Source organism: Brevibacillus reuszeri (genome assembly GCF_002897295.1).
Classification (GTDB): domain Bacteria; phylum Bacillota; class Bacilli; order Brevibacillales; family Brevibacillaceae; genus Brevibacillus; species Brevibacillus reuszeri_A.
This window is the reverse complement of sequence record NZ_BEXF01000009.1, coordinates 115,344-173,014: the sequence shown is the minus strand read 5'-3', so window position 1 is coordinate 173,014 and position 57,671 is coordinate 115,344. Positions and strand designations below refer to the sequence as shown.

Genomic DNA, 57,671 nt, shown 5'->3' with positions numbered 1-57,671 from the left:
GAACGACTCACAGATTCCCAACTCTCCCACGTTGCGATACGTTCACGATAGGTGTTCCTGGCCACATCGTAGAGCATACTTCCTAAGATGAGTCTTAACGGTGGATTCTCACTTTCTACAAGCTTCATTAGAGCCTCAGCAGCCAAGATGGGATCGCTATCTACCGAGCCTTCCGAATACTGCTTGGCCAACAGTTCTCTAAGAGATTCATATTCAGTTAATGCAGTGCTGTAACGCATACTCGTATACAAATCTGTCCAGTATCCGCCGGGCTCAACGATCGTGAGCTTCACGCCAAAGTGGGCAGCTTCTTGTGCCAAAGCTTCACTCAACCCCTCTAAGGCAAATTTACTTGCACTGTATATGCCCGACATTGGACCGGAAAGTATTCCTCCAATACTGGAAATTTGAATCAAGTGACCCGCCCTTTGTTTACGCAGATAAGGAAATACTGCCTGACAGACCCAAAGAGCACCAAAGAAATTCGTTTCCATCAGATCTCTTGCATCGGCTTCGCTCAATTCCTCGACCATGCCAAGCGTCATAACACCTGCGTTATTCACAACAATGTCGAGATGTCCAAAATGTTCTGTCGCCACTTTCACAGTTGCAAAAACAGCATCCCGATCCCTTATATCAAGATTTAAGAACAGCAACGAGTCTTTGTACTGTTCTTGCAGTTTTTCTAGTTTTCCAATCGTTCTGGCGACTGCCACGACCTGATCCCCTGCTTCTAAAGCAGCGTTGGTGAATGCGTATCCAAGACCCTTACTTGCACCAGTGATAAACCATACACGTCTTTTTCCATTATGACCGTTTGAGAGCTTCTCGAAATTTTGTTTTGTCATAAAACCACTCCTTTATCAAAATAAAAACACAGGCAATTTCTCTGCCTGTGCAAACATAATCGAATATGAATATTTCCATATGTGTTCAAGTTATTCGTAACACAAAAGAAGCTTCTCCAGAAAAATAACAGAGATACCCTTCTTTTGCTAACTTCATATGAACAATACAGCATATGGACAGACTCATCCCGATTACCCTGCTAACAGACAGAGCGAATCAAAGCACAAATAAATGCAAATAAGCATTTTGGCCTTATCGGGAAGAATCAATCACACATAACCCTCCGTTCACTTCAGATAAGATTAGTGTAACAGTGAAAATTGGGATTTGCAACCAAAAACAGGTTATAGGTAAAATTCTGGATTAAAGCTGGATTATCTGCAGACATTCGCGGAGTTCATCTGTTACAGACTCATTACGCCACTCCTTGCGGTAGCCGAGGCAGGCGCAGATCATATCTGTACCCTGCTCCACATGTCTTTTGCGGTAATGAACATGACCCATGATTCCATAACGTACGCCGTATTTCCTGTAGAGGTCAGCATAGTCTACACTTCCTAAAAAGGCGTTGAAATATGACCACTGCGGATGCGGCATCGGCACCTTAAAATAAGGATGAGCCAGCATATGCGTCACCATGATCATTTGGCTGTCTCGATACTGCGCCAGTTCTTTCTCCATCCGCTCGTAAAAATATCGGTGAATATCCCCGTTACTCATACCCCATCGCACATAGATGCTATCCTGCCAGGTTCTCTCCATCGCATGCATTTGCTCAAATTGTTCAAAGGAATATCCCGACTCGCCCATCGTATAATCGTACCACCCTGAATTGCCGACGACGACCCATCCGTTTTCCAAGGTATAAGGTCTTTCGCTTACACAACCTGCGTACGATTGAAACTTGCGATAGATTTCCCACGTGTCAGTAATGCCATTATCCTTACTCCAATAATCGTGATTGCCAGGAACAAACAGGACGGGAATGCCAGCTTGCTCCTGGAGCATTTCGAGTACTTGCATACTTCTGTGGACATCGTTGGAGATATCTCCTGCAATGATTAGAGCTCCGAGTTTTTCTTGGGTCGTTAGTTCCAGAAGCGTTTCTTCCACGAGCGGTTCACCGGGAGCCTCGTTGAGATCTACGTGCAGGTCTGAAATAATTCCTAGCTTCATGAAAGAAAATCCCCCTCCTCGATTAAATGACAACTGACTGCGTGACGGGGTGCTATCGTTCGCAAGGTTGGCCCTTCTTTGCTGCATTTGTCTATTGCCACAGGACATCTCGGATGAAAAGGACATCCGTCTGGCAGAGAAAGCGGATTGGGTACATCGCCTTTTAAAAGCATCCTTTCCCTGGTACTCTTCACATCGGGTATCGCTGAGAAAAGCGCCTTTGTATAAGGATGCTGCGGTCCTTTTGCTGATTCGTCGACATCGAATATTTCAACCAGCCTCCCCAAATACATAACACCTACCCGATCACTTATATATTGCACGACGTTAAGGTCATGAGAGATGAACAAATAGGTCAATCCTAGCTTGCTACGCAGCTCCAGAAGCAAATTCAAAATTTGCGATTGTACAGATACATCCAGTGCTGACACGGCCTCGTCAATTACAATAAATTTGGGCTTTAGGACAAGAGCTGCTGCAATGCCTACGCGTTGCTTTTGTCCACCGCTTAATTCATGGGGATATCGCTTCAGGTAATCCGCACCGAGTCCGACCTGCTCAAGCGTCTCAATCACGATCTCTCTTCTCGTCAACTTGTTGGTGTAACCGTGTATAACAAGCGGTTCTTCCAACAGCCAGCCTATCGTCTTCTTCGGATTTAAGGAAGACGACGGGTCCTGGAAGACGATTTGCAGTTCCCGTCTGAGCTCTTTCATTTCGATTGCCGATAATCGGTTGATTTGCCGGTCTCGGTAATAAATGCTGCCATGCGATTCCTTCACCAGCTTGACGAGCATTTGGCCAGTTGTTGACTTGCCACAGCCACTCTCCCCGACGAGTCCAAATATCTCTCCCTCTGAGATTTCGAATGAGATCTCGTTTACCGCTCGTACAAATTGTCGTTTCTCGAGTAGCTTCGTTTTGGGCAAAGCATAATGCTTCGTCAGTGTATCTACCTGGATCAGTGCTTTGCTCATGCGAATATCTTCCCTTCCGCATAGAGATGACAACGCACCTGATGACTATTCCCACATATTTCAAGCTGGGGAGTTTTCGTATGACATATGTTGGAGGCTCTCGGGCATCGACCAGCGAATGGACATCCGTCCCCTCGTTCGGTTAGCGGAGGCACCCGTCCGGGAATGGTATAAAGCAGTTGACCTCGCTTCTCTACACTTGGAAGTGCCTGCAACAAAGCAGCTGTATACGGATGCTTCGGATGTTCCAGAATCTCACTTACAGGAGCGTCCTCAACCACATATCCTGCATACATCACAATCACCCGCTCACATACCTCACGAATGACGCCCAAATCATGGGAGATAAACAACATTGCCGTATCTGTCGAACGATTCATCTCGCGTAGTAGGTCGAGAATTTGTGCCTGAATCGTTACATCGAGCGCTGTCGTCGGTTCATCTGCGATCAGCAGCTTGGGCTTGCATATCAACGCCATCGCGATCATGATTCGCTGCATCATTCCACCAGAGAGACGATGTGGATATTCTCCATAAAGCTGATGGATTCGGGACAGTCCGACTTTTTCCATGATGTCCAAAGCCAGCTCTTTTGCTTCCTTCTTCGAGACCATGAGATGGGCCAGCGCCATTTCGGCGATTTGTTTTCCGACTGGCATGAGTGGATTGAGTGCTGACATCGGGTCCTGGAAAATCATTGCGACCTGCCTGCCTCGTATGGAGTTCCATTCTTTTACCCTTTCAGCCGACAACGTTTTACCTGCCACACTGATTTCGCCACGTGTAATCGTCGCCGACTCAGGCAATAGACCCATGACAGACAAGGAAGTAAGACTTTTTCCGCAGCCCGATTCTCCGACGATTCCTACTCTTTCCTTTTCTTTGATCTGAAAGCTCAGTTGCCGAAGCGCCGGATATTGCTTTTTGCCGATTGTAAACGCCACATCCAGCTCACGGATTGCCAGCAGTGTTTCTGCCATTGTACGTCCCTCCTAACGCTTCAAGTCATAACCGTCTCTCATTCCGTCTCCGAGCAGATTGAAACCGAGAACCATCGCTGTTATGACCGCCCCCGTAATAAAAACGTACCAGGGTGCAGCTATAATAAATGGTTGTGCTTCTTTCAGCATTCGGCCCCAGCTAGGATCGGGTGGCTGTACGCCAAGACCCAGGTAGCTTAATCCAGCTTCAGCCAAGATAGACCCGGAAAACCGCATCGTCGAGGCAACGATGAGCGGGGAAGTTATATTGGGAAGAATATGATGAGATATAATGCGTAGCGAGCCCGCACCTCTCGCTATCGCTGCTTTCACGAACGCAAACTCCTTGTATTGAATGAAGCCACTGCGGGCAATTCGGGCAAACGCTGGCACACTCATAATTCCAAGCGCGACGATGGTATTGCCAAACCCTGGACCAAACACGGACACGAGCATGATCGCCAGCAAAATACCTGGAAACGCCAGCATCGCATCGATGATACGCATCAGGATTTCGTCCAGCCACCCTCCCCAATAACCAGCTATCGCACCGATCAAAAGGCCTATGACCAAGCCGATCGCGACAGATGCGATGCCAATTACAAATGAAGTCTGTGTTCCCTCCATAATTCTGCTAAAGATGTCGCGTCCGAAATTATCGGTTCCAAACCAATGGGACGCTTGCGGTGGTGCCAGGCGCATTGCTGTATTCATGTCGTTGGGACCATATGGAGTATAGAACAGGCTTGTCACCATCAGGCCCAGGAGTACAGCAATCAAGCAACCTCCGATGATAAACAGCTTATTGCGTACTAGCTGGTTCCATCTCATCTTGTTCACCTTTTCAATCGAATTCGCGGATCAATCACTTTGTACAGGATGTCGACAACAAAATTTATCAGAACCACAATAATCGCAATGTAAAGAACGAGCGTCTGTAAGAGGGGCAAATCGCGTGTGCCGATCGAAGTGATGAGCAGGTTGCCAAGCCCCGGCAGAGCAAATACATTCTCTACGACGATGCTGCCTCCCAGCGTGTCTGCGATCAACAAACCGACAATCGTAAGCACCGGAATCATAGAGTTACGCAATATATGGCCGTACATGATGCTCTTCTCCCGCAATCCTTTACTTCTAGCAGTACGTACGTAATCCATACGGAGCTGGTCCAGCAGCGTGTTGCGTAAATACCGGATGATCACAGCAATGCCTGGGATCGCGAGGGCGAGTGAAGGCAGAAACAGCAATTTGAACGCACCCAGGGGATCTTGGTTCCAGGGTACATAGCCGTAAGTCGGAAAGAGCTTGAAGGTGACGGAGAAGACCAGAATCAGAATAAATGCCATCCAGAACGAGGGTACCGCCAAACCCAGCTGCGTGAAGGCAGATAGCAACGTAGACGAGAACTTGCCATCTTTTCTTGCTATGTAGATGCCGAGGGGAAGACCGATGATTAAGGTCAACCCCAACGACATTACAGATAATGAAAGCGTAACAGGAAGCCTCTCTGCCACGATTTCCGCCACTGATCGCTGATAGCGAATCGACGTGCCGAAATTTCCGGTCACCGTATCCGCGATCCATGAAGCATAACGTTCCGTAGGCGGTCGATCCAGCCCCATCGTCTTGCGTAATTCAGCCAGCTGGTGCGGATCTGCGTCCACACCGAGCACGATCTCGGCAGGGTCGCCCGGCAAAATTTGAAAGACTAGAAACGTCATGATAGAGACGAGCAAGACGGTGGACAGTAAAGTTGCCAGCTTTGTCATGTAAAATCTCACTTCAGCATCCCTCGTTTACTTTGTGGAAAAATACATCGCGGCGAAATCGTATTTTTGTACTGGATACATTTTGAAGCCGTGTAAATTTTCCTTCATCGCAACAGAACGGCTAGGGTCCATGATGAATACAGCGACCGCCTGTTCGGTGAGTATCGTCTGAGCTTGTTTGTACAAGTCAGCTCGTTTCGTTTCGTCCACTTCTGTACGTCCACGATTGACGAGATCATCGAACTCGACGTTGCTGAATTTGTAGAAGTTCTTGCGGTAGGTGGTTTCAAATCTGCCCAGAACCTCATGCGGATCGAGCTTCCCAGTCAAGCCGATGATCGTTGCTTCATATTTAGCATTGTTGTATACATCTTCCAGCCAGCTGCTCCACTCGATCTGCTTGATCTCCGCGGCAATGCCAACCGCTTTCAACTGCTCTACAATAACCTGTGCCGTATCGACATGGAAGGTGTAGTTCGAAGGAACTGTAATTGCCAGCTTGAAGCCCTTTTCGTAGCCTGCTTCCTTGAGCAGTGCCTTCGCTTTTTCCACATCGGTCTGATAACGCTCCGTCAAGCCTTCCTGATAGTACCTTTTCATCGCCGGGCTCATATTGGACCCCAGCTTTACTCCGTTTCCTTCCGCGACCGTTTGGATAATCACATCTTTGTTGATTGCATAATTGATCGCCTGACGCACCCGCACATCATCCAGTGGCTTGACGGAATTGTTCAGTGCCATCAGCTGGACCATGTTCTGCGGACCAGAGACAAGCTGGAATCCCGCACCTAACTGCTTTGCGCCTTGGTCAGAAATGCCTGGGATCATGTCAATATCACCGGATTGCATAGCCAAAACGGATGCATTCGAATCTGGCATGATTTTGAATTCAACGCGCTCCAGAGCTGGTTTCTTCTCCTGATCGTAGAATTGATCATTTCGCTCTAAAACGAGCTGCTGGCCTGGTGTATAGGACGCAAACTTGAACGGACCTGCACCGATCGGCTTTTCACTCTGCTTTTCATAATCTTTTGGCACGATGGCTACGATGTTGGCGGCTAAAAAAGCGGCATCCTTTTCTTTGAGCTTGACTACAACGGTGGAGTCATCTGGAGTATCGATTTTCTCGATGGCAGCAAACTTTGCCGATAGTGGTTCCTTGCCGTTCAGTCCGGACAGCTTTGCATATGAATACAGAACGTCTTCAGCAGTCAAATCCGAGCCGTCGTGGAATTTGATCCCTTTTCGGATTTTGAACGTATAGGTCTGCCCATCCGCAGAGACCTGATACGATTCTGCAATTGCTGGAACCAATTCGCTGTTTTCTCCTGCCTCGAACAGACCGTCAAATACGTTATCCATCATGGAACTTGTGTCAGTCGCTGCAGACAAATATGGATCCAGGTTATCCGGCTCCGTTGCCATAGCAACCCGTACAATTCCACCCTCTACTTTCTCATCTCGACCACTGTCTTTTGTCTGTGTATCAGTCGTTGTTTGTGCGGAACCTGTTGTTGCCGGAGCTGGAGAGGTGCTGCTGCCGCAACCAGTGATGACCATTGACATTACCGCTAGCATGGAGAAGCCTGTTACGAACGTCTTCCTTATTTTCAACATGGGAAAAACCCCTTTCCAGGATTAGATCGATAGTTTCATGTCACCATAAGCTAAATGGATAGGTCCGTCATAACGCTGCGCTGCTTCCTCAACCAATTGCGAAAGCTCTCCATAATGGGGAAAATGCGTAAGCACAAGCTGCTTGACGTTAGCCAAAGCAGCGATCGTTCCGGCTTCTCCCGCAGTCAAGTGGCCATTCATCATTCCTTTTTGCCAATCGTAAAAGCTGCTTTCAATCAGCAACACATCAGCATGGTGGGAAAGCTCGATCAACGATTGGCAATAGCCAGTATCTCCAGAATAAACAAGCGCCTTGCCGTCCTCTGTTGTCAGCCTGACCGCACAGCAGGGAACCTCGTGGACGTTCTCCGAAAACTCGAGCTTCGCTGTACCGATTTTCAATGGCTCACCTATGTGAATCGGATGAACATGCACATACTGCGGGAAGCTAAAGGACAGCCTGCACAGCTCGGAACCATATACATACACGTCGAGTGGCTTCTTCCTTTTGCCGATTTGCATAAGAATCAGAATGGCAAACTCCAAGCTGTACACATCCGCAAAATGATCGGCATGTGTATGCGTAATGACGACGGCGTCCAGCTCTTCGAGAGAGCAGTAATTTTGCAGACGAGTCAGTACACCGCTTCCGCAATCCAACAAAATCTTGCTCCCGCTGTATTCAACCAAGTATCCTGAAGTCGCCTCATTTTTCTCGGGGTACGCTCCCCAACAGCCAATCACCGTAAGATTCATCCTATGGTTCCTTTCCCATGCGTCATTTCCACTCAAAATGATCCTGAAACTCCTTGAACATCATTTCCATCCTCTGAATATTTTTGTGCACGCGATTTTTCTCCAGGTAGGAGATTTCGTTAATAATCGCACTTGCCACCGACAATGAGGCCGTATACGAATCTAGAAATCCAGTCGATTTATTGGAAGCAAACAGTGTCAGATCAGAGAGCTTGGCGAATGGTGACAGCTCGGAATCGGTGAGCACGATGACCTTCGCCCCCTCTTCCTTTGCGAGTGCAGCCACCTTTAGGGTCTTGGAGCAATACCGGGGAAAGCCACAGGCAAATACCGTATCGCTTGGCTTTATGTAGGTCGCATATTCCGCAACACCTCCTTGTGGAATTAATTCACAATTGCCCAGCATGTACTTCAGAACGAAGCTCATATATGAGGTGATGGATAATCCCATCCGCCAACCAACAACCCAGATACGATCCGCTTCCAGTAGCATGCGTGCGGCTTGGTTGATCGCAGACTTGTCCGCACGTGCCATCGTCTCATGCAGATTCTCCAGCTCTTGCTGAAAATGCTTTTCCAGCCAGGAATCTTCCTGATGGCTTGTGGAAATCAGGAAATTTCTCACCGCTCGCTGATCCTTCAGCACATAGTGCCGCAATTCCTGAAGCATGTTGGTGAAGCTGCTATAGGACAAAGCTTGCGCCAGTCTATGAACGGTTGCTTCGCTAACCCCCGAGTTATCCGCGATCTTGTGTGCAGATTGCATGACTGCATCCTGCATGTTGGTTTGGATATAATGAGCCACTTTTTTCTGGCCGGTACTCAAGGTGTCAAAGTGCTCCTGAATTCTCTCTACAAACGACTGCATCGCAAATCTCTCCCGTTAATTGACCTTAAGACTCTGCTGCCGATGACCCAAGTAGGTAGCAACATCCTGGATTCCGCGAATAACTGGCTGATAGGATAATTCCTCCACGCCACAATTTCCATATGGATTAATGAGCAGGCAGTGCATGCCGACCTTTTGACAGCCGATCACATCGTCGTAATAGTTGTCACCGATGTAAAGAGATTGATTGGAGGTCACTTTAGCTTGTTCCAATGCCAGTTGGAAGATAGCCGGGTCAGGCTTTTCCAGCCCTACTTCAGAGGAGATAAAGACCTCATCGAGCACCTCGTCCAGTCCGTTTTTTTCCAGCACTGTCCTCGCTGTTTGATCCCAGTTGGAAATTAGTCCAAGTCTGTAGCCGAGATTTTTTAGCTCAAAGAGAGTCTCTTTTGCCCCATCGAAGGCAGTCCATTGCAGGGGATATTCACTCGCAAACTTTCTATAAACGTGAACCACCTCTTCAATCGGTAAGGAAAGACAGAGTTTATAGTTAAGAGCGCCGACATACCACGGTAAAAATGCTCTGCTGTCTTTGCCAAGCACGCCTTGATACTCTCGCATGAACAGCTTGTCTGTCCGATGATATGCAAGGGCGATTTCCTCCTGGCTGCGGTATACATCGAACTCCCCAAGCACCTTCTGGTAAACCTCTTCCCTGTTCATTTTTACCAGTGTGTACCCAAGATCGAACCATAAAAACTGAATCATGCTGCATACCCTCATTTCCGTGTAGTATTTCCTTCATTATTTCTGTTATGATCCATTTCCTTCATAGCCATCATAGAGAACGGATATTAACCTAGCTTTAACGAAACTTGTTGAAATCGTAAATTACTGTGTTTCTTTATTCATAAAAAAAAAAGCCCCCTTTTTTGTAAAAGGAGACTTTCACTTCATCATTGATTTCCTGTTTGAAGCTTTTCTAACTCTGCTTTTAGTTTTTCATTCTCTTCCAATAGCTTTTGTACATCTGGGATCTCCTTGCCAGAAAACCACCCGTACAAATCGTCTCTTCGTTGATACCCTGACAATTGATCACGAATAACCATCTTGATGTGCCGTTCATCGTCAGCGTAATAGGTTGGAATGGTTTCTATTACGGATTGCTTAAACTCTTGGAGCCTCTGATAGCTTTCCATTGTTACGAAGTCATATGGCTTTCTTCTTAATGCTTCATCTGTAACTACGAAAGCTAATCGAGGTTTTCCAATTTCCCCGGCATAATCATACTTCCAATGTGTATAGCTCTTTGAGTCATCAGGAAGCATTGTTCCATAAAGCCCTCCTAGAATCAGGATAAAGACATCAGATTCATCGATCCATCTCTTAGAAAATTCGAATGAAACTTCACTGAAGAAAAGCTCGGTTCCAGTAGGGATGTGTCCAGCGCGCAGAATCGCTTCTACAGCTGCATGTCTTTCTTCAATCAAATCGCTAAAAGTAGACGCTATAAACACTTGTAATTTTTTTCTCATAGGCCACCTACATGTCATAAAATAATCAGAATCGTACCATCCGCTAACAATAATTGTCAATATTTTACTAGATATAAGTGGAATGAACAATAATTACAGCTGCTGCCGATAGCGTCAACCCTAAAGCTTATTGTTTATTGATAATTACGACCATGTTCTCGATCGATTTCTATTTTTTCTCTTTTGGAATGATCCGAAAGCCATATGAGATGGCCTTCACTTCCCCATCATCTTCCGTCATAAATCCAACGGAAAACGATCTTCCCTTTACGTTGACCAAGAAATAGTCCTCTCCGATTGGCTGTAGCGGATACTTTTCTTTGTTTCGGCTCCCGGTGATGGATTCATTATGTACTACCTGTAATGCCCCTTCTTCTAGCACTACACTTAAATCCGCACCTTCGCCCGATATGAATCTTCCAACATACCTGCCCATTTTTTCAACAGGAACGTGATACTCCCTGTATATCGAAGCGGAAGCGTCTGCCGGACGCCCTGCAACCGTATTGATTGCTGCCGTAACAACTTCCCCAACAGGTGTGCCTACCAAATTAGCATAGCTTACTGCCGTGATTCCACTTTCCGGCAAAATGGTCAGCTGGGTCGCTACACCCTTTATCGCACCTCCATGTTCTACCATCGTTTGACCAAAGAAGTCGGGCTGGATCATCAATCCATATCCATAATATCTGTCATAACTACAACGAATGTGTGGCCGCATCATTTCCTTAACGCTTTCCTCAGAAAGAATGCGCTCCTTGCCAACCAATCCACCTGTACGGAAGATCTCAGCGTAGTTCAGCATGTCTCGCAGGGTAGAATGTAAGAAGCCAGAAGCTGCGACGACCAGACCGTCTTCCCAGTCTGGATCGGGATATACCTCAAGTCCATCGTTACTTTCCCGGTAATGGTAAATCGTTGTGACATCCGGAAATTTCGGCAGATCACTAAGGTAAAATGTACTGCTCATCATGCCTGCTGGATCAAGGATGTGATCCTTTACATAAACGTCGTACGGTTTACCGCTCACCCTGTGTATAATGCCGCCAAGCAATGAATACGAGTCATTGGAGTAACTGAAGTACTGTCCGGGGGCTCCGAGCAGTTCATACTCTTGTTTGTTGAAAGTGTCCAAATAATCGGCGAACGTCTCAATCGGTTTTACATCTTCCTTTTTCAGAAATCTGTAGATGGGATGATTCTCATCGGATAGCGCCTCAAGCATAGAATTCTTGACAGCAAGTGAATCAGCTGGAAGGGGCGGAAACCCGGCTGAATGAGTCATAAAATGATGAATGGTCATCTGCTCCGTTTTCGCACGATCAGGTGTCCACAGTTCTGGCAAATATGTGATCACAGGATCATGAACGGACAGCTTCCCCGCCTCCTGCAGCTGCATGATAGCCATACACGTAAAGGATTTTGTCACCGAAGCCAGCCCCATTACGGTATTTGGCGTTAATTCCAGCCTTTGCTCCGCATCTCGGTAGCCGAAGCTTTTTCTGTATAGACTCTCTCCGTCTTTATTCAAACCTACAATCAGGCCAGGTGCGCGACTTTCTGTAAACACATTTTGAGCAAAATCTTCAAAAGCAGCTTCCCAATGTTTTTTCATTTGAAAGGTCTCCTCTCACTCTTTTTAAAAAAATGCTTTACCGATGTCATACATTATGAGAGGCGGGACACAAATCACTCGTTAACCTACGCTTTTGGTGGTCCAATTGTGGGTGCACCTATCCATCATCCTTATTTTTTCATTTTGGAAATACAGCTTCCTGATCAAGCGGATAAATGGGGCGTTGGAGTCGTTTGTAATCGAATTGAGTAAATTGCAGGCATGTAAGTCCAGGTGAGTCTACCGTAATGATCCGGGCTGCGATCGGTTCAAAGGAAGCCCTGAAGTGCTGACTGGATTTTAGCGCGACAATCTTATACTCCAAAACGTTAATACCGTGCAAAAGGAAAATCTGTTCATCCATCACCTGCGATCGGACAGAACAGACGAGTATATCTATCCCGCCTACCTGCAGTCTTGCTGATTTACCATAATTGACTTGACTTCCTTTTCCCATGGGAGTAGAAGCGATAAACTTTCCGTCAGACAAGCTTTTTACATAGGCTGTGATAGATAAGGATTCCCCGTGCAACCGATCCGTTTTACCGCCCAGCTTTACTTCGATTGTTGAGCCGACACCAGCCTCATGAGCGATTTGCGCTACTTCTGGATCGTAGATAAAACCAAAGCAAGCATTCTCCAGCTTTGCTTCTAGAATAGCTCCAAGCAAGTGCGTTCCGTCTCCAGGTGTACCCCCGCCAGGATTATCTGACGTTTCATTAATTACAACCGGCATTCCTACTGACTCAAGTGCTTCCTGAATGCCTTCTGCTGGGGTGAGGACATGGGGTGTAAACTCATCCCGCTTTTCCCAAACCAGTCTTGCAACATCCTCTGTAACTCGCTTTGCCAGTTCCTTGTCTCCGTCTACGACACTGATAATGGAGACACCTACATCAGGTGTATCCGTATAGGGGAAGCCGTGAAAAAACGCACAGTCGATGACTCCAGGCTCTTTTTCCCACTTGTAGCACGCTTCATTAATATCCTTTGCAGGTGAGAGATTAGTTGTCGAGGTAGGGATAATCAGAGGCAGCTTTGTAAGATGCATCACCGGTTTACACTCGCCCTTTACCATACGATGGGCAACGTCAAGTGCCTCGGCGGCTCGTTCATACATATCCACATGGGGATATAAATGAACGCCAAACAATGCATCTGCTTCTGTTATCATTTTCTGGGTCAGATTTCCATGCAGGTCAAGAGCTGCCGTAAGTGGAATGGAGTAGCCTATGACGGTGCGTACCGCTTGTAGAATTTCTCCTTCCAAATCATCAATCCCCTCAACTACACCTGCTCCATGCAGACCAAGACAAACGGCATCTATCTCTCCTGCTTGCTTGATTCCATCAAGTAGCTCCTTGATTAGTGTTTCATACGTTTCCTTTGTAATTATTCCTGATGGTTCGGCAAAGGCAGAGAAAGTGGGTATCAATTCAATCCCCAACTCTTCTGCCTTATCAATCATTCCTCCCACGAAGTCACGCACATTTCTACTCTTATCCAAAATTGCTTGTCCATGGTCCCACTCTAGTTCTTTAAATGACTCTACCGTTGTAGGTACACTGGAAAATGTGTTTGTCTCGTGAGCTACTATACCGATTGCAATTCTCATTTGTCTTCTACCTCCTGAAAAGTCAAAATTGAAACGCTTACATAAACGTGGTTAGAAGTATATACTTCTAGTATTATTTAATGTAGAAGTAAATACTTCTGTAAATGATTGTACTGTTAACTACCAACTTCTTCAATACTGATTATTAATACTTTTCACTCTTTTTAAACAGGCTGCTTTAATGCCTTTTGCATATGAACCAGTTCTCGTGCAAGATCGCTGATTCTGTGTAAAACATCTTCGTTTATTATTTCGTGTTGTGAATTGAAATGATCGGTGTGCACGTACACGGATCCTGGTGCTACATAGGCGCGGAAGAAGCCAGCAATCGGTTTCAGCTGGTTTTCGATCACCAGATAATGCTGATACGTCCCTCCATTTGCCACAAAGCCCATCACTTTATGTCGAAGAACCTGTGGCTGGATATGATCAAACAAATTTTTGAGTGCCCCTGTCATCGAGCCTTGGAAAACAGGCGTTCCAAATAGATAAAAATCAGCTGAGGATACCATGTCGATCACTTTTTTCGTATCATCCTTGTATGTCTCCGGATCCCGTCCGTCACACAAAGACATCCGATGCTCACGCAAATCAAGCAGCTCTACATTGATTCCGGCGCTACTTTTTTCACTTCATCCAGGACGCTTTGTACAACTATGCTTGTTTTCGCCCCGATCACTGTGCCTGCTATACCCAATAGTTTCATGGCCTTCCCTTCCTATCCGTCTGGACTTGTTTAACGAATCTGCTTCGCCTGCGATGCCGATTTGGCACTAAAAACGCTGAGCGCATCATCCACCATCGTGCATGCGTGCGACTTCTTATAATTGTTGTAAAAAATCGCTAATTTACGCACTGGATCTCCGGTATAGTATCGTTCGTATTGCAGCAACCGCTGTCCGAAAGCTTCCCCACACAGGTCCCATGCCAGCTTGAACAGGCGAACACGATCTGTACCAGAGATACCCTCCCGTCCTGCATAAAACTTTTCCATATCCCCCACCAACTCTGGGAGCTCCATGTCACTGTCAGTCGGGGACATGAGCAATCCGCCAGCTCCAATAATTTGCATGACTTCAATCGCCCGTGGGTACAGCTTCGGAAGTAGGCCGCGAATGGTTTCAAGCTGTATGTAACCTGGCATAAGCTCGCCCGACGGCAATGTTTCATATTCTAGTTCTGCTGTCCTCAGGAGCGCTCTGACCGATTCCAGCGATTGTGCCAGCTCCCCGAGATTGTTCTGGACATTCGGGTACACGTCCACCCCAATGGAGTCTGCGAGCCGCATTGCGACTTCCGTGGCAAACTGGAGCTTCAACAGTCCTCTTACCCCTGTCTGGTGCGCCGGCTGCTGCCCGATGCCTGTCTTTGGATATAGCAGGTTGGCCGCTTCTACGTTGTTGTAGAGGAACAAGCGCTCCCAAGGTACGAGAACATCATGAAAGACTAGAACAGCATCCATCTCCTCGAATCGCGATGCCAACGGATGGTCATAAACGGAACGAATTCCATCCTGCATGGGCTCTCTACAAATGATGCGCAGGCCCGGTGTGTTAATTGGAACGGCAAATGCCAAGGCGTATCGCTCATCTCCCGGTTTGAAGCCTGGGAACGAATAAATGATGACTTCATCTGTGATTGGGGCCAGCGTTGCCAGCATTTTCGCTCCTCTGACAATTAACCCTTCTGGCGTCTCCTTTACAGCCCCTAAATGGGTATACACATCGTTTTGTTCATGGGAGGACTTACTGCGGTCATTTTGTGGATTGATAATCGCATGTGTTAAAAACAGATCCTGGTCACGAACATACTTGTAATAAAGTTTCACGTTTTCCGCCCACTGCGGATTGTACCTTTCCAAGAAAGACGCATTGCTGTATAAAGAAGTTAAGACGACATTGAGAAAATCCGGCGTTCTTCCCATCAAACCAAAAGTGGCTTCTGCATAAGCTTCGTACAATGCTCGTTTCGCCTGCAATTCCTCCGGGGTCTTTGCAACGAGAAAAGCGTTGTTCACTCGTTCACCGGTCTCCAGACAAACATGGGTAATCTTCTCCTGGTACTTCTCGTCATGCTGCATGTCATACAATTTGGCAATTTCATGAATGGGCTGTCGAAAAACAGCTTCTTCACATACATCTGTCACCTTCCTGCCTTGGAGCCAAATCTCAGGTTGTCGTGATTTTAAGCCTTGCATGTACTGCGCGCCTGTACGGATTCCCATCGCAATTCCTCCCTGTTTTTTTTAGTTTGATAGCGTTGATTTCGTCCTTAGATCGGATTATAATATCTGACTTTTCTGTGAATTGTAGCCCACTTAACATCAAAGCTGAAAAAGATAAGAACTGTTGAGAAGGTCGGTCGGGCAACCAAGAACGAAACGGCAGAGAACGTGAGTTCAAACAGGGGAAACTTGGTATCTGTAAACTAATTAACATGATTTCTGTTTTTCTTCCGGATAAACGTCATTTTCCATATTGAAGATTGTTAAAGCGCTTTTTATTTTTATATAATGTTGAATAACATATTCAGAAAATTAAGTTTTAAATACCTCAAAATATTGCTTCAGATACTGTTCACCGGAAGGATTGGAAGAGAGGCAAGAAAATGTTGTGAGGAAGGGAGTGTTGATAGATGGTATCCCCATTTGAAACCGATTTGAAGTGGGAAACCTTATTAAAATACGGCACTCGTCAATTTGTGAAAGCAAAAACGGCTATCTACAAGCAAGAAACGCTGGGAGAAGGCTTTTACTATCTTCATAAGGGACTTGTCAAAATTGTTACATCAACCTTTAAGGGGAAAGATCGCCTAGTAAACATCGTAGTTCCTGGTCAAATCATGGGGCTTCAGACTATGGATCAACAACCCCATTTCACAACGGCTATTGCTGTAAAAAACGCAGTCATCTATCATTTCTCCTGCACACAATTCCTCGAAACGCTGAAGGTACAACCTGAGCTCTTGCCACTTTTAACGCAAACAATCAATCAAAAAATGCGGATTCTTCTGACTGCCATCAATATGAAAGCACTGACTTCAGAAGAACAAATTGCCCGTCTTCTGCTTAACATTTGTGACGACTATAAAAACCACGAAGTTCCCCTTACTCAACAGGAACTTGCCGATTGTGCTGGACTCACGCGCATCACTGTCTACAAGATCCTGAAGGCATGGAAGGAACGTGGCATCATTGAAATTAACAACCGAACTTTCGTTGTCAAACGCCCAGATATGCTGAAGCCTCCGCACCTCACAGCTAACACTACTCGCCCGGTGTAAGCGTATCGAACCGTGGTGACGTCTAATAAATGTGAAAGGTGGTCACAATGGCAGATCTCCGCTATCAGTGGACCCCGTACCTCATACACGGTAAGAAAATCGAGACGGGCAAACACACAACAATCTACCGTCAAGGTGATGTGGGGACCGGTTTTTACTATTTAGAAAAAGGGAGCGTAAAGATCACTCTCTTATCTGAGAACGGTCATGAGCGGTCTATCGATTACATTCCATTAGGAGGCTTGTTCGGGGAACACGGCGCCTATAAAGGCTCATACCTGACATCGGCCATAACTACTGCTGCTTCCGTCATCTACTTTTTCTCCGATGAGGTCTTATCCCGCATATGCCAAGACCACCCCTATGCAGCAGTGATCTTCACCAATTCACAGATCGATAAGCTACGTCTGCTTGCTGAAATCATCGCGTTCACTGACAGCCCAATTGAACAGCAGATGGCTAATTTTTTGCTCAAACTTACAGCTGTTCATGAAGATAATAATATTCCCATCGATCAGACGTCTTTTGCACGCTATATTGATACGTCCCGCATTACTGTGAATAAGATTTTGCAAAAATGGCGACAGCAAGGATTGATTGAATTGTCTGAACGGAGTGCCATCCGAGTAGTGGATTTAAAAGGCTTAGGTGGAATTGTGAAAACGGATATCACATGACTCGTATTCGTCAAACTGTAAGGCGACAGCAGAAAACGAACAAAAAAATCACGATTCTGTTGAATGCATGAGCACTCAGAAAGAATCGTGATCTGGGATCTCACTTCCCACCCTCTAGCCTGTTTTTGCGCAAATAATGCCCCCAGCATTCCGTCAGTATTTTCCGAGCGGCAAAGACTGCCACTGAGGAGTTATCCAATGAAGGAGACACTTCTACAACGTCAAATCCGATGATGGGCAGATCGAACAATCCGTAAAGTAAATCTAGGAGCTCCCTGCTATGCAGGCCACCAAATTGCGGTGTTCCCGTGCCTGGTGCGTAAGCTGGGTCCAGTGAATCGATATCGACCGTAATGTAGATCGCTTCGAACCGGCTCATTGCCTCCTTGACTCTTTTTACGGTGTCCGCTACACCATTATTCCGTACATCCATGGCTTTAAAAATATTCATCTTATGCGAGTTGATAAACCCAAGCTCCTCTGACTCAACAGAACGAATACCCACAAAGAAAATACTCTCTGTGTCAGAGATGTTTTTCAATTCTAACGAGCGTCTCTCGACGGATCCATGTGATAAGAGATCGCCACCCATCTCATGGCACAAATCAAAATGCGCATCAATATGGACAATTCCAAATGGCTTGTCCATCGCTCGATCTACCCCGCGCAAGACGGGTATTGTCGTGGAGTGATCGCCACCGATCATGGTGAATAATTTCCCTGCCTTGACGCTTGCATAGACTGTTTCTTCGACCTTTTGGAACAGTGAGTCCCGTTTTTCTGCACTTATATCTCCTAAGTCAAGAATACTCAATTCCGAAAGATCTTCCCAATGTTCCGTAGTTGGAGGGATGGTATAGGTGATTTCACGAATCGCGCGTGGTGCCTCTTTGGCGCCGGAGCGGAAGCTCACACCACCATCATAAGGAACCCCGAATACGACAATGTCAGCCTCTTCCATGGCTATCCCCGGTCGATTTAAGCCAGCCCAAATGTTCTTGTCATTGATCATATCCTGAACAGATTTCAAGTACATCTCCTCCTTTTTTGATGCAGACCATCAGTAGCAATTCATGTGCCAAGGCAATCTATGAAGTTTTGCTGCATCGTTTCGTAGTTTTTCAGAGCTTTTCGATCACAAAAACAAAAAATCTTGCCACAACAGCGCAAATTTTTTTGTTTTTTACAAGTGGTATTTATGAATTTTATATTGAAGCGCTTGCCTGGTAATTCCGAGTTTTTTCGCTGCATCTGAAATATTTCTGGAATGACTCAATGTATTGAGAATGATGTCTTTTTCATATTCATCCACCTGCTTGAACAATGATTTCGCTGGTGTCAAATCCTGAGCTAAGTATCGTTGTTGACGGTTGTTCGGAAATAATAGATGTTCGGGTATATCCTTTAATGTAACCGTATCGCCTGTGGAGACGTTAAAGGCATATTCAATGGCATTTCTAAGTTCCCTGATGTTTCCAGGCCAATCATAATCAGAAAATACATTTTTCGTCATATCATTAAAGCCTTTCATCGTCTTATTCCTGTCCGCATTGTACTTTTGAAGAAACCAGTCTGCCAACAGAAGAATATCCTCCTTTCTCTCTCGTAATGGCAATAGATTTAATTGGATCACGCCAATGCGATAATAAAGATCACTGCGTATGATACCGTCTCGTATCGCTTGAAATGGGTCCTCATTCATTGCAGAAACGATCCGAACGTTAATGGCGATTTCTCGCTCACCGCCCACACGCCTGATTTTTTTCTCCTCGATCGCTTTCAGCAATTTTGCCTGAACCCCAATATCCATCGAATTCAGCTCATCTAAAAATAAGGTTCCGTTGTGCGCAAGTTCAAACAAGCCCTTGCGATCCTCTGCACCAGTGAAGCTTCCTTTCACAGTTCCAAAAAGTGTGCTTTCAAGCAGTGTGGCCGGAATTGCGGAACAGTTCTGTGAAATGAAGACTTCACCCGCCCGAAGACTGTGGCTATGGATGGCCTGTGCAACGAGTTCTTTGCCTGTACCGGTTTCACCGCATATCATGATAGGAGAATCTCCAGTTGAGATCCTTCTAATTTTCTCTTTCAATTCAAGCATGAGAGGATTGACTGTGATGAAGTCATCAAGCGTATAAAAGGATCCTTTTTCAAGCTTTTTGCTATATGATGTTCGATAGAGTGGCTTCCCGTCTTTGGAAGCCAAAATAGACACCTCAATAGTACCAATCAACTCTTGGTTAAATTCGATCGGAAAAGTGGAGTTGATGAAAATCGATGTTTTCCCATTAAGATCAGTCAGCTCCTGCCTTTCACTAATGATCGGCTTGCCGCAGCCCATAACGCGGTAATGACTGCTTGTCTCTTTTGATAAGGAAGGATAAACATCCAAAATGTGCTTGCCAGTGAAGCCTTCATTTTCAAAACTGTTCTTCTCTGGTCCGTATATAATCGAATATTCGACGATCCCTTCCTTATTCGTGATCAGCATTGCATCTATGTGATCATACAAATCTGAAATGGATTGTAAGTATTTTGTTAGCATCAGACCACCCCTTCTGGATCCAGCCATTTGTTTGAAATCTCTTTACCATGTCATAATGCAAAAATCGTACCAAGCTGCTTACAAGATCGAACGCCTGAATGGTTACTCTCATGAAAAAACGTGAGCCACCCAGAAATGCAAGCGTCTCACGTTTTTTCATATGATGTGTTATAGCAAAATCAGTACAGATGGCAAGCAACCTGCCTGCCATCAACTTCCCGTAACCGTGGCACTTCTGTCCGACAAATCTCCATGCAGGCATGGCAGCGCGGATGAAACTTGCAGCCCTGCGGTGGATTTGATGGAGAGGGCAAGTCACCACGCAAAATGATTCGCTCATGTTTTTCGTCTGGGTCTGAAGTAGGTGTAGCGGACAGGAGCGCTTGTGAATACGGGTGCAGTGGTTGTAGGAAAAGCTTGTCCTTATCGGCAAACTCGACAATTTCACCTAAATACATCACAGCGACCCGATCGGAAATATGCTCGACTACACTTAAGTCATGAGATATGAAAATGTAGGTCAGTGATAAATGCTCTTGCAAATCCTGCATCAGATTGAGAATTTGCGATTGGATTGAAACATCGAGGGCGGATACTGGCTCATCGGCGATAATCAGCTTGGGCTGCAGCATCAAGGCGCGGGCGATGCCGATCCGCTGCCGCTGCCCACCGGAAAACTCGTGAGGATAGCGGCCCAGATGCCGTTTGTTTAACCCGACGATCTCAACCGTCTCTTCCAGCAAGCTTTGCCGCTGCTCGCGGGGAATTCCGTGCGATAACAATGGCTCCGTCAAGATCTGACCAATCTTCAGCTTGGGGTTTAAGGTGTCAAACGGATTTTGAAATACCATTTGCATATGACGACGAACAGCATGCATCTCTTTTTTGGGTAATTGACTGATATCCCTGCCTTGGAACAGGATTTCCCCTCTAGTCGGCTCCAGGAGACGCAGGATGCATCTGCCGAGCGTCGATTTCCCGCAACCGGATTCACCGACGATACCCAGCGTTTCTCCTTCGTAGACTGTTGCGTCAATGCCGTTTACAGCATGAACGTAGCTTGGTTGTTGAAACCACCCCTTCTTTACGGGAAACAGCTTCTGTAGACCTTTTACTTCCAAGAGAGGTGTCATCATACGCTAACCACCGAACTTTCTTTGTTCTCTTCATATAGCCAACAACGGCATGCGGACCCTTGATCAACTTGCTGCAAGGCCGGATTTTTCTCCCAACAAATGGGCATTACCATGTCACAGCGCGGGGCAAACCGGCAGCCTGACGGCATATCCTCGGGGGCGGGTACGCTTCCCTGGATGCTGTGGAGTCGATGTCGCCCTTTTGATTGATGCGGTGCGGATTGGATCAACCCAACGGTATAGGGGTGCTTCGGGCTGCGCAGCAAGGTCCTTACGTCAGCAGACTCAATCACTTGTCCGGCATACATCACCATGACGCGGTCGCACACCTCTGCCACCACGCCGAGATCATGTGTAATCATAACCAGAGACATGCCAGAATCGTCGCGAATTTTTTTAATCAGATCCAGAATCTGCGCCTGAATCGTCACATCTAAAGCAGTCGTTGGTTCATCGGCGATCAACAGGGCCGGATTACAGGCAATCGCGATGGCGATCATGACCCGCTGTCGCATCCCCCCAGATAAACGGTGCGGATACTCACGATAGATCTCTTCCGGTCGAGAAATCCCCACCTGTCTAAGCAGATCGATTACCCTCGTTTTGCATTCTGCCCTGCTTTTTCCTAGATGTTCTTCCAGCACTTCACTGATCTGGCGGCCAATCGACAGCACCGGATTTAACGAAGTCATCGGCTCCTGAAAGATCATCGCCATCTCTTTGCCACGGATGTCCCGCATGTCTTTTTCGCTCAGCGAAAACACATCTTTCCCGTTTAGGCGAACGCTGCCACTAACCGTGCCATTACTGTCCAAGAGACGCATGATGGCAAGCGACGTGACACTTTTGCCGCAGCCTGATTCGCCAACAATGCCAAGTGATTCGCCTTTTTGCAAATCGATGTCAATCTGATCAACGACCGTCACACTGCCCGATTGCTTGGAAAACTGTGTCGTAAGTCCCTTCACTTCCAATACATTGACCATCGCAGAGGTCTCCTTTCCAATCCGCTTTGTAAATGATGTTGGTTTGATGAAAAGCATGCTATTTTCTCTTTTGTGTGCGAGGATCAAAGATATCGCGCAGGGCGTCACCTAAAATGTTCACGGCTAAGACTACAATCGTAATTGCTATTCCGGGAAATGTGGCCAGCCACCAGGCATCGGACAAGTAATCCTTGCCTTCACTGAGCATCGTGCCCCACTCCGGGGTCGGTGGCTGTGCCCCCAAACCGATAAAGCCCAGTGCAGACGTATCAAGAATTGCTCCCCCGATGAACAGGGTCGTGTAAACAATGAGTACGTTGGTAATGTTAGGAATCATTTGAAACAGAATGATCCACCAGTTTGGCGTGCCGATCGAGCGGCTCGCTTCCACATATCCGGAGGACTTGACCACCAAAGCAGCCCCTCTGATCAAGCGAGCAAAGCTGGGAATCGAAGAAATCCCGATGGCAATCATCGCGTTGGTTTGACTCGGACCGAGCACGGCTACAATCGCCAAGGCCAAGATAATGCCCGGCATCGCGAGCAAAATGTCCATGATTCTCATCAACAGGTTATCGACGAAGCCTCCTACATAAGCACTCACGACTCCGATGACTGTTCCAAGTACAAGAGTAATGCTGACGGCCATCACAGCAACTATCAACGTGACCCGTGTACCGTGCAAAAGACGAGAAAATATGTCTCGACCAATGGCATCCGTACCGAGCCAATGCTCCGCCGAAGGCCCCTGCAAAAAGGCGTCATAATACGTTTTGGTCGGATCGTGAGGAGCGAGCCAGGGGCCGACGATGCCGATCACGACGATGATGAAGATCATCATCAGGCTACTTTTGGCCCCTTTGTTCTTGAGAATTTTGTCCAGCAGCTCAAATCTGGGTAAGCTGTATTCTGCCGTCACCGAGCTTGATTGAACCGGTTTGCTTGCTTCACTCATGCTTACGCCCCCTCCTTTAACGCACTATAGTCAACCCGCGGATCGATGAGTCCGTAGAGGAGGTCGACGAGAATGTTGACCGTTACATAGACAAAGCCCATAAATAGGGTAATGCCTTGAATCATGGGAAAATCGCGGGAGGAAATGGCACTGATGGCCAGCGTACCGATCCCCGGCCAGCTAAACACCTGCTCGATGATGACCGAACCGCCGAGCAACGCTGCGATTTGCAAACCGACGACGGTCACCACGGGAATCATCACATTGCGAAAAGCGTGGCGAAACAGGATGATCGATTCGCGCATTCCTTTCGCTTTCGCGGTGCGGATGTAATCATTGGCAAGCACATCGATCATGCCGGAGCGCGTGAGTCGGATGATAGTCGTGGAGCTCAGCACACCTAATGTAATGGCAGGAAGTACGATATCCATGAATCCCGTCCCACCAGCGATGGGGAACCAACTGAGCTTGACGGCAAACACCATGATTATGATGAGCCCCAGCCAGAAGCTCGGGAGAGACATCCCCAGCGTTGCTAGCGACGTTATGGTATAGTCGATGATCGTATTATTGAACTTCGCTGCAAGAATACCCGTCGCTACACCTAAAATGATAGCGATGCCAATTCCGACCAAAGCGAGCTTGACTGTGGCTGGAAAGCGTTCTGTAATTTCGACAAAAACCGGTCGGCCCGTCTTGAGTGATGTGCCCAGATCACCTTTGACTACCCCCGAGACATAATCGATATACTGGGTAACGAGGGGCTTATCCAGCCCCATCTGTTCCCTTAAGAGTTCTACTTGTTCGACTGTCGCTTTCTGCCCTAGCATAATGCGCGCTGGATCACCTGGAATCATGTGAATGAGCGCAAAGGTGAAGATGGAGAGTCCGAACAAGACGATGATTCCCGATACAAACCGATTGAGTATATACTGCTTCATTATTCATTCACCCAGCTATCATGAAATAGTAGTTATGTCTAACGGATGCAGCTTGGGACCCGTACGATAATTCCGAACTTTTTCTCGATTGTTTAGCTTTTTATTCACTTTCGGAATTCCTTCTCTTTTTTGACTTATTTGACTTTAGTCAGCTGTCTAGAGCTATTAAAGACTCGAATGACGTGCCCCTCGCTGTTACGGATAAAACGAATGGCAATCTCAAGATCATCTTCTGTAAATACAAATCTATCTTCACCGATATAGCTTAGGGAGAAAGAAGTGTTGCCGAATCCAATTTGCAGCTTGCCGCTATCACCGTAGCTGACTTTGATGCTTCTCCCTTCTAAATTGGCAAATGTACCTACATATTGGTTGGCACGATCAGGCGACAGTTCTTGCTCCTCATAGACGATGGCACGTGCTTGAATCGGTCTCGATTGATATCCGTTTAAGGACGCATTCATGATCGTTGGTATTGGCGCTTCCACTAAATTTGACAGTGCTGCTCCCGTAATCCCCTGTTCTGGAATCAGAAAGATTTCAGCACTAACTCCCTTTAAATTTCCCCCATGCTCGACCAAAGTCGCACCGTGGTAGTCCGTATGCACCACGAATCCATATCCGTAACATTCCCTTTGCGAGATTTCAACAAAAGGTTTCATCATTTGTTCCACACTCGCGGCGGAAAGAATCCGCGTATGCCCGACCAAGCCCCTTGTGCGGAAAATCTCGAGATACTTCAACAGATCTCTCACTGTTGATTTTAAATATCCGGCTGCCCGCATCGGTGGGGAATCCCATGGGGCGGGAGAAGCGAACACTTCCTTGTCTTTTCCTACTCCTTTCGATGAGTATAGAGTGGCGATGTCAGTATTTCCCTGTAACTCCTCAAGATGAAATACAGTATCGGTCATACCTGCCGGGTCCAAAATACTTTCTTTCAAATAGGCTTCAAACGACTTTCCGCTTGCTCTTTCAATAATGGCGCCAAGCAAAGCATAGGCATCGTTCGAATAACTGAACTCAGTTCCCGGCTCACCCAGTAACTCGAAATGCTGGGACACGATAAAATCCATCAATTCCTCATAAGTGTCGATGGGATTTAGATCTTTTATTTTTTCAACAGCCTCCTGCATATGGGGGTCTGCTTCGTAACTTCGCTTTAAAGTAATACCTTGAGCAGGCAGCGGCGGCAATCCTGCTGTATGTGTCATGAAGTGGTGAATCGTTATCTGTTTCGTTTTCTCGGCATCTGGAGTCCGAAACTGTGGCAAATACTTTACCACCGGATCGTGAACAGACAGTTTTCCTGCTTCTTGTAAGTGCATAATCGCTACGCAGGTAAATGATTTTGTGCAGGAAGCGATCCCAAAAACGGTGTCCAATGTGATCTCTGTTTTGTGCTCCACATCGCTATAGCCAAATGATTGATGATAAACAAGGTCTCCATCTTGCGCAAGAGCAAGGATCGCGCCTGGAGTCTTGGTGTCATCCAAAAGCTTCTGCGCGTATTCTTCAAAAGCTTTTGTCCAATTGTGTGTGCTCATTTCAATACATCCTTTCCTTTTCATTTTGGGAATAATTGATCTCTACCAGGGTAACGACCTATGTGATTTATTGTTTAATCCACATATCGTAAACGGATAACTTAGCCATTGGATTTGGCTTCGCCCCTTGAACTCGTTTGTTTACCACCTTGAAGGTTTTTGGTGTGTAAAGCGGAACTCCATAGGCTTGCTCAACAGCTATCTTTTGAATGTCTGCATAGATTTTCTTTCTTTCTTCCGCGTTCATTGTCGTACGTCCCTTTTCTAACAGGGCATCCAGCTCTTTATTGTTAATTCGCCCGTAATTGAGGCCCCCACCTATTTGGCTGGAATGCATCAATAAATACAGCATGTCAGGGTCAACGTCGCCCCAAGAAGAAAAATTTAAATCGAATCCCCCTTTGGATGCCTGATCCAACGCAGCTGCAACTTCGACCATGTTGATTTCTACATTTATGCCTATCTCTTTTAACATGCTTTGAATTAGCTGATTGCCGGAACTTGCTGCAGAAGTCATCAGTGTGAGGCTGAGTGTTTTTCCACCTTTTTCTCTGATTCCCTGCGCATTTTCCTTCCATCCAGATGCCTCCAGCATCTTTTTCGCTTCTTCCACATTGTATTTATACCCGTATTGTTCAACTGCTGGATCATATCCAAACATCATAGAAGGGAGCGCACCATAAACCGGCAAACCTTCACCCTGTAAATCAGCCTGAATAATCGCTTCTTTGTTGATTGCCAGATTGATCGCTTTACGTACATGGATATCTTTCAGAAACTCGTTTTCCACGTTCATTTGCAATTCAACCATATTAGGCGACGTTCCCTCAATGATGGCAAACTTCTCATTGTTCTTATATTTTTTTGTCTCTTTCCCCGACAGGGTGGCGATGTCGATTGTGCCGCTATCCAATGCAGCCATCAAAATTTGGCTGTCTTTAATGAATTTGATCACAAGCTTTTCAGGCCAAGGAGCCCCCTTATTTTCCGCATGGGGTAATGCCCAATTAAATTCTTCATTTCGTACTAAAGTAATCGATTCGCCAGTCTTCCAGCTTTCAAATTTCCAGGGACCAATGCCAACGGGATTTCTGCCATATTCTTTTCCATACTTTTGGATAGCGTCCATCGATAGTGGCTGCGTGTAGCCTTCGAACGTCAAAAGCGCAAGAAGTGGAGCTGCAGGCTTGTCCAGATGAAAGATCAAGGTTGTATCATCAGGAGCGGAAATGGATTTTATACCTTGTAAACTTTGTGCAGCTACAGGCGAAGCCGTTTCTGGTGCCAATGCGCGTTCATAGGTTGCCTTGAATGCCGTCGCTGTCAAAGGTGTGCCGTCGTGAAACTTTATGCCAGTACGAAGTGTGAATGTAATTGTCTTCCCATCCTCAGAAGCAGTGTATGATTCCGCCAGATATGGTTTTAATTCATTTGTGACGGGATCAAAAGTGAAAAGGGAGCCCCCCATGTAGCCTGAAATCGTATTGCCTGATGACATGGATGTTTTGTGCGGGTCCAAAGTATCAGGTTCCTCCGCCTCTGCTATTGTAAGTGTCCCGCCCTTTTGCGGATCTGAGCGGTTGCTCATTCCAGTCTCTTTCGTCGGTGGTGTGGGAATAGAGCTACAACCAATCAGTGTGATGAGTACCAAATAAACAAACGTGATATACGTGATACGTGTCCATTTATACTCATTGCTTTTAAACATAAATGGATCCCCCCTTTTCTAGTAAAAAGTCTACTTATTGCCTTTGGGAACGATCCGCAGGCCATAGGAAATGGCTTTCACTTCCCCATTTTCTTCCGTAATGAAACCGATGGAAAACTCTCTTCCCTTTGCCTTGACCAAAAAATAGTCCTCTCCGATTGGCTGTAGCGGATACTTTTCTTTGTTTCCAGTAGTGGCGATGGATTCATTTTGCACGACCTGTAAAGCTCCTTCTTCCAGACTTACACTTAAATCCGCACCTTCGCCCGATATGAACCGTCCAACATACCTGCCTAACTTTTCAACAGGAACGTGATACTCCCGGTACGTAGCAGCGGAAGCATCAACTGGGCGTCCTGCATACGAATTGATTGCTGCCGTAACTACTTCCTCAACAGGTGTGCCTACCAAATTCGCAAAGCCTACTGCCGTGACTCCGCTTTCTGGCAAAATGGTAAGCTGCGCCGCTACACCCTTTATCGCGCCCCCATGTTCTACCAGTGTTTGACCAAAGAAATCGGGCTTGATCATCAATCCATATCCGTAATATCTGTCATAGCTACAACGAATGTGTGGTCGCATCATTTTCTTAACACTTTCTTCGGAAAGAATGCGCTCGTTGCCAATCAGTCCACCTGTACGGAAAATCTCAGCGTAGTTCAGCATGTCTCGCAGGGTAGAATTTAAGAGGCCAGAAGCTGCTACGACCAGACCGTCTTCCCAATTTGGATCAGGACATATCTCCAACTCATCATTATTTTCCCTATAATGGTAAAGCGTTGTGACATCAGGAAATTTCGGTAGGTCACTGGGGTAAAATGTACTGCTCGACATACCTGCCGGATCAAGGATGTGATCCTTTACATAAACATCGTATGGTTTTCCACTCACCCGATGGATAATGCCACCAAGCAATGAATACGAGTCATTCGAGTAGCTGAAATACTGTCCAGGGGCTCCAAGCAGCTCATACTCTTGTTTGTTGAAAGCGTCCAAATAATCGGTGAACGTCTCAACCGGTTTTACATCTTCCTTGTTCAGAAATCTGTAAATCGGATGATTCTCATCGGATAAAACCTCAGCCATAGAACTCTTGACAGCAAGTGAATCAACAGGCAGCGGCGGAAACCCTGCTGAATGAGTCATGAAATGATGGATGGTCATCTTCTCTGTTTTCGCGCGATCAGGTGTCCGTAGTTCTGGCAAGTATGTGATTACAGGATCATGTACGGACAGCTTGCCCGCCTCTTGCAACTGCATAATAGCCATACAAGTAAAGGATTTTGTCACTGATGCCAGACCCATGATAGTATCTGGCGATAATTCCAGCTTTTGCTCTGCATCTCGATAGCCAAAGCTTTTTCTGTACAAGCTTTCTCCGTCTTTATTCAAGCCTACTATCAAGCCGGGTGCGCGGCTTTTCGTAAATATGTTTTGAGCAAAATCTTCAAATGTAGCTTCCCAAGCTTTTTTTTTCATTGACATGCCTCCTTTTTTACTACATCTATACTAAGCAAATCATGTGCCAAGCAATTTCTTAAGAACGATGCCATTTGTATCAAGCATTCTTTCGCGGTGACAATCAATATTCAACAAAAAATCTTGCAATAAATGCGCAAGATTTTTTGCCTGGATTCCTATCATTCCATTTACGGGAAGACGCGTAATAAAAACGTTCTCTTCGTAAGAATACGTAGAGAACGCACATATTTCGTACCTATTCACTTTTTGTCAGCTGTCTCAAGCCACGTAAGACCCTTATAACGTGTCCCTCCCTGTTTCGGATGAAACGAATGGTAATTTCCTGACCCTCTTTTTTAAACACAAAGCTGTCTTCACCTATATGCCTTAGGAAGAGAGGAGCGTTATCGTCTTCATTTAACAGTAAGGCTCCATCCTCGTAACTGATTGTGATACGATTCCCTTCTAATGTGGCGAAGTTACCTACATATTGGTTGGCATGATCAGCCGACAGCTCTTGTTTCTGATAGACGATCGCCCGTGCTTGAACCGGTCTTGATTGGTATCCATTTAAGCACTCTTCCATAATGCTTGGTAACGGAGCTTCTACTATATTGGACAGTACGGCTCCCGTAATACCTTGTTCTGGAATCAGAAAGATTTGAGCGCTGACTCCCTTTATGTTTCCCCCATGCTCGACCAAGGTCGCACCGTGGTAGTCTGTACGCACCAAGAATCCATATCCATAAAAATGGCCTTGCGAGATTTCAACAAAAGGCTTCAGCATTTGTTCACTACTTGTGGCGGAAAGAATTCGAGTTTGGCCGACCAAACCCTGGGTACGGAAAATCTCTAGATACTTCAACAGATCTCTCGCTGTTGATTTTAAAAAACCGGCCGCTCGCATCGGTGGAGCATCCCATGGAGCTGGGGAGGCGAACACTTCCTTGTCATCTCCAGTTCCTCTACATGAGTATAGAGTGGCTATGTCAGTATTACCCTGTAACTCTTCTAGATGAAACACGCTATCAGTCATACCTGACGGTTCTAAAATACTTTCTTTCAAATAGGCTTCAAATGACTTTCCGCTTACTCTTTCAATAATGGCGCCAAGCAAAGCATAGGCATCGTTCGAATAGCTGAACTCATCTCCTGGCTCACCCAGCAAATCGAACGGTTGGGACGCGATAAATTCCATCAATTCCTCATAGGTATCGATGGGATTCACTTCTTTCATTTGTTCAACAACCTCCCGCATATGGAGGTCTGCTTCGAAGCTGCGTTTTAAAGAAATACTAAGAGCAGGCAGCGGTGGCAATCCTGTTGTATGTGTCATGAAGTGGTGAATCGATATCTGTTTCGTTTTCTCGGCATCTGGAGTCCGAAACTCGGGCAAGTATTTTACCACTGGATCGTGAACAGACAGTTTACCTGCATCTTGAAGGTGCATGATCGCTGCACATGCAAATGATTTTGTGCAGGAACCGATCCCAAAAACCGTGTCCAAAGTGATCGCTGTTTTGTGCTCCACATCGCTATAGCCAAATGAGTGGTGATAAACAAGCTCTCCATCTTGCGCAAGAGCAAGGATCGCGCCTGGAGTCTTTTTTTTATTCAAAAGCTTCTGCGTGTATTCTTCAAAAGATTGGGTCCAATTGTGGCTACTCATTTCCATCATCCTTTATTCTCCATTTCAAAAATTGATTTTGATGATCGTTTCTACTTCCAAACTTCTTTGTAGACTCTCAAAAAATTTTTGCTCAAAATTCTCTCAATGGCTTCATCCTTATACCCTCTTTTCGAGAGAACACGGATTAGATCAGGGATCTTCGAGTGTCCTTTTACAACGTCAAAATCTTTGCGTGGCAAATCTTCCAAACTTTCTGGAGAGTCGTACTTCAAAAACGGCTCAATCATATCAAGACCTAACCCGATATGCTCCACGCCAACTAGTTTAACAAAATGATCCACATGATCAATAAGGTGGTCTAAGTCAGAGTCCTTATCCGTATCTGCAACAAATATGTTTACGCCATTTATCCCGATTACACCATTTGTGGAAGCGATTGCCTTTATCTGCTCATCCGTGAGGTTACGCATAGAGTTAACGATTGATCGACAATTGGAATGGGAGGCGATGATTGGCTTATTGGCAAACTCCATAACATCCCAAAAGCCCTCGTCGTTTAAATGACTCACATCAATGATCATCCCCAACGCTTCGGCCTCTTCGACCACTTGTACACCAAAATCGGTCAGTCCACCCTTTCTGCCCTCACGCTTTGGAGTAAAATGACTGCCGTCGCCAACGAAATTACGTCTGCTCCACACCAGACCCATAAAGCGAACACCCAGTTCGTAAAAAAGGCGAATCATACTTAAATCGTTTGATATGGGCTCTGCTCCTTCTAATGAAAGGACAAAACCTACTCTACCCGTTTCTTTCGCTGTTTGGATATCATTCATGTTCTTACAAACCATGATTTTTTCCGGTGATTCACTCGCTTCAGCATGCAGAGCACTGATTTGCTGAAGTGCCTTCCTCATACCCATCTCCGGTAAAAATTTGTCATCTATAAAGATAGCGGCGACAATAATATTCACTTTGCCTGCCACAAATTCGGGCAAAAAATCAGTTTCGATCACTTTTCTTCTGCCCTGCTCTCTTTTAACGGCAACATCCAACAATAAGTCAAAATGACCATCAATTATATACGTCATGCTTATCGCTCCTTTTCAAACTACTTCAGATATTCTGGGTTCAGATTCTCTAGTTCAGGAATGACAAAGCGCCCATCTTTTCGAATCAATCGATCATCAAACCAAATCTCTCCGCCGCCATACTCTGGGCGCTGGATCATCACCATATCCCAGTGAATGGCAGACTCGTTCCCGTTATTAGAGGCATCTTCGTAGCATTGACCTGGTGTGAAGTGAAAGCTGCCATCGATTTTTTCGTCAAATAAGATATCGAGCATCGGCTTGCGAATGGCAGGATGAACACCGATTGCAAACTCCCCGACGAAACGAGCGCCTTCATCCGTATCCAAAATTTTGTTGATTCGCTCCGTATCATTCGCTGTCGCATGGATAATCTTTCCGTCTTTAAACTCTAAACGAATGTTTTCAAATGTGAAGCCTTGGTAAGGGGACGGTGTGTTATATGAGATCACGCCGTTCACAGAATCACGAACCGGTGCCGTATAGACTTCTCCGTCTGGAATATTGTATTGGCCTGCGCATGGATTCGCCGGAATATCTTTGATTGAGAAAGTAAGCTCCGTACCTGGTCCTATGATCTTCACTCGATCTGTCTTTTCCATTAATTCTTTTAGGGGCTCCATAGCTTTTGCCATCTTAGCGTAGTCCATCGTGCATACATCAAAGTAGAAGTTTTCAAAAGCCTCTGTACTCATATTTGCCAACTGCGCCACGGAAGGATTCGGATAACGGAGATAGACCCATTTTGTTTTTAGCCGCGCCATTCTAACGGGTTTGTTTAACGAAGCATACAGCTTCATCCAGTCATCTGGGACATCTGAAAGTTCGATAATATTTGATCCACCGTCAATAATAATATTCGCTTGCATTTTTTCCATCTGATATTTATCAAGGTCAGCCCATGTTTTAAATTGTTCTTGCGTTCCTTCTATCAAAAGCTGACGTCGTACGGAAGATTCGCTAATATTTACAAATGGATGCCCTCCTGCTTTAGATACTTCTTTTATCAGTTCTTTAACCAAAGGAGTGTCAATTTCAATAGCTTCAATTAATACGTTATCGCCCTTTTGCACATTAGTAGAGTAGTTTACTAGTACATCAGCTAATTTTGTAAGGCGTGGGTCCAACATGTTATTTACACCTCTTTCGTTTTTTGCGTTACTGAGCCACCCACGTGTCTGTATAAAGTAGACGATCAGGACTTAACTTTAGGCCCTTCACACGCCTATTAACTACAATAAACTGCTTATCGATATAGATCGGAACGAGATAGGCTTGCTCAATCATATATTTTTGTACCTCTGAGTAGACCTGTTTTCTGGCCTCCAGATCAACGGTAGTGCGACCTTTTACTAGTAGCTCATCGAGTTTGGGGTCATTGATTGCCGAATCATTAAAGACACCGATTTGGCTAGAGTGGAAGAACAGGTAAAAAATATCTGGATCGACATCAGTATAGGACATAACAGTGAGATCGAACTGTCCTTTGCTCGCTGCATCCAGCATGGCGGCTGGGTCCATATTATTAATGGTAACTTTGATCCCTACTTCCCCAAGCATTGCTTGCACGAGCTGTGTTTCTTTGGCCTGGCTTTCACTGGAAAGCAAGGTTAAGCTAAGTTTTTTACCGTTCTTTTCTCTAGTTCCGTCGGCTCCCATCTTCCAGCCAGCAGCATCCAGGAGCTTTTTCGCCTCCTCTTGACTGTACTTATAATCCAGTTCTTCAACAGCTTTGTCGTAGCCAAAGAAAGTAGGAGGCAAAAAGCTGTGGGCGATTTCTCCTTCACCCTGCAGTGCTGCTTGTATGATGGCTTCTTTATTAATCGCCATGTTCAAAGCTTTGCGCACCTCTACATCTTGTAAAGCTTCTGTCCTCATGTTCATCTCCAGAAGTAAACCAATACCACTTCTCATTCTTTCTATAACCTCAAATTCTTCACTGCTTCTATATTTTTTGATATCTTTAGCCGGTACGTTTATTGCTATATCGATAGAACCGCTGTCCAAAGCAGCTAGCCTGGTTTGTTTGTCAATAACGAATTTAAACACGAGCTTATCTGGTCGAACCTGACCTCTATTCTCATAATATGGCTCTGCCCACTTATATTGGTCATTGCGTGTAAGGGTAACAGTCTGACCAGGCTGCCAGCTTTCAAACTTCCACGGACCCACTCCAACTGGGTTTCTTCCATAATCTGTACCTGATTTCTCGATTGCCTTCATAGACAAAGGCTGCAACCAACCAGGAATTGATAGGTTAATTAGCAACGGAGCAAATGGTTCCTTCAATTCCAAAATAAGAGTTTGATCATCCGGTGCCTTCACCCTTTTCACTGCCCCTAACGTGGACAAAACGGACGTTGCCTTTGTTTTCGGATCAAAAATCCGATCAAACGTCTCCTTATATGTCTTGGCGGTTAAAAGAGTGCCATCATGAAAGGTAATGCCAGAACGTATCTTAAACGTCCATGTTTTTCCATCTGGAGTGATTGTGTAGCTCTCTGCAAGATGTGGCTTGATTTCATGTGTGGTTGGATCCATATAAACTAGGGTCCCGCCCATCAATCCAGCAATTTCGTCCGTAACGCTTGCTCCATTCGATTTATGGACGTCAAACGTATCGGGTTCTTGTGGGTAGCCGACTGTAATTGTTCCCCCATTCTGGGGCTGTCCAATGTCTTGTTCAAATTTGGCGACTCCAATATCTGCATCCGAGGTACCTCCACTGCAGCCACTCACGACAAGCATAGCAATCACCGCCAGCTTACAAACGGTAAAAAATCTACTTCTCTTCCTGTTTTTGACCATAAATATCCCCCTTTTGTACGAAAACGTTTTCATGAATGTCCTAAACCTGAAAGCATGCCCTCCTTTTTTGCTACATTCGTATTTAGCAAATCATGTGCCAAGAATTTCTTATTCATGTTGGTGCATGTTTCAAGCTATCCTGGTGGGGACAGCCAATAAATAAACAAAAAATCTTGCAAAAGCTTCGCAAGATTTTTTGTCAAGGCAATGATCGGTCCGTTCAGCGTAACGATCTCCAAAAACCCGTCAATCCAGTGATATTGAAATAGAGTCACTGATCTCGATTTATTCACTTACCAATTATCAAAATCTATCTCTTTTAATGGGATGATCTTTGTCTTTTTGACAAATTTATATCCGAAATAACAAATCAAAAATACGAATGCTCCTGAATAGGTCACAAAAAATTTAAGCCAATCAATTGTACCGCTTACAAAATCTTGATAATTAAAGCCTAGTACAATCACGGAACAGAGCGTAAAAGCAAATATAGGACCAAACGGGAACCATTTTGCACGGTACTTCAGCTCTTTCAAACTACGACCTTGGATGACGAAAGCTCTACGAAACCGATAATGGCTTGCAGCGATAACCAGCCATGCAATAAAGCCCAGCAGTGCGCTTCCATCCAATAGCAAATAGTAGATTGCACCATCACCAACCAAGGAGCTTAAAAAGCAGAGTGCTCCCATGATTGCAGTTCCGACCAGTGCATTAGTTGGTACCCCTCGGGAATTTACTTTGCCTAAAAATTTTGGCGCTTTATCGCTTTTTGCCAAGGAATACAGCATGCGTGACGAAACGTACATGGATGAAATCCCAGCAGAAAGAATAGCTGTCAGGATGACCGCGTTCATTACCGCTGCTGCTATTGTCATCCCTGCATTCTGGAACAGCAAAGTAAATGGACTCATCGCAACCGCTTCCAAATCGGATTGCAATAAGTTGGGATCATCATAAGGGATCATCAATCCAATAATAAATATAACCCCAATAAAAAACAGAAGAATTCGCCAGAACACATTACGTGTAGCTTGAGGTATGCTTTTTGCTGGGTCTTTGCTCTCAGCTGCCGCAATCGCTATAAATTCTGTCCCCATAAATGAAAATCCGGCTATAAAAAATACCCCTATCATCCCTGCCAATCCATTTACAAAGGGTGCCTCGCCATACGTAAAGTTTTTAAACCCAACAAATTCACCACCCATGAGTCCAAAAACCGTCAAAAAACCCACTACGATGAAAACGACCACTACGGCAACTTTAATCATCGAAAACCAGTATTCAGACTCCCCGTATGCTCTGGTAGATAATATGTTTATGCCGAAAATAATGGCTAAAAACAGTGCACTCCAGATGATTCCAGGTGTATCCGGAAACCAATATTTCATGAGGATCGCACTTGCCGATAGCTCAACTGCTAATGTAACCGAATATCCAAGCCAATAGACCCATCCCATTGCAAACCCCATAGCAGGGTCAATAAATTTGCTGGGGTAAACTTCAAAAACTCCCGACACTGATTTAAAAGCAGCCATTTCTCCCAAGCTTGTCATTAGGAAGTACACCATAATCCCTAGCACCGCATATGTCAGCAACGCTCCGCCAGGTCCAGCTTCACTAACAGTACCTCCACTAGCCAAAAACAAGCCAGTTCCAATCGTTCCCCCGATGGCAATCATGTTAACATGACGCGTATCTAGCTCTTTTTTTAGTTCACCAGAGTGAGTTTGCGTCTTGGTCTCCATGTATTCTCCCCCCGCCTTGTGCATCCAGTAAGTAGCAACACTCAGATGTAATAGTTGAAAGGTGTTATTAATCCTTCGTAATGACTGCAAACCCATCGAAATCATACTTGCGCAATCCGCTCTCATCCAGTTGATAGTGAGCCTTGTTATCGAGAATGGCTTGCAGCGCTTGCAGCGCTTCCTTAATTAGCCTTGGTTCATTGACCGGCTCGTTATGTGAACAATAGATGTAATCAACATGAGGCAGCACGTCATTTACGACTTTTTGGAAGCTATTTAGGTAGACATTTAAATTAGACTTCCCGTAAAACGGTTCATCAAAGTGGGCATAAAGCGAGCCTGGATAAAATGTGTCTCCTGTAAACAGAATCCTGTTTTCTTCGTCATGTAGCATAATGCTGTCCGAGGAATGACCAGGCGTATGGATAACCTTCAGTTTTCGATTACCAAGGTCCAATACATCGCCCTCATGTAACAATTCAAATTCGCATGGGGGCATCATATACGTTTCAGCAATAAAGTCTTTAGGCGGAGTTTTTGCAAACATCTCGCTCGCTACATGCGGTTTAAGCTCCTCTACTGTGTAGCCTTTTTCTAGAGTGGTTACCGCATTCACATCTTCAAAGATCGAGATTTTCGGGAACTTGTAATTCTCACCAATGTGGTCGAAATGAGAGTGACTGTTAACAACCTCAATCTCCTTGTCAGTTAAAGAATGGACCAATTCATGTATGTTTCCAATGCCCATTCCTGTATCGAGGAGAATAGCTTTCTTTTCACCAATGATTAAAAAGGAAATGACCTCCTGAAAATGGCCAGGTTCATAAATAGCAAAAACATCTTTAGGCAATTTATATATCTCGAACCATTCATTCCCCTCATCAACCCGCTCTAGCTTTTCGTAACTCTTTCTTGGGAGAGCAGAGGCCCAATTTTCAGCGACAGCAGCATCTTTCAATTTATCCATGGATTACATACCTCTCTTTTCTTTTTATGTTTTTCGTGTATCACCGTCAGTAAGATCGAGTTATCCTCCTCTCATGATGCACATCGATGATACGCACAAAGGAGTAGAGCAATATCCATGCCAAACCAGAAAATCCTACGTGCAAAGTTTAAACTTCCTAAAAAACAAAAAAACTTGCGAAAATCACGCAAGTTTTTTTGCCCTGTCTGCCACTTATTTCAATCTATATTTATCAATCTTGTATTGAAGTGATTGTCTGGTAATCTGTAGCTTTCCAGCAGCTTCCGTAATATTCTTGGAGGCAGAGAGGGCTTCCAGGATGATTTCTTTCTCGTATTCTTCTACTTTTTGTGGAAGCGATTTGTTATCAAGCGTATCCTTCGTAAAATACTTCTTCTTTTCCTTACTCGTGTACAGGACATGTTCAGGTATATCATGAAGAGCTATCGTATTGCCTGACGTTACGATCATCGCATGCTCCAATGCATTTTTTAACTCACGTACATTTCCAGGCCAGGCATAATTATTGAATGTATTCTTTACAATTTCACTGACTCCCTCAATTCTTTTGCCCATTTTTTGATTGTATTTTTGTATTAACAGACTTGTCAGCAGCATGATATCCTCTTGTCGTTCGCGCAGTGGCGGCAGGTTTATCTGTATTACACCTAAACGATAGTAAAGGTCTTTGCGTATAACTCCCTCCTCAATCGCTTTAATTGGATTTGCATTCATTGCTGAGATGATCCTCACATCAATTTCTTTTTCCTTTTCATCGCCAATTCGTCTAATCCTCTTTTCTTCAATCGCTTTCAGTATTTTGGCTTGTATGGAGATATCCATGGAATTTACTTCATCGAGGAAAAGGGTCCCCTTATCAGCTAGTTCAAAAAGGCCTTTGCGGTTCTCTGCTCCCGTAAAGCTGCCTTTGACAGTTCCAAAAAGCGTGCTTTCAAGTAGGGAATTGGGAATAGCCGAGCAATTTTGCGATATAAACGGTCCTTCGCTTCGCAGGCTATGGCTATGTATGGCTTGTGCGACCAATTCTTTGCCAGTCCCTGTTTCTCCATAAATCAAGACAGGAGAGTTTTCGACAGCTATCTTCCTGATTTTCCCCTTTATTTCCATCATCGCAGGATCTGCAGTTACTATGTCATCTAGACGATACAAACTGCTGCCAGATTGTTTAAGTTTTGATTCTGACGTTGTCCTTGTCGTAGGCACTCCATTTACAGACAGGATGACACTTCCTTCGATTGTACCAATAATTTCATTATGAATTTCAATAGGAAACGTTGAATTTAAAAACTCGAAAGTATTGCCCGTAATATCAGTTAAAAGCTGTCGTTCATTTATAATCGGATTACGGCCTTTCATCACGCGAAAATGACTGCTGGTTTTCTCGGTTAGCGTTGGAAAAACGTCCAATATGTATTTACCTGTAAATCCTTCATTTTCCATGTATTTTGTTTCTATATTGAACATAACTGAAAATTCAATTATCCCATCGCGATTGACGATAATCATGCCATCTAGCTGTTCGTATAACTTTGAAAAATGTTCAAGGTACTTCGTTATCATCTTTTCACTGCCTTTCTGTGAGCAATCGTAAAACATGTTCGCCTCTTTCAGTATAACCCAAAACCTTTCCCCCTGTTTCTGCAAATCCAAGCTAGCAGTTCTCAAATACGATCTCTGCTGGAAAAAAATTGCACCTCTAACTGTTAGCTTCGAGGGACGATATCTTTCGCTGGCTGCAGATGTTTTTTTGCAATACGTTGAATAGTATTTTCGTTCCGAAAGCACCATCTGAACGAAGGCTACTGTTTTTTAAGAGTGAACGTGCTTGTGGCTCCTCTTCTATCCCTTTACTTAGACTTCTATTCTCAAGATTTTGGCTTTTTTCCTGGCAATAAAAAATGCACCCCTTAACGTTGTCATCGGTAAACCGTAGAGGTTTTTCTAATGACTACTTTAAGAGGTGCATATCAAAAAGGACGCAGCTTTTATCTAAACACCGATTATTTTCAGCTCTTTCGGATAGGACGTCAGTACCTCGGCACCATCCTTCGTTACCCACACATTATCCTCGATGCGAACTCCGGCAAATTGTGGTATATAGATCCCTGGCTCAATCGTGAACACCATACCTTCTCTGACAAAGTCCTGGTTGTTCCCGTGAATGGACGGGTACTCGTGTATTTCCAGACCCAGCCCATGCCCAACACGATTGAGGAAATATTCGCCGTATCCTTTTTGTGCCAAAATATCACGGGCCGTCTGATCGATACTGGCAAAGGTGACTCCTGGACGAACCGCTTTAATCGCCGCCATATTCGCTTGCAGGACTGTTTCGTACATTTCGGCCAGCTTTTCATCCACCTCACCAACACCAAACGTTCGTGAAATGTCGGACAAGTATCCATCCACGACCACCCCGGTATCAAACAGGAGCAATTCTCCCTCCTGGATTTTGCGACTGCCCGGAACTCCATGAGGCTGGGACGCTTTTTCTCCCGACAAGACGATTGTTGAGAATGCAGGGGCATCGGCGCCACGCTTTTTCATCTGGTATTCCATTTCCGCAACAATCTCAGTTTCCGTTATTCCTGGCTTTACATAGGGGATAGTCGCTTGCAGCACCTCTTCGATGAGGCTGATTGCCCTTTTCATAATCGCAATTTCTTCCGGGCCTTTCACCATTCTCATCTCGCGCAAAGGCTCTCCGGCATCAACGGAGTCGCTAGCGCCAGTCGCTTTCATAACATCGCGGTAGCGAGCCACGTGCAAATGCTCCTCCTCTACGGCGAGCTTTGTGATCGGGCCGGGCAGCTTCTCTTTTAACAACGCATAAGGATCGGAAGAATCGCTATGCGCGTAAATAGTCGTCACGCTTGAGGCTAACTGCGCTTTCTCTAGATCGAGCAACGGAACAATTAGAAATGGCTGCTCGCCCTTTGGCAAAACCAGTCCCATAAACCGCTTGTTCGGCTCATTGAGAAAGCCAGTCAGGTAATAAATATGCTTTGGTAGAGTGATCAGCATAGCATCTACGCTGCTTTGTTCCATATAAGCATACAGTCTTTCTAGGCGCTCATTCATGGACCCAACACACCTTTCCCTATTGTTGTGCTTTTGATTAGCCATGATTGATCTTACTTAGGCGTGATCTCCACTGTTTTGTAATCCATTAGTGCTGCAGGATGACGCAGGATGCCTTTTACGTTTGGCTGCTCCATGTAGGCCTTTGTACTGTAGTAAAGCGGCAACACAGGCATATCGTCAAAGAACATCTTCTCTGCATCGTGCATGAGGGCAAAACGCGTTTTCTCATCCGGCTCCACGCTTGCTTTTTGAATCAATTCATCGAATGCCTTGTTGCTGTAGTTAATCCGATTGCCAGTGTGACCGGTCTGGAAAATCTCGATGAAGTTGAGTGGGTCTGCATAGTCCGCGTAGTATGTGGAGAGAGACATCTGATGTTTGCTCGCGCGCTGCTCATCAAGGAATACCTTCCACTCACGGCTATCCAGCTTCACGTCTACGCCCAGGTTTTTCTTAAACATTTCTTGCAATACTTGTGCGACTGTCTTGTTCAGAGCATTCGTATCATAAGTCAGTGTCACTTCAGGCAGCGTGGTCCAGCCCTCTTCTTGCATCCCTTGTGCCAGGAGTGCTTTTGCCTGCTCCAAATCATTGTCCTTGAAGAGCTCTCCACCTACCTGGCGGAAGTCTTTGCCATCCGGCTCAGGGAAGCCAACCGGCACGATGCCCATGGCCGGCACCTGCTTGCCTTGTGTCACCTTGTCGATGAGCAGCTGACGGTTTACCGCAAGCGCAAACGCCTTGCGAACGTTTTTGTTCGTGAATGGCGGCATGGCTGTGTTCAGACGATAGAAGCTAGTTGCTGCCTCTGGGGCAATTTTGGCTTCACCAGATGCTAGCAGCTTTTCTTTTGAATCCTTCGGCACGGTTTCGATGTTATCAAGCTCGCCTGTCTGGAACATTTGGAACTGCGTATTTTCGTCATTAATCATGACCCAGTTGATGCCCGCCAGCTTGACTTTATCCTTATCCCAATAATTTTCGTTCTTCACCGCTTTAATTGATTGGTCATGGGTCCACTCCGTTAGCGTAAATGGTCCATTGGAGATAATGGTGGATGCATCGGCAGACCAGTTCGGGTTGGCTTCCACGGTCTTTTTGTTTACAGGGTAGAATACTGGGGTTGCCACCAGGCTCAAAAAGTAACCTGTCGGCGCTTTCAGTGTTACTTCCAGCGTTTTGTCATCAATAGCTTTTACCTTCACATCATCAGCGGTGCCCTCACCTTTGTTGAACTTTTCGGCGCCCTCGATCACATACGCGAGGAACGCTGCCGGAAAGGCGTTTTTCGGGTCTACCATGCGTTTCCAAGCCAATTCGAAGTCATGGGCGGTTACCGGATCGCCATTGGACCATTTGCTGTCCCGGAGCTTAAACGTATATTTCTTGCCGCCTTCGGAAATCTCCCATTTCTCCGCGATCGCTGGTTGAGTCATATGGTTTTCATCCAATCGCACGAGACCCTCCAGCACGTTGTACAGCACTTCAAATGCTACCGGATCATATGCTTTTGGTGGGTCAAGCGAGACTGGCTCTGTTTTCAGGTTAGACCGTAAAAATGCCTGTGTATTGGCACTGTCTTTCGATGCCTCCTGTGTCGCTTGAGGTGATTGATTGTTGTCTGCTGGCTTGCTAGTTGCTGACGGTTGGCTGCTACATCCAGCTAATGCCAGGCTGGCCATCAGCGTCAGCGTACTGACAAGTTTTAAAAATTTTGGCGCTTTCCTCATCAAAAATCCCCCTCGTTTGTCCCCATTTGTCTATTTATTTTGATATGGACCCTGATGATAAAGGGCACGTATATCATCTTTCTACGAGCATCCAGACGATCTCACAGTCTTCATCTCCGGCATTGTACGCCCAGTGCTCTTCTCCAGCTGGGATCAGTGTCGCTTCTCCTGCTGAAACTGTGTACTCTTTGCCCCCGCTGCCAGTCTGGATGGTTCCGCGGATGATATAGGAATACTCATCCTGTTCGTGTGATCCTTGTCCTTGCATAGGGACGCGTGCTTTTGGCGGAATAACCACAGTGCCAAACATGACCTTTCCTCCCTCGATGATGTCTTTGGGAAACAACGTTTTCAGCAAAGCATCTCCTGGTCTGTCATCCGGTTTCACTTCTTTGGAATTGATTACGATCATTGCATAAATCCTCCCTATCCCTTTTTTTGGGCAACAGAAATAAACAGAAATTTTAGAAAATTTTCCACAAAAAAAGAAGGTATCTGTTTCGCTATACTTTAGTTGTTTATTTTAAAGATGACTGGCGTCAGCACGCTGATTACCTGAGCAGCTTCTTCCGTTGGATTAAACCACGTATGATCAAGAGTCGATGGAAAGTGGATCGTGTCTCCTTTTGATAGGTGATACTCCTGACCTTCCACAGTGAAAATGACTTGACCTTCGATGACGTAGTAAAACTCCTCCCCTGGATGGTTGAATACCACATCCTGCTTTTGTCCAGGCGGCAGCGTTACATGAAACGGTTCCAGGGCTCTGCCCGTAAAATCACCACCCAAGCGCACATATATTGCGCTCGATCCCTCAATCTGAAATTGCTTTCGCTCAGACTCAGGCACAAAGTACTGTGAATTTTGCTGTTCTTGGAAAAAAGCGGTAATGGGCACATTCAGCACCTCAGCGATTTTTTGCAGAGATGTGATAGCGAGTGAACTATTGCCTCTCTCCACCTGCGACAAGAAGCTAATCGACAAGCCCGACTTGGCGCTAAGTTCTTTTAAGGTCATGTTCTGCTGTGTGCGCAGCTCGCGAATCTTCTCATAGATGCTTTCCAGAAACTTGTTCCTCCTGTCTGAATTGAATTCATTTTCTGATTTTTTGTTCCATGAAAATATATTATTCCTATACCGTAATATTGTAAAGGATTTTTTTGGAATACTGTAATGAATTTTTGTGTCATAAAAACAAGGTAGCTTTCGACGTAACTAATTGGGAATTAGAAAAACTTCGCAAATGAATAGGGGACTGCCCCCGGTCCGTATGACAGCGGGCAGTCCCTTAGATCAGTTTCGAAGCTTTTTACGTTTTCAAAGCTTTTGATAAGGCCTCTTAGGAATTTTGTCTCGCAGCTTTTTCTGCTATTTACATCCCATAAATGCTGCCATTTGAGGACGGAACGACGCCATTACTCACATCAAGGCTGTATGACAAACCTTCCGAACCGCTCCATGTATTAAAAATGAAGCGTTTCGTTATTTCGACTCTTTTACCTGAACCTCGATCGGAATGATATCCATTCGCACGTGAAGCGCAGAGGAAGCATACTCGGATGCATCATAGTACCCGATTGTCTCGGCTGTTTTGGTGAAGACGACGGATACGCCTTTTCCCTTTTTACTCGAGTCGAGACTGAACGCCAGACCGCGTGATTGCTTTTCCGTATTATCGATCAAATCATCCAGCAGGGCCGTTTTCGCAGCGTCCGAACCAAAAATGTTCGTGTTCAGCGAATTTCCTTCGTAATACTCTTTCCCTTTTGGAATCAGTGTTTTAGATTCGTCCATCGTGAACTGTTTGGTGGCAAAATTGTATTTGTCCCCTTTTTCGATATAAGAAACGTCGACGTTTTCATAGGCGCCTTTTTTGCTCAGAGTCGTTTTTGACACATCGATCAAGAACATGCCGCTTGCGCCGATGACCTGGATCTCGCTGTCTTTCACAACCATCGCAGAGTTTTCATCAATACCATAGCCGTAGTTCATTTTCTCATGGACGAGTGCCACGACGAGACGACCGATCCGACCGCGCTTGCTGAAGTGCTGGTCAACGATGCCGCCTTCAAAGAAGCCAAGACCTTTTGTCACCCACAATCCAGGCTTGTTTCCATCGTAGGTCACACCCTTTTCGAATGTTTCCAACGAGGTTGTGTTCTGGATCATCGGATTGGACATAATCGCTGCTCCTGCGGATGAGCCGCTTACCATACCGCCTGCCTTGTACACATCCCACACTGCAGTGAGAGCCTTGGTATGGGAACCGTCCGAATTGTAAAACGCTTTGGTGATGCGCGATTGGTCACCGCCAACGAAAAAGAGCCCGGTGCTTTCGGAAATGGCTTTCACGACATCCGCGTTGTTCACCTTTTCGGAGTAATTCTTTTCAGTGATGTCGATGATGCGGACATGATCCGCCGGAATGCCGTAAGCCTCAAAATCTTTTTTCATCTCGTTCGACGAAGTCATGGAGCCGCTCGCTGTGGGGAAAATGCCGATAATCGCCTTTTCCTTTCCCCCTGAAAGCTCAATCATCTTGTTGTAGATGTCCGCGTTGTTGGTTTCCAGATTTCCGCCGATAATGACGAGTGATCCTTTTGCTGCAGCTGCACTTTCTTCCGCAAATGCTCCTTGCGCTACACCTGCTACCATTAAAATGGAAGTCAGGAAGATGGAGAGCAGCTTCGAGACGTTACGTTTCACAAGTGACATCATGATATCCCCCTTAGCGAATGGTGTTTGCTGCTTTCAATTGGAAGACAGGCTCTACGCTACCGACCACCTCCCCCTTGCGATTTTTGATCACAGGCGTGTGAAAAGCTTTAAGAGCGTTCTCTTCATGCGAGGTAAGCTCCCCTAGCTGTTTCAGCACCTCAACAGCAGCCGGTGTAGCTGCCCTCCAATTACCGTCTTCTACCTTGATAGCGATTCCGATCCCCCTATGTGGAAGCCCCAAGCAATACACACCTTCTGCACCGCCCTTCGCGATGATTTTTCCATTTCCTACCTTCATCAGCTCCGTGCAGAAATCATTCGTCCCGCTGATCATTTCTGGATAATGGATCATGGCATGGGTAATTCGCTTGATTGCTTGCCTGAGCGAAAGAGGCTCAATGCTATCGGGATTGGCTAATTTGGCGAAGACGAGCGCCAACTTGTGAAGCGGAATGGAAAAATTAGGCACGCCGCATCCGTCGATGCCTGTCAACATCTGATCTTCCGGGATCTCAGCCAGCTCCGCCAGGCTTTCCGCCACTTTGCGCTGAACGGGGTGCTCCAAATGGTGATAGGTAGCGATATCACTTTCCAGATGCATCGCTAGTGCTAACATACCGGCATGCTTGCCCGAGCAGTTGTTATGAATCGCGCTAGGCTCCACCTGCTTTCGCACCATCTCCAGATAATGCGCCTGATTGTACGGAGGGTGGGGCCCGCACTGCAGGTTTTCTTCTTGTAGCCCAATGCGAAACAGCATGGATTCGACGACATGTGTGTGTTGCTCTTCCCCATTATGAGAACCGCAGCAAATGGCGATTTCCTTATCCGTCATCAGAAAACGCTCCGCGGCACCTGACTGCAGAACGGGGATGGCCTGTACCGGTTTCAATGCAGAGCGGGAAAAGGTCATCTTTGTGATGTCTCCTAGACCATACATGAGGTTGCCATCCCTATCCACGACGGCAATGCTCCCAGCGTGTTTGCTTTCGACTTGATTTCCACGTTTGACTACTACCATTGTTTCTTCCATATGTGTCTCCTCTCTTACGTAAAGAGATGACAGGCGACCAAATGATCGTCTTCCACCTTGCTGACACGAGGCCTTTCATGCTTGCATATGTCTTTGGCACTCGGGCATCTAGTTACAAATGCACAACCCTTAGGAGGATTAGCTGGTGACGGCACTTCGCCGCGCAGCAAGATCCTCTCTTGTTTCTGCCGGGGATCTGCAGCGGGGATGGCCGACAGGAGTGACTTCGTATACGGGTGTAGTGGATTTGCGTAAATGCTGTCCGCTGCACCTATCTCCGCCATTCGGCCCAAATACATCACACCCAATCGGTTACACAGATGCTTCACCACCGCCAGATCATGCGAAATAAATAGATATGTGAGCTGAAATTCTTCCTGTAAATCCTGGAGAAGATTAAGGATTTGCGATTGGATGGAGACATCAAGAGCGGAAACTGGTTCGTCAGCCACAATCAGCTTCGGCTTCAGAATCAAAGCTCGGGCGATACAAATACGCTGCCGCTGTCCCCCAGAAAACTCGTGTGCGTACCGTTTCAGATAGGCAGGATTAAGTCCACATACCTCCATCATCCGCTCGATAGTCCGCTTTCGCTCGGCTGCATCTCCCACCTGGTGCGCCGTAAGCGGCTCCTCTAAAATCTGCTCAACAGTCAGACGTGGGTTTAGGGATGCATATGGGTCCTGAAACACCATTTGCAGGTCCCTTCGTCTCGCAAGCATCTCCTTCGGGGACAGCGCTGAGAGATTTGTCCCTGCAAAAAGCACCTGCCCACCGCTCGGCTTGATGAGATTCATGACTGTCCGACCGGTCGTAGATTTTCCGCAGCCGGACTCACCAACCAAACCGAAGGTCTCTCCTTTGGAGATCGCAAACGAAACGTCATCAACGGCTTTGACATACCCTTGGGTCCGTTGAAATATGCCCTTTTTGATCGGAAAATGCACCTGCAGCTGTTGTACGTCTAATAGGGTATCGCTCATGATCGTCCCCCTTGCTCCGCATACAGCCAGCAGCGGCAGAAATGACCGCTGGAGAGCGGGACCAATTCCGGGTCCTCTTTTTCGCAGCGCTCGAAGGTTTTCCTACACCTGTCACGGAACCGGCACCCCACCTGGATAGAACCAGCGGCTGGTACTTGTCCTCCGATGGAAAACAAGCGGTGTTTTTTTTCATTCAGGCTGGGAATCGACTCAAGCAGCCCGCAGGTATAGGGATGTTTTGGATTGTGGAACAATGTATCCACGTCTGCCTCCTCGACAATTTCTCCTGCATACATGACAATCACCCGATCGCACATTTCCGCGACGACTCCTAGGTCGTGCGTGATGAACAGGATGGACGTATCTGTTTTTTCCTTCAGCTCCCGCATGAGATCCAAAATTTGCGCCTGGATCGTCACATCGAGTGCCGTCGTAGGTTCATCCGCGATCAACAGCTGTGGCTCGCAAGCGAGCCCAATCGCAATCATCACCCGTTGACGCATACCGCCAGACAGCTCATGCGGGTAGCTGGAATATATCTCCTCCGCACGAGGTATACCAACCAGCTTTAACATCTCGATCGATTTCGCTTTTGCCGCCTTTTTGGACAAGTCCGTGTGGAGCAGTATCACCTCATCCAGCTGTCGTCCTATCGTGAATACAGGGGTCAGGGAAGTCATCGGCTCCTGAAAAATCATTGAAATCTCATTGCCTCGGATCGCGTTCATCTCTTTTTCCTTCAGGGCGAGGAGGTTGGTGCCCTTGTAGCGGATTTCTCCCGACGAGATACGCCCCGGAGGTGTCGGCACCAGCCTCATGATGGATAAGGAGGTAACGCTTTTGCCGCATCCGGATTCCCCGACTAGCCCCAAGGTCTCCCCCTTTTTCACTTGAAAAGAAATGCTGTTCACAACCGTATATTCTGTATCATCATTACGAAAATTGACTGTTAAATCAGTAACTTCCAGCATGATGTCTTGCATGAGCCCCGCCTCCTAATCCTTTAATTTCGGGTCAAGCGCATCACGCAGCCCATCGCCCATCAGGTTGAAGCAAAGAACAGTAATCACAATCGCGATGCCTGGAAAAAAGGTCGGGTGGAACAAATTGCGGCTGTTATCCTTTGCCGCACTCAGCATGGCCCCCCATTCGGGAGCTGTAATATCACCGCCAAGCCCAAGGAAGCTTAGTGAAGCCCCGATGAGAATGGCGGTTCCAATCCGCATCGTTAAATACACCATCACAACCGAGATCGTACCTGGAAAGATATGTCGCCTGATGATGACAGAGTCGCGAACCCCGATAGACCTTGCTGCCTCTACATAGGTCATCTCTTTTAGTGCCAGCGTACTACCACGTACGATCCGAATGAAAATCGGAATTGTAAAGACAGACACAGCGAAGATGATATTCGTGATCCCTGGTCCAAGCAGAGCGATCACCGCGATCGCAAGCAAGATGCCTGGGAAGGCAAGTAGCACATCTGTACATCGTGTAATCAATCCATCGATCCACCGACCCCAGTAACCGGCGATCAGCCCGAGAATCGTCCCGATGACAGCGCCGATTGAGACGGAAACGAAACCGATCAGAAGTGTTTCTCTCGTTCCCCAAAGAACACGGGAGAATATGTCTCGATTTTGGTGATCGGTTCCAAACCAGTGCAAGGAGGACGGCGGCTGGTGTTTGTACGCATTCATCAGATTCATGACCAGGCTGCCTGGCTCTATACGCACTGGAATTGCATTGCTAAGCGGCTGATTCACAGCCACTGGAATCAGGGTAGAAATCCCATCAACTGAAACCTTGATCGTCCCTTCCCCATCTCCGACTGCGGTAATCGTGCCATCCTGACTCACTTCCACTACAGTGGGGGTTAGCGATTGGAATGATAGGGACCTGCTTTCTGCAGAGGCTTCTGCCGAATTGGTAAAGCCATCTGTCGAACTGGCAAAGCCATCGTTCGTTGCCGGTGCAGATGCCTCCACCGCCTCATTTTGCTTGGCAAACGCCAGGATATCCGTCATTTCTGCCAGTTCCGTGCCGTCCGTCAAGATCGCACGAACGCCCGTTTTCACACTCTCCCCTTTTTGCAACGGCTGCTCAGGAGCGGAAGCCACCAATTGTGACAAATAGGGAAGCCTGTTATCCTGGCCAGAGACGATCACTTTCAGGCGACTGACAATCTCTCCGTTCGATACTAGGATGGAGGTAGTTCCTTCACCACTCGCATATACGAACGCCCCGCTGTCCGTTTTCCGAGCTGCTGCGATCTGCCCATCCTCGCTTGTCAGGGTGAACTCGCTCCCAGCACTGTCATTGGCTTTGCTACCATCGCTCATCCAGACTGTTACCGATACCTGCTCTCTCGTCAGCTGGCTCGCATCCATTCCTTTTTCCTTGTATTGATCCGTTACGGGCCGATGTGGGTCATATGGTACGAGCAGCGGAGCAAACAAACCCACGAAAACGATGCCCACGACGACGAACAGGGACCATAGCGCAACGCGCTGCTTGCGAAACTTTTTCAGAAACGTCTGAAAAGGCGAGGGAGATTGGTTTTTCATTGTTTGCATATCGGTCTCCTTCTCCTGGTTATTCGTAGCGAATTTGCGGATTTAAAAGTCCGTAACTGATATCGACTAATAGGTTCACCACTAAAAACTGCACGGAAAAGAGCAGGATCAGTGCCTGAATCACAGGATAATCGCGAGTCAGGATCGAGTCGATCAAGTAAGAGCCCAGCCCTGGCCAAGCAAAAACCTGCTCCACGACGACGGCACCACCGAGCAAGAAGCCAAACTGCAAGCCGGTCATGGTCACGACCGGAATCAAGGCGCTGCGCAGCACATGTGTCAGCACGATAACCCATTGATTTTGCCCCTTCGCCCTTGCCGTACGAACATAATCCTCTCGAAGCACCTCCAGAATGCTGGAGCGCGTAAACCGTGCGATAATGGCTGCCACACCTAGACCCAGTGTCAGTGACGGCATGATCAAATGAGAAATCGTTCCACTACCACTCGTCGGAAACCAGCCAAGCTGCACCGCGAAAATTTGCATGAGCATCAGGCCGAACCAGAATTCCGGAATACTCAGGGCGGTGATGGCTGACACCATGCCAAGCCTATCAAGCAGCGAGTTTCGCTTGACGGCAGACAAGATTCCTACAATAAGCCCAATCACCACCGCCCAGACCATGCTGGCGAGGGTCAGAAAAAGTGTATAGGAAAAGCGACGCAGGATCTCATCAGATACATTCGACTTCGTGCGATAGGAAATGCCGAAATCTCCTTGGGTGACGATCTTGCCGACATAACGCGTATATTGCAGGTAAAGCGGATCGTTGAAGCCTTCCTTTTCCTTGAGCTTCTGGTACGTATCCGCATCGATTTCATTGCCGTACAGCACGCGGATTGGGTCTCCGGGCGTCAGGTGGACAAACAAAAACGCAATAATGGAAACAACGATCAACATCGGCACCATGCCAGCCGTCCGCCTCAAAATAAATGAAAACAAAGAAGCTCACCTCTTTAGACAACCGTTGCGGGCAATCGAGTTAGCCTGCAAAACTTGCCCGCAACGTATTGGGTCTTATTGCTTTTCGGCGGTGTTAACGATCACAGTATCACTCGGCAGCACCATCACACCGTTAACAGAAGTTGTTTTTGCAACGATGAGGTCAGGTACATGCAGGAATACCCAAGGCGCGTCGTCGTAAATGATTTTTTGCACCTCAGCGTACTTTTTCATCGCCTCGTCTTTGTTCGCAGTCATGATCGCTTCGTCAAGCAGCTTATCTACCTGTGTATTGCTGTAAAAGCCAGAGTTATTGTTGTCAGGGGCAAAGCTTTTCGTATGAAAATTCGGACGAATGCCGTAATCAACTTCCCCTGTTCCTGGAGACCAGCGGCCAATCCAGAGATCGGTTCCTTTTTCGTGATCAAGCATATCAAACAAAGTGCCGCTCTCGTACGCTTGGACCTTCGCCTTAATACCTACCTTGCCCAGCTGCATCGCGACATTTTCGGCAATGGCGATGAACTCACTTGAATTTCTGGTCCACAGTGTTGCCTCAAAGCCGTCCTTCAGCCCCGCTTCTTCCAGCATTTTCTTGGCTTGATCCGGGTTATACTCATATACTTTTTGCTGCGAATAGCCGTAGGTGTTCGGTGCGATTGCGGAATCAGCCACTGTCCCATAGCCGTCCAGTACGCCACCAATCAATTCATCCTTGTTCACGGCGTAGTTCATGGCCTGCCTTACTTTCTTGTCCTGATATTTTTTCAGCTTGAGGTTCATTCCGACATAGTAGACGTTGAGTGAAGGTGCCTTATACACGTTGAAGTTTTTATCGTCGGCAATCTCCTTGGCGTTCAAGGTTGGCAGCTTGGTGATGATATCCGTTTCTCCGGCTTTCAGCATATTAATCCGTGTGCTAGCTTCCACGACCGGCTTATACACGATGCTTTCAGCTTTGGCAGCCTGTTCCTTGTTCCAATAGTTAGCAAACGGTGTAACCTTCACGTGCTGATTCTCTTTCCACTCTACAAATTGATAAGGACCTGTGCCTACCGGATTGCGGTCAAGGTTAAAGGTCGGATCGGCCTTCTTCTTTTTCAAAACCTCCAAAGATTTCATTGACGCTGCGGGATGGGCCAGATAGGAAATCATCGTCGAATTTGGAGCATTGGCGATGATTGTCACGTGTGTCGGATCTTTGACCACGACTTCCTTGATAAATGAGAAAAAGCTTCTTCTTGCCATGCCATTTTTTTCATCAAGTACGAAATCGAGGTTGGCCTTCACTACCTCCGCGTTAAACGGTGAGCCATCATGGAAGGTGACCCCTTCGCGCAAGGTGAAGGTAATTTCCGTTGCATTCTCGTTCAACTGATATTCTGTCGCCAGAACCGGCACAGGCTGCATTTTGTCCGTAAAGGTTAGCAAGCCTTCATACATCGATCTCTGTACTGTGATGGAGTTTCCATCTGTTACGTTTTGCGGATCGAGCGAGACAGGCTCTGCTTCGACTGCTAACGTGATCGTTTTATCCACTGCTTTTTTCTCTGTCTGCGTCGTCCCTGTTGCTGTACTGTTTGCCGGCGCCGTGGTGTTACTCGTGCCTGCTGTGTTCGTACTAGGCTTTGCCTGTTCTGCAGGCGCAGAACAAGCGGCAAGCATTCCGACAACGAGCATACAGCTCAGTCCGGTAAGTAACCCTCTGTTCTTTTTCAAAAACATCCCCCTCCTTTATGTGCAAAACATAGACAAGCTCATTCAACCTGTCATGGCTCCTATCTTAAGCAAAGAGTGTGCCAAACAGGAAAGAAGTGAAGAAAAGGTTCGTATATATTTTAAATTTTCTATATTTTATGTACAAATCACCCTTTCCCCTCCTATAATGGTTAAAAATAACGTGGAACATTATAAACATTTATAACCATTAACCACCATTTCATACGAAAGATTCAGGGGGTTTACGATGCACGCCAAAGAGATCATTTTATTGACCGGGACGATGGAAACCCGAAAAATGCTCGTCCGCCAGCTCCAAGACGTGATTGGCGATTTCGTACGCATTCACTCCTACTCCTATGATGAAGGAATTCCACAAGTCTTTCACAACCAGCTCATCATTCTGTCTACCTCTGCTATCGAGGAAGAAACGGCTCCTTTTATCGGAAGCGGCTGTACAGTTGTAGTCGCCAAGCGGACGGTCAATTTTGAGCACATTGACAAGCTGTTGTTTCTACCAGAACAGACAAACGCCCTGTATGTAAACGATGCCCCGGAAACGGTTTATGAATCTATCGAGACCTTGCTGCAGCTAGGGATCAACCATATTAACTATATTCCTTTTTACCCAGGCAAAAAAAACATTCCCGAAGTGAAGATTGCCATTACCCCTGGGGAAGTGAACCTGGTCCCCTCGTTTATTAAGGAAACCGTGAATATTGGCCCACGACTAATTGACATCACGACAATCATGACCATCCTTCAGCATATCGGTCTGCTTGCACAGAAGGGTGACATCGTATCCGAGAAATACATACGGAAAATCATTGACCTCAGCAAAAAGCTGTCCAAAACGAGTAAAGAGTCAGATCGGTTGAACAAGCATCTCAAGCAAGTATTGGACGGGGTAAACGACGGGATTTTGGCAGTCAACAGCAAGGGCGTCATTACTGTCTTCAATGAAAACCTGCAGCACATGCTGGGAATGTTTCATGCAAAAGCACTTGGGAGACATTTGCGAGAGGTGTTTCACAACTCCGAACTCGTTTCGTTTGTATTGAACAACTCTGCGGAGGAATCCGGTTGGTTTTCCGTCCTGCATTCCGATGTGATTGTCCACCGCTTCTATTTAGAAAATGAGGGTGCAATTGTTGCCACATTTAAAAATGCGCACGAAACGATTGAAATGGAAAAAACGTTTCGACGCGAGTTGGTGAAAAAAGGCTACATCGCCAAATATACGTTTTCTGATATACGTGGGGAAAGCTCCGCCATCGAGAAGTGCAAGCAGATCGCTGGCAAAATCGCGAAAACGAATTTGACTGTGCTGATTGAAGGAGAAAGCGGAACGGGAAAAGAGCTGTATGCGAGCGCAATTCATAATGAATCACTGCGTCGGGACGGTCCGTTTCTCGCAGTCAATTTCAGCGCACTTTCCGATGAACTGGTTGAAAGCGAATTGTTCGGCTATGAGGAAGGTGCCTTCACTGGCGCCAAAAAAGGAGGAAAAATCGGACTGTTTGAACAGGCGAACGGGGGGACGATCTTTCTGGACGAAATCGGTGACATCTCGTTAAAGCTGCAAGCCAGACTGCTTCGCGTCTTACAGGAAAAAGAGATCATGCGGGTCGGCGGAAATAAGATTATCCCGATTGATGTGCGCGTCATCGCTGCCACCAACCGTAATCTATTGTCCATGATCGAATCTGGAACGTTTCGGGAGGACCTCTACCACCGACTTAAAATCTTGTATATTCATTTGCCTGAGCTCCGTAACCGAAAAGCGGACATCCCGCACCTAGTAAAACACTTCCTCTCTCAAAGCGGCAGGAGCCACATCCAGCTCCTCCCTGAGGTGATGGCACGATTAATGCAATATCACTGGTACGGGAATGTGCGGGAGCTGAAAAATACGATTGATTATATGCTTGCCGTTTGCGATGGGACGTTTATCACCATGAATGATATCCCGAATGAAAGCTTTTTCCAGCGGAAGAGTCAGAGAGAGCCAGTGATAACTGCAAGCTTCGTATCAGAAACAACAGCCGCACCCCTCCCACCGGTAGAAGAGCTCCCTGTGGATCATGAGGAATTCCTGTTTATTTTGAAATTGATTCATTCGTTTAACCAGAAGGGGGAATCGATTGGCCGAAAAAAAATAGCGGAGAAAACCCAAGAATGGCACAAGGATTTATCAGAGCAGCAAATACGCAGCCGGTTGAAAGCCCTTGAACAACGGGGATATGTCGTTACGACCAGAGGCAGGGTCAGAATTAAGTTGACCCGGCCTGGAGTGGACTATATAAACGTTTCATTACATGCAAATACCAGTAAAGAAATGGAGGTTTTCCCTCATGCGTGAGGTCATATTTGAGCAAACAAGCGTCACTAGCTTTTCTGTACATGAATTCGGTAACGGGAATGGACCTAGCGTTACTGTAACAGCTGCTGTCCATGGTGATGAACAGACGGCTGTTCACGCTGCTATGCTGCTTATGAAGGAGCTTGATCAGCTGACGATCAACGGCCGCGTGAAAGTTATCCCGATTTGCAATCCCGCTTCATTCCGAAATAGAACGCGCGTCTCCCCTTTTGATGGGATTGATATGAACCGCATTTTCCCTGGCAGTGCCGAGGGCAGCCCCACCATGCAATTGGCCCATGCACTCTGGCTCGAGACACGCGATGCCGAATATTTGATCGATCTGCATTGCATCGGTGCTGGTGGTACCACCTATACACTTGCACTCTACAAGGAATATACAGCAATTCGGGAGCTTGCCGAGTCGCTATCTCTCCCAATTGTCATCCAATCAAGCGGAGTTAGAGGTCAGTTGTTCGTTGAATCGTGTCAAGCTGGTCAAAAAGCGTTGATCATCGAATTACCTGCGGGCCAACCAGGTGGCATCATCGATATCCCTGCTGCTGAGGAATGCTGTCGAGCTATCATCCGCAGCCTACGCCATCTTGGCTTAGTGAATGCCGCTCCCCCCGGGTCCTCCGTTGTTTTTTACGATGAGATCACCACATTGACTGCACCTCATCCGGGGTTATTTATCCCAAAAGCTGCTGCTGGTGAAACGTGTGTGGAAGGGGATCTTTTGGGTATGTTTGAAGGCAAACCGGTAATTGCTCTCTTCTCTGGTGTCATTACAACTGTTAGTCCGCCCCGTTACTGTTTTGCCGGAGAGAGTTTGGCCGGGATCGCCCCATTAGAAAAAAGCCAATAACCCCTCCCCGAGGTACAATGGACAAGTGAAGGAGCGACTGTTTCTCGGTACTCGACCGGAATCAGCCGCTCCTTGTTTCTGGAAACGAGTATATGACTGTTAATCATGTGAGCTTGAACTGATCACCGATGTAAATCAGCCCTCGTTCTAGCTTGATGATGGCAATAAGTATCTTCCTGTAATCGACTGCTCCGAATGAATGATCTGCGAAGGTGTACCCTCGAATACCACCTGGCCGCCTTTGCTACCCCCATCCGGTCCCATATCGATAATCCAATCCGCTTGACTGATTACCTCAAGGTTGTGCTCGATGACAATCACTGTATTACCAGCATCCACAAGCCGGTTCATAATCCCTAGGAGGTGACCGATATCTGACATATGCAGGCCGGTCGTTGGCTCGTCCATCACGTAGATACTCCCCTTCTTATGCAGCTCGCTTGCCAGCTTGATGCGTTGACATTCTCCACCCGATAGCGTGCTGAGCGGCTGCCCGAGTGTGATGTAGTTGAGACCTACATCGCTCAGCGCCTGAAGCTTGCGCACAACCTCTTTGAGCTCGAAAAAAACCAATGCCTGCTCTACCGTCATCTCCAAGACTTCTGCAATAGACTTGCCGTTTAGCTTGTACGCGAGCACCTCTTCCTTGAACCGTTTTCCTCCACATACTTCGCATGGCAGCTTGACACTGTCGAGGAAAGCCAGATCAGTATACACAACACCCAGCCCTTGGCAGTTCTCGCACGCTCCCTTGGAGTTGAAGCTGAACAAGCCTTGGTTCACTTTGTTCGCAGAAGCAAATGCCTTGCGCACATCATCCATAATACCTGTGTAGGTCGCTGGATTCGAGCGTGTCGACACCCCTACCGCCGATTGGTCGATGACGATCGCATCCGAATGCTGGCTGAGGAAAACTTCGTTGATCAGAGTACTTTTACCTGAGCCAGCAACACCCGTAACCACGGTCAGTACTCCACTTGGGATATCTACACTCACATTCTGCAGGTTGTGCAGCGTGGCATCTTTAATTGAAAGCTTGCCGGATGGCTGCCTGCAAGCATTCTTCAGCTGGAGTGGCCGTTTCATATGGCTGCCTGTCAATGTACCTGACTCCAACAGTCCTTGGTAGCTGCCTTCATACACAACGGAACCGCCGCGATTGCCAGCATGAGGTCCTACGTCAACGATATGATCTGCCACCTTGATAACATCGGGATCATGCTCGACGACAATCACGGTATTACCCTTGTCGCGGAGCTTCTGAAGCAATTCATTTAACCGATGTACATCACGGGGATGCAAGCCAACGCTCGGCTCATCGAAAATGTACGTGACATCCACAAGGCTACCGCTCAGATGCTTCACCATCTTGACGCGCTGCGACTCGCCACCCGACAACGTATCTGTCTCACGGTCCAGCGTCAAATAATCAAGCCCGATGTCCACCAAATGCTGTAAACGCTCCGTCAGTGACGAAACGATCGGCGCGGCGATCGGATCATCAATCTCTCGAATGTTGCGGATGAGCTGTCCGACCTCCATGGAGGACATTTCGGCAATGCTCAGTCCATTGATCCTGCAGCTGAGCGCGGCCTGACTGAGTCTGGCGCCGTGGCAGCTCGGGCATGGACCCTCATTGATGTACGGGGCAACCGCTTTTTGTGTACGCTCAGACTTCGTTTTCACATCTTGCTTGATGTATTTGTTTGTGAACTTCTCGATAACGCCTTCGACCGTGATATTCGTAGCTTTACCGGCAAAATCCATCTTCACTTTTCGCGCCTTGCCATACAGCAGCTCTTCCAGTTCCTCAGCCGAATAATCGTTCAGTTTTTTGTCCGGATCAAACGACCCGGACTGCACGATCATCGTCCAATCCCAGCTTTCTACTTTATAATCCGGCAGCATGATTGCCCCTTCATTCAAAGACTTGGACATGTCTACCGCCTTGCTCATGTCGACGCCTAATTTGCGGCCGATTCCGTTGCACTCAGCACACATGCCCTGTGGATCGTTAAAGGAGAACATGTGCGCTTGTCCTACGTAGGGCTCGCCCACTCGGGAGAAAAGAAGCCGAAGAATGGGAGCGATATCGGTAATCGTGCCCATCGTGGAATGGGAACCGCCGCCAAGCCGCTTTTGATCTACAATAACAGCCATGCTCAGATTTTCGATTGCGTCCGCATCCGGCTGTGGATAGCGTGGGAGGAAAGTGCGCACGAACATGCTGAAGTTCTCATTTAACAATCGCGTGGATTCTGCGGCGATTGTATCGAAGACGATTGAGGACTTTCCAGATCCAGATACTCCAGTGAAGATCGTGATCTTTCTCTTGGGGATGTGCAAGGATACGTTCTAGAGATTGTTTTCCCGTGCACCCGAGATGACGATATACTCCTGATTAGCTCCGCTCATGCTACCATCCTTCCGCTCATGT

The 57,671-nt window shown here is 46.5% G+C and carries 46 protein-coding genes and 2 pseudogenes (1 of these 48 only partly in view); 4 read left to right on the top strand and 44 right to left on the bottom strand.

The features are described 5' to 3' along the window. The 15 genes and pseudogenes from C3B52_RS16330 to C3B52_RS16260 form a co-directional block, all read right to left on the bottom strand. Positions 1-848 carry the 5' portion of an SDR family oxidoreductase gene (locus C3B52_RS16330; protein WP_103107466.1) on the bottom strand. Its footprint begins 52 nt before the window's first position, so 848 of the gene's 900 nt are visible here — the first part of the coding sequence; it begins with the start codon at positions 846-848; its stop codon lies off the left edge, out of view. A gap of 364 nt (positions 849-1,212) precedes the next feature. Next, positions 1,213-2,025 carry a metallophosphoesterase gene (locus C3B52_RS16325; RefSeq protein ID WP_103107465.1) on the bottom strand — a complete coding sequence of 271 codons (813 nt, stop codon included), beginning with the start codon at positions 2,023-2,025 and terminating at the stop codon, positions 1,213-1,215. Further along, positions 2,022-3,002, bottom strand: a complete 981-nt coding sequence (locus C3B52_RS16320) for an ABC transporter ATP-binding protein (RefSeq protein WP_103107464.1) — start codon at positions 3,000-3,002, stop codon at positions 2,022-2,024. Before C3B52_RS16320 ends, C3B52_RS16325 begins: the two co-directional genes overlap by 4 nt. Continuing rightward, positions 2,999-3,982, bottom strand: a complete 984-nt coding sequence (locus C3B52_RS16315) for an ABC transporter ATP-binding protein (RefSeq protein ID WP_103107463.1) — start codon at positions 3,980-3,982, stop codon at positions 2,999-3,001. Before C3B52_RS16315 ends, C3B52_RS16320 begins: the two co-directional genes overlap by 4 nt. 12 nt (positions 3,983-3,994) lie before the next feature. Then, on the bottom strand, positions 3,995-4,813 hold the full coding sequence (locus C3B52_RS16310; protein ID WP_103107462.1) for an ABC transporter permease: 819 nt from the start codon (positions 4,811-4,813) through the stop codon (positions 3,995-3,997). 5 nt (positions 4,814-4,818) lie between these two features. Beyond that, the gene (locus tag C3B52_RS16305; RefSeq protein WP_103107461.1) at positions 4,819-5,763 is read right to left on the bottom strand and encodes an ABC transporter permease; all 945 of its coding nucleotides are present in this window, start codon (positions 5,761-5,763) and stop codon (positions 4,819-4,821) included. A 15-nt stretch (positions 5,764-5,778) separates the two neighbouring features. Next, positions 5,779-7,368, bottom strand: a complete 1,590-nt coding sequence (locus tag C3B52_RS16300) for an ABC transporter substrate-binding protein (protein ID WP_103107460.1) — start codon at positions 7,366-7,368, stop codon at positions 5,779-5,781. Between the two features lie 21 nt (positions 7,369-7,389). Beyond that, the gene (locus tag C3B52_RS16295; RefSeq protein WP_103107459.1) at positions 7,390-8,124 is read right to left on the bottom strand and encodes an MBL fold metallo-hydrolase; all 735 of its coding nucleotides are present in this window, start codon (positions 8,122-8,124) and stop codon (positions 7,390-7,392) included. Positions 8,125-8,146: 22 nt separating this feature from the next. Continuing rightward, on the bottom strand, positions 8,147-8,992 hold the full coding sequence (locus tag C3B52_RS16290) for a MurR/RpiR family transcriptional regulator (RefSeq protein WP_103107458.1): 846 nt from the start codon (positions 8,990-8,992) through the stop codon (positions 8,147-8,149). 15 nt (positions 8,993-9,007) lie between these two features. Further along, positions 9,008-9,721, bottom strand: coding sequence for an HAD family hydrolase (locus C3B52_RS16285; protein WP_103107457.1), 714 nt, complete (start codon positions 9,719-9,721; stop codon positions 9,008-9,010). 188 nt (positions 9,722-9,909) lie between these two features. Further along, entirely contained in the window at positions 9,910-10,488 is a 579-nt protein-coding gene (locus tag C3B52_RS16280; RefSeq protein WP_103107456.1) for a DUF4062 domain-containing protein, read from the bottom strand. 169 nt (positions 10,489-10,657) lie between these two features. Further along, positions 10,658-12,103, bottom strand: coding sequence for a serine hydrolase domain-containing protein (locus tag C3B52_RS16275; RefSeq protein WP_103107455.1), 1,446 nt, complete (start codon positions 12,101-12,103; stop codon positions 10,658-10,660). A gap of 139 nt (positions 12,104-12,242) precedes the next feature. Further along, positions 12,243-13,718 carry a M81 family metallopeptidase gene (locus tag C3B52_RS16270; RefSeq protein WP_103107454.1) on the bottom strand — a complete coding sequence of 492 codons (1,476 nt, stop codon included), beginning with the start codon at positions 13,716-13,718 and terminating at the stop codon, positions 12,243-12,245. A 164-nt stretch (positions 13,719-13,882) separates the two neighbouring features. Next, a pseudogene (locus tag C3B52_RS16265) lies at positions 13,883-14,424 on the bottom strand (NADPH-dependent FMN reductase). 30 nt (positions 14,425-14,454) lie between these two features. After that, the gene (locus C3B52_RS16260; RefSeq protein ID WP_103107453.1) at positions 14,455-15,942 is read right to left on the bottom strand and encodes a 4-hydroxyphenylacetate 3-hydroxylase family protein; all 1,488 of its coding nucleotides are present in this window, start codon (positions 15,940-15,942) and stop codon (positions 14,455-14,457) included. 410 nt (positions 15,943-16,352) lie between these two features. Between C3B52_RS16260 and C3B52_RS16255 the strand changes: the two genes are divergently transcribed. Continuing rightward, positions 16,353-17,000, top strand: coding sequence for a Crp/Fnr family transcriptional regulator (locus C3B52_RS16255; protein ID WP_103107452.1), 648 nt, complete (start codon positions 16,353-16,355; stop codon positions 16,998-17,000). Positions 17,001-17,047: 47 nt separating this feature from the next. Next, positions 17,048-17,677: a Crp/Fnr family transcriptional regulator gene (locus tag C3B52_RS16250; RefSeq protein WP_103107451.1), complete on the top strand. Its 630-nt coding sequence runs from the start codon at positions 17,048-17,050 to the stop codon at positions 17,675-17,677. Between the two features lie 100 nt (positions 17,678-17,777). Here the strand turns inward: C3B52_RS16250 and speB are convergent, their stop codons facing one another. The 28 genes from speB to C3B52_RS16115 form a co-directional block, all read right to left on the bottom strand. Beyond that, on the bottom strand, positions 17,778-18,707 hold the full coding sequence (speB, locus tag C3B52_RS16245) for an agmatinase (RefSeq protein WP_201264900.1): 930 nt from the start codon (positions 18,705-18,707) through the stop codon (positions 17,778-17,780). Between the two features lie 153 nt (positions 18,708-18,860). Then, positions 18,861-20,219, bottom strand: coding sequence for a sigma-54 interaction domain-containing protein (locus C3B52_RS16240; RefSeq protein WP_201264899.1), 1,359 nt, complete (start codon positions 20,217-20,219; stop codon positions 18,861-18,863). A gap of 179 nt (positions 20,220-20,398) precedes the next feature. Then, positions 20,399-21,355, bottom strand: a complete 957-nt coding sequence (locus tag C3B52_RS16235) for an ABC transporter ATP-binding protein (RefSeq protein ID WP_103107448.1) — start codon at positions 21,353-21,355, stop codon at positions 20,399-20,401. After that, entirely contained in the window at positions 21,352-22,341 is a 990-nt protein-coding gene (locus C3B52_RS16230) for an ABC transporter ATP-binding protein (RefSeq protein ID WP_103107550.1), read from the bottom strand. Before C3B52_RS16230 ends, C3B52_RS16235 begins: the two co-directional genes overlap by 4 nt. Positions 22,342-22,399: 58 nt before the next feature. Then, positions 22,400-23,296: an ABC transporter permease gene (locus C3B52_RS16225; protein WP_103107447.1), complete on the bottom strand. Its 897-nt coding sequence runs from the start codon at positions 23,294-23,296 to the stop codon at positions 22,400-22,402. Positions 23,297-23,298: 2 nt separating this feature from the next. Continuing rightward, positions 23,299-24,237, bottom strand: a complete 939-nt coding sequence (gene nikB, locus C3B52_RS16220) for a nickel ABC transporter permease (protein ID WP_103107446.1) — start codon at positions 24,235-24,237, stop codon at positions 23,299-23,301. Between the two features lie 134 nt (positions 24,238-24,371). Then, positions 24,372-25,784: a serine hydrolase gene (locus C3B52_RS16215; protein ID WP_103107445.1), complete on the bottom strand. Its 1,413-nt coding sequence runs from the start codon at positions 25,782-25,784 to the stop codon at positions 24,372-24,374. 67 nt (positions 25,785-25,851) lie between these two features. Beyond that, positions 25,852-27,492, bottom strand: a complete 1,641-nt coding sequence (locus C3B52_RS16210; protein WP_103107444.1) for an ABC transporter substrate-binding protein — start codon at positions 27,490-27,492, stop codon at positions 25,852-25,854. A gap of 30 nt (positions 27,493-27,522) precedes the next feature. Continuing rightward, a complete protein-coding gene (locus C3B52_RS16205; RefSeq protein WP_103107443.1) occupies positions 27,523-28,971 on the bottom strand; it encodes a serine hydrolase domain-containing protein in 1,449 nt (482 codons plus the stop codon). A gap of 238 nt (positions 28,972-29,209) precedes the next feature. Next, a complete protein-coding gene (locus C3B52_RS16200; RefSeq protein ID WP_164684805.1) occupies positions 29,210-30,622 on the bottom strand; it encodes a serine hydrolase domain-containing protein in 1,413 nt (470 codons plus the stop codon). A gap of 50 nt (positions 30,623-30,672) precedes the next feature. Then, on the bottom strand, positions 30,673-31,674 hold the full coding sequence (locus tag C3B52_RS16195) for a dipeptidase (RefSeq protein WP_103107441.1): 1,002 nt from the start codon (positions 31,672-31,674) through the stop codon (positions 30,673-30,675). Positions 31,675-31,694: 20 nt separating this feature from the next. Continuing rightward, on the bottom strand, positions 31,695-32,804 hold the full coding sequence (locus C3B52_RS16190; RefSeq protein ID WP_103107440.1) for an aminopeptidase: 1,110 nt from the start codon (positions 32,802-32,804) through the stop codon (positions 31,695-31,697). A 28-nt stretch (positions 32,805-32,832) separates the two neighbouring features. Further along, positions 32,833-34,482: an ABC transporter substrate-binding protein gene (locus C3B52_RS16185; RefSeq protein ID WP_103107439.1), complete on the bottom strand. Its 1,650-nt coding sequence runs from the start codon at positions 34,480-34,482 to the stop codon at positions 32,833-32,835. A gap of 134 nt (positions 34,483-34,616) precedes the next feature. Further along, positions 34,617-34,757, bottom strand: coding sequence for a hypothetical protein (locus C3B52_RS36475; RefSeq protein WP_164684804.1), 141 nt, complete (start codon positions 34,755-34,757; stop codon positions 34,617-34,619). An 18-nt stretch (positions 34,758-34,775) separates the two neighbouring features. Further along, on the bottom strand, positions 34,776-36,254 hold the full coding sequence (locus C3B52_RS16180; RefSeq protein ID WP_103107438.1) for an amino acid permease: 1,479 nt from the start codon (positions 36,252-36,254) through the stop codon (positions 34,776-34,778). A gap of 43 nt (positions 36,255-36,297) precedes the next feature. After that, positions 36,298-37,197: an MBL fold metallo-hydrolase gene (locus tag C3B52_RS16175; RefSeq protein ID WP_103107437.1), complete on the bottom strand. Its 900-nt coding sequence runs from the start codon at positions 37,195-37,197 to the stop codon at positions 36,298-36,300. Positions 37,198-37,410: 213 nt separating this feature from the next. After that, entirely contained in the window at positions 37,411-38,868 is a 1,458-nt protein-coding gene (locus C3B52_RS16170) for a sigma-54 interaction domain-containing protein (RefSeq protein ID WP_201264895.1), read from the bottom strand. Between the two features lie 339 nt (positions 38,869-39,207). Beyond that, a complete protein-coding gene (locus C3B52_RS16165; protein WP_103107436.1) occupies positions 39,208-40,299 on the bottom strand; it encodes a M24 family metallopeptidase in 1,092 nt (363 codons plus the stop codon). Between the two features lie 53 nt (positions 40,300-40,352). Beyond that, the gene (locus C3B52_RS16160; protein WP_103107435.1) at positions 40,353-42,032 is read right to left on the bottom strand and encodes a peptide ABC transporter substrate-binding protein; all 1,680 of its coding nucleotides are present in this window, start codon (positions 42,030-42,032) and stop codon (positions 40,353-40,355) included. A gap of 73 nt (positions 42,033-42,105) precedes the next feature. Continuing rightward, positions 42,106-42,444, bottom strand: coding sequence for a cupin domain-containing protein (locus C3B52_RS16155; protein WP_103107434.1), 339 nt, complete (start codon positions 42,442-42,444; stop codon positions 42,106-42,108). A gap of 98 nt (positions 42,445-42,542) precedes the next feature. Further along, on the bottom strand, positions 42,543-43,097 hold the full coding sequence (locus C3B52_RS16150) for a helix-turn-helix domain-containing protein (RefSeq protein ID WP_103107433.1): 555 nt from the start codon (positions 43,095-43,097) through the stop codon (positions 42,543-42,545). A gap of 417 nt (positions 43,098-43,514) precedes the next feature. Then, positions 43,515-44,747, bottom strand: a complete 1,233-nt coding sequence (locus C3B52_RS16145; RefSeq protein WP_164684803.1) for a cyanophycinase — start codon at positions 44,745-44,747, stop codon at positions 43,515-43,517. A gap of 13 nt (positions 44,748-44,760) precedes the next feature. Continuing rightward, positions 44,761-45,783 (bottom strand): asparaginase, encoded by a 1,023-nt coding sequence (locus C3B52_RS16140; RefSeq protein WP_103107431.1) that lies wholly within the window; start codon positions 45,781-45,783, stop codon positions 44,761-44,763. 14 nt (positions 45,784-45,797) lie between these two features. Beyond that, a complete protein-coding gene (locus C3B52_RS16135) occupies positions 45,798-46,766 on the bottom strand; it encodes an ABC transporter ATP-binding protein (protein WP_103107430.1) in 969 nt (322 codons plus the stop codon). After that, positions 46,763-47,749 carry an ABC transporter ATP-binding protein gene (locus tag C3B52_RS16130; protein WP_103107429.1) on the bottom strand — a complete coding sequence of 329 codons (987 nt, stop codon included), beginning with the start codon at positions 47,747-47,749 and terminating at the stop codon, positions 46,763-46,765. Before C3B52_RS16130 ends, C3B52_RS16135 begins: the two co-directional genes overlap by 4 nt. A 12-nt stretch (positions 47,750-47,761) precedes the next feature. Then, a complete protein-coding gene (locus tag C3B52_RS16125; RefSeq protein WP_235615744.1) occupies positions 47,762-49,342 on the bottom strand; it encodes an ABC transporter permease in 1,581 nt (526 codons plus the stop codon). 19 nt (positions 49,343-49,361) lie between these two features. Beyond that, entirely contained in the window at positions 49,362-50,285 is a 924-nt protein-coding gene (gene nikB, locus C3B52_RS16120) for a nickel ABC transporter permease (protein WP_103107428.1), read from the bottom strand. Positions 50,286-50,360: 75 nt separating this feature from the next. Further along, positions 50,361-52,010, bottom strand: coding sequence for a glutathione ABC transporter substrate-binding protein (locus tag C3B52_RS16115; RefSeq protein WP_103107427.1), 1,650 nt, complete (start codon positions 52,008-52,010; stop codon positions 50,361-50,363). A 241-nt stretch (positions 52,011-52,251) separates the two neighbouring features. Here C3B52_RS16115 and C3B52_RS16110 point away from each other — a divergent pair, with 241 nt between their 5' ends. Next, positions 52,252-54,366 carry a sigma 54-interacting transcriptional regulator gene (locus C3B52_RS16110; RefSeq protein ID WP_103107426.1) on the top strand — a complete coding sequence of 705 codons (2,115 nt, stop codon included), beginning with the start codon at positions 52,252-52,254 and terminating at the stop codon, positions 54,364-54,366. Next, positions 54,359-55,234 carry a succinylglutamate desuccinylase/aspartoacylase family protein gene (locus C3B52_RS16105; protein WP_164684802.1) on the top strand — a complete coding sequence of 292 codons (876 nt, stop codon included), beginning with the start codon at positions 54,359-54,361 and terminating at the stop codon, positions 55,232-55,234. Before C3B52_RS16110 ends, C3B52_RS16105 begins: the two co-directional genes overlap by 8 nt. Positions 55,235-55,381: 147 nt before the next feature. Here the strand turns inward: C3B52_RS16105 and C3B52_RS16100 are convergent. Then, positions 55,382-57,649: pseudogene (locus C3B52_RS16100) on the bottom strand (ATP-binding cassette domain-containing protein). Positions 57,650-57,671 lie beyond the last annotated feature (22 nt).

Coding starts and splice junctions, on each gene's coding strand:
- C3B52_RS16225 (WP_103107447.1), bottom strand. CDS start 23,296: ATGAGTGAAGCAAGCAAACCGGTTCAATCAAGCTCGGTGACGGCAGAA.
- C3B52_RS16280 (WP_103107456.1), bottom strand. CDS start 10,488: ATGAGAAAAAAATTACAAGTGTTTATAGCGTCTACTTTTAGCGATTTG.
- C3B52_RS16285 (WP_103107457.1), bottom strand. CDS start 9,721: ATGATTCAGTTTTTATGGTTCGATCTTGGGTACACACTGGTAAAAATG.
- nikB (WP_103107446.1), bottom strand. CDS start 24,237: ATGAAGCAGTATATACTCAATCGGTTTGTATCGGGAATCATCGTCTTG.
- C3B52_RS16200 (WP_164684805.1), bottom strand. CDS start 30,622: ATGAGTAGCCACAATTGGACCCAATCTTTTGAAGAATACACGCAGAAG.
- C3B52_RS16165 (WP_103107436.1), bottom strand. CDS start 40,299: ATGAATGAGCGCCTAGAAAGACTGTATGCTTATATGGAACAAAGCAGC.
- C3B52_RS16320 (WP_103107464.1), bottom strand. CDS start 3,002: ATGAGCAAAGCACTGATCCAGGTAGATACACTGACGAAGCATTATGCT.
- C3B52_RS16140 (WP_103107431.1), bottom strand. CDS start 45,783: ATGGAAGAAACAATGGTAGTAGTCAAACGTGGAAATCAAGTCGAAAGC.
- C3B52_RS16310 (WP_103107462.1), bottom strand. CDS start 4,813: ATGAGATGGAACCAGCTAGTACGCAATAAGCTGTTTATCATCGGAGGT.
- C3B52_RS16130 (WP_103107429.1), bottom strand. CDS start 47,749: ATGCAAGACATCATGCTGGAAGTTACTGATTTAACAGTCAATTTTCGT.
- C3B52_RS16115 (WP_103107427.1), bottom strand. CDS start 52,010: ATGTTTTTGAAAAAGAACAGAGGGTTACTTACCGGACTGAGCTGTATG.
- C3B52_RS16190 (WP_103107440.1), bottom strand. CDS start 32,804: ATGTTGGACCCACGCCTTACAAAATTAGCTGATGTACTAGTAAACTAC.
- C3B52_RS16105 (WP_164684802.1), top strand. CDS start 54,359: ATGCGTGAGGTCATATTTGAGCAAACAAGCGTCACTAGCTTTTCTGTA.
- C3B52_RS16290 (WP_103107458.1), bottom strand. CDS start 8,992: ATGCAGTCGTTTGTAGAGAGAATTCAGGAGCACTTTGACACCTTGAGT.
- C3B52_RS16180 (WP_103107438.1), bottom strand. CDS start 36,254: ATGCACAAGGCGGGGGGAGAATACATGGAGACCAAGACGCAAACTCAC.
- C3B52_RS16295 (WP_103107459.1), bottom strand. CDS start 8,124: ATGAATCTTACGGTGATTGGCTGTTGGGGAGCGTACCCCGAGAAAAAT.
- C3B52_RS16325 (WP_103107465.1), bottom strand. CDS start 2,025: ATGAAGCTAGGAATTATTTCAGACCTGCACGTAGATCTCAACGAGGCT.
- C3B52_RS16185 (WP_103107439.1), bottom strand. CDS start 34,482: ATGGTCAAAAACAGGAAGAGAAGTAGATTTTTTACCGTTTGTAAGCTG.
- C3B52_RS16125 (WP_235615744.1), bottom strand. CDS start 49,342: ATGCAAACAATGAAAAACCAATCTCCCTCGCCTTTTCAGACGTTTCTG.
- C3B52_RS16235 (WP_103107448.1), bottom strand. CDS start 21,355: ATGATGACACCTCTCTTGGAAGTAAAAGGTCTACAGAAGCTGTTTCCC.
- C3B52_RS16160 (WP_103107435.1), bottom strand. CDS start 42,032: ATGAGGAAAGCGCCAAAATTTTTAAAACTTGTCAGTACGCTGACGCTG.
- C3B52_RS16250 (WP_103107451.1), top strand. CDS start 17,048: ATGGCAGATCTCCGCTATCAGTGGACCCCGTACCTCATACACGGTAAG.
- C3B52_RS16155 (WP_103107434.1), bottom strand. CDS start 42,444: ATGATCGTAATCAATTCCAAAGAAGTGAAACCGGATGACAGACCAGGA.
- C3B52_RS16230 (WP_103107550.1), bottom strand. CDS start 22,341: ATGGTCAATGTATTGGAAGTGAAGGGACTTACGACACAGTTTTCCAAG.
- C3B52_RS16275 (WP_103107455.1), bottom strand. CDS start 12,103: ATGAAAAAACATTGGGAAGCTGCTTTTGAAGATTTTGCTCAAAATGTG.
- C3B52_RS16315 (WP_103107463.1), bottom strand. CDS start 3,982: ATGGCAGAAACACTGCTGGCAATCCGTGAGCTGGATGTGGCGTTTACA.
- C3B52_RS16240 (WP_201264899.1), bottom strand. CDS start 20,219: ATGCTAACAAAATACTTACAATCCATTTCAGATTTGTATGATCACATA.
- C3B52_RS16175 (WP_103107437.1), bottom strand. CDS start 37,197: ATGGATAAATTGAAAGATGCTGCTGTCGCTGAAAATTGGGCCTCTGCT.
- C3B52_RS16255 (WP_103107452.1), top strand. CDS start 16,353: ATGGTATCCCCATTTGAAACCGATTTGAAGTGGGAAACCTTATTAAAA.
- C3B52_RS16135 (WP_103107430.1), bottom strand. CDS start 46,766: ATGAGCGATACCCTATTAGACGTACAACAGCTGCAGGTGCATTTTCCG.
- C3B52_RS16110 (WP_103107426.1), top strand. CDS start 52,252: ATGCACGCCAAAGAGATCATTTTATTGACCGGGACGATGGAAACCCGA.
- C3B52_RS16260 (WP_103107453.1), bottom strand. CDS start 15,942: ATGGGAATCCGTACAGGCGCGCAGTACATGCAAGGCTTAAAATCACGA.
- C3B52_RS16300 (WP_103107460.1), bottom strand. CDS start 7,368: ATGTTGAAAATAAGGAAGACGTTCGTAACAGGCTTCTCCATGCTAGCG.
- C3B52_RS16210 (WP_103107444.1), bottom strand. CDS start 27,492: ATGTTTAAAAGCAATGAGTATAAATGGACACGTATCACGTATATCACG.
- C3B52_RS16145 (WP_164684803.1), bottom strand. CDS start 44,747: ATGTCACTTGTGAAACGTAACGTCTCGAAGCTGCTCTCCATCTTCCTG.
- C3B52_RS16215 (WP_103107445.1), bottom strand. CDS start 25,784: ATGAGCACACACAATTGGACAAAAGCTTTTGAAGAATACGCGCAGAAG.
- C3B52_RS16195 (WP_103107441.1), bottom strand. CDS start 31,674: ATGACGTATATAATTGATGGTCATTTTGACTTATTGTTGGATGTTGCC.
- C3B52_RS16270 (WP_103107454.1), bottom strand. CDS start 13,718: ATGAGAATTGCAATCGGTATAGTAGCTCACGAGACAAACACATTTTCC.
- C3B52_RS16205 (WP_103107443.1), bottom strand. CDS start 28,971: ATGAAAAAAAAAGCTTGGGAAGCTACATTTGAAGATTTTGCTCAAAAC.